This is a genomic window from Microbacterium lacticum, assembly GCF_006716815.1.
Lineage (GTDB): Bacteria > Actinomycetota > Actinomycetes > Actinomycetales > Microbacteriaceae > Microbacterium > Microbacterium lacticum.
In genome coordinates, this window is record NZ_VFPS01000001.1 from 112726 (window position 1) to 170274 (window position 57549).

Here is a 57549-nt window from a genome sequence, read left to right on the forward strand (position 1 = left end):
GATGCCGCGCTGGTAGAGCACCCACGGGTCGTAGACGAAGGATCCGCCGGAGTACATGTCCTGCCCTACGAACACGCCCTGGGAGCCGAGGCCGCCTTCGGCGAGGAACGGGTACGCGCCCTGCAACGCAGCCGAGGTGTCCTGATGCGACGGCACCCGAAACCCCCGATACGACCGCAGCGCCGCAGCCCCAGGCTCGCCACCCTTAGGGAGGTAGCTCGTCGACCGTGCTTCTACCCGTTCCGCGGCGAGCTTCGCTTTCTCCGCGGCGCGTTGCTCGGCGTGCTCGCGGGCGATGACTTGCCGGGCGGCACGTTCACGGGTCTTGCGGTTCTTGCGGCCGGTGCCGTCTTCGACGAGGACGGTGGAGTAGAGCTTCTTCGTGTCTGAGGATCGCGTCACGGGGTTTCCTCTCTTGGGTTCACCAACGAGGTACGAGGCGCGCCTGTTCGCACTATGCCGAGCCTATTGTTCTAGTAGGATTACGAACATGTTGTTTCGGGTGGATGGGGCGTCGACGGTGTCGTTGGCGGAGCAGATCGCGGTGCAGGTGCGGGCGGGGATCGTCAGTGGTGGTCTCGCCCCTGGTGAGCGGCTCCCGCCGGCGAGGGATCTCGCGCTAGCGTTGCAGGTGAATATGCACACGGTTCTGCGCGCTTATGGGCAGTTGCGTGACGAGGGTGTGATCGAGATGCGGCAAGGGCGCGGCGCGTGGGTGCGTGAGGATGCCGGACCGAGGCTGGTGCGGGTGACCGAGCTTGCCGCGCAGTTGGTTGCCGAGGCGCGAAAGCTCGGCCTGTCCTCGCAGGACATCACCCGACTGGTGGAGAGAGCATGAACGACACCGCCACGAGACTGAACAGAACACGACTCCTCTTGGCGGGGGTCGCACTGGTGCTTCCCCCAGTGGTGATCGCGCTCACGTTCATGATCTGGCGCGACGGCCTGCCTGACCGGATCGCCTCGCACTGGTCCGATCTCGGCGCGGCCGATGACAGCCTCCCCACCATCGGGGTGTTCCTCACCGCGCTGGTCGGGTCGGGTATCGCTGCGCTCGTGGGTCTCGTGGTGATGGCCTTGCCACGAGTGGATGCGCGCACCGCACGCGGGACCGTGTTCTGGGTCGGGATGGTGCAGGGCATCGCTGCGGCGATCTGGGTCATCCCCGCCTGGTTGACCGTCCAAGCAGGCACCGCAGACGGGGCCGTGCTGGGGCCGTGGATCCTCGCCCTGGTCGCCTGTGCCCTCTACGGGGTGGTGCCGTATGCGATCTTCCCCCGCCCTGCGCTCCCGGACGTGAGCACCCCGGAGCCGCTGAATCTCGCGCCGACGGAGACCGGGGCGTGGACCCGCACCGTCACCGCGAACATCTTCGTCTGGGTCACCGTTTTTGTCATCGCGCTGACGGCCGTGATCTACATTCCGGCCACCCTCAGCGGGGGCCTCGATGAAAGCCTCGGTGCTGCATCGTTCGGCCTTGTCGTGATGCTGATCGCGCTGGTGGCTGTCGCGTCATTCATTCGCTTGCGGGTGACGGTCGACTGGCGGGGCCTGCGCGTCGTGTCGCTGCTGTTCGGCATCCCGCTCAAACGGATCCCGCTGGAACGGGTCCGTGCGGTCGAGAGCACCGAGCTCCGCCCCGGCGAGTGGGGCGGCTGGGGGTATCGGATCATGCCCGGCCGCTCTGCTTTGATCCTGCGGTCCGGTCCCGGCATGATCGTCACCACCGTCGACGACAAGCAGTTCGCCATCACGCTCGACGACCCCGACACTCCAGCCGCGCTCCTCAGCGGCCTCACACACCATGAACAGCCCGACATGTCGGAAGGAACCCGATGACCGAACAGACCGTCCCTTCTCTGATCAGCGTCGGCATCGCCGCCATCATCGGCCTTCTGATCCTGTGGTGGGGTGCTGCCTGCAAACGTGGCACCTTCCCGAAGAACCATATTCTCGGGGTCCGCACACCCACCACGTTGCGCAGTAACGAAGCTTGGGTCACCGCGCACCGAGCCGGAGCGCCACAACTGTTGATCGCCGGTTGGGGCATCATCACAGCCGCACTGGTCGCAACAGTGTTCACGCTCATCCTGAACCCCGTACCCGCGGTGCCACTCGTGTTCACTCTCGCATTCGTGTGGGCACTTGGCTGGATCATCAGCAGCAGTGGGACCGCCGCACGTGCAGCCAGATCTTTCCGCGGCAACCACGACCAGACCCCGACGAACTGACCCGCACACCAGGCTTCAGATACCTCGGCACAGAGGTAACGCTGCCGCGACGAACGCCTGAGCCTGCTGCCCGACCAACCTGCGCGTCTCGCAGGAAGCTTGGATCCGCGCCTGCTCGATCGCCGACACCGCAGCCTCCAGCTCATCGGCGGTCGGCGCGGAGACGGCAAGGAGCCCGGTGTAGCGGAGCACGCCGTGGCCGCTCGTGAGGTCGGCCTCCTGCTGCAGCACGTCCTGGTATTCGGCGGACTGTTGGGCGTCTTCGATCTGCGGGAGATGGGCATCTCCGCCCTGGTCGACGCGATCGACATCCAAGACGATGCCCTCACGATGGGGATGGTGTTCGAAGAGCGCATCAAGCTCGCCGTCGACGACGCCCACGCCGCGTTCACCCACGCGAAAGTCGAGGGCCTCATCCGGCGGGCGGGGCTCCGATACCCGAACGCGGACCTGCGCAGGGTCGACCTGCTCGAACAACGCGGCCTCGACCGGGGTGTGATCGCGCAGCTCGGGACCTGCCAGTTCATCAGCAGGCAGCAAAACGTGGTGTTCCAAGGGTTCACCGGATCCGGGAAGAGCTACCTCGGATCGGCGCTGGCGAAACAGGCCTGTCAGCACCGCTACCGAGCGCACTACATCCGCATGCCCGACCTCGAAGAGACCTGGGCCGCCGCGAAAGACAAGCCCGCCGGCAGGGAGAAGTGGCTGCGGAAATACAGCACGTTCACGCTCCTCGTGATCGATGAATGGCTGCTCGACCCACCCGCCGACGACGTTCGATCCATGCTGCTCGAGCTCCTCGAACGCCGATACGACGCGACCTCGACGGTGTTCTGCACCCAGTACGCGAAGAAGGACTGGCACCAGCGCCTCGGCTCCGGGGTCCACGCCGACGCGATCATGGACCGCATCGTCCACAACACCCTCTGGATCGAGACCGGCGACGTCAACATGCGCGAACAGACCGCCGCGTCCAGCTGAGTCGGCGCCGGTGAGCGTCGCGCCCGCGGGGGTGGCGCTCACCGGCAATACCCCTGGCCCCGAGAGCAAATATCGGCTGGCCCCGAACCGCAATAATCAGTGGCCCTCAAGAGGCTGTCGCGTGAATGTGTGGCGGGGTGGTGTGGTCAGTGGGGCGTCGGTCCCGACGCTCGAGCGGGCGGCGGTCTCGATGGGCCGATGAGCGTCGTGCGCGCTGGTTGAGGACGCGTGTTGGACGCGGTCAGCTCGTTGGCTCCGCCGCGTTGGCCGGTCAGATCGCAGTGATCGGGGCGGCGGCTGTGGCGAGCAGGTGGCGGTGGAGCTTGCGGAGGTTGTGGGTCGCGGCGATGAGCTTCCACTCGGCTGCCGCGGCGTGGAAGCCGCGGCGGGTGAAAGAGCGGATTCCTCTGCCGGTCTTGATCTGACCGAAGACAGGCTCGATGATCCACTTGCGTTTGTCGTAGTGGACCCGTCCGGCCTTGCGGGACACCTTCCGGTCCATCTTGTCCATCAGCGTCGCGCCCGCGGGCAGGCGTCCGCGGGATCCGACGCGGGGCTTCCCGTGACGCATGTTGCGTGCGGCGAGGTAGTAGTCCGGCCCGTCGTCGGGCAGGCCGGCGAGGACGGCTTCGGTGCAGTATCCGGCGTCGCCGAGCACGACCCCGATGGGCTCGGTGACACCGGCTGCGTCTAGCTCTCGGTCAGCGGCGGCGATCATCGGGGTGAGCTGGGCGGTGTCGCCGGTGTCCTGGGTGACATCGCACGCGATGATGATCTGCGACTCGGTCGCGACCGCTTGCGCGTTGTAGCCCTGCACCCACCCGTTGCGGATCGGCATCATCCGTGACTCTGGGTCGGTCGTGTTCACTTTCGGCGGGTTCGTCTTCGGTGCCTTCTCCGCCGGGTGCTTGGGTTTGCGTCCCCGCAGCTTCTTCCCCGCCGCCTGCTCCTTCGCCGCGCGCTCGGCGAGGTGTGCGTCGTACTCGGCTTGGCGGGCCGCGTCGACCGCGTCAAGTCGCGCTTTCGCTGCCGCGAGCGGGGCGCGGCGGCTGGTGCGGTCGCGGAGATCGGCGGGGACCTCGTCACCGCGCACCCCCGCCCCGAACACCTCATCCTCGCCGGCGTCGGCAGCCTCGGCGGCGGCGATCGGTTCCTCGACCTGCTTCATGATCGCCTCACGCGTCCTGTTCGCATCCAGCGACGCGGACACGGAGATCTTCGTCCCATCGACCGCGATCGTGCCGACCTTGACCAGCCCCGCCTCGGCGCACATCGCCAGCACCTGCGTGAACAGACCCGCCAACGCGTCCGCATGGGTCGCGCGGAACCTCGCGATCGTGGTGTGATCGGGGACCAAGTTGCCAGCGATGACACGGAACGCGACATCGACCTGGCAGGCAGCCTCGATCTTGCGGGACGACACCACCCCGGTGCAGTACGCATACAGCAGCAGCCCGGCCATCATCGACGGGTCATGTGCCGCGCCGCCGCGACCATCCGCCCGATACGCCTTCACGAACTCCGACAGATCCAGCTCCGCAACCGCGTCCAGCACGAACCACGCCAGATGATCCGGTGGCAGCCAGTCCGTCAGCGACGGCGGCAACAAGAACGGCTGATCACGATCAACACCAACGAAGTTGTACCCCACAACCCCGATTATCCCAGGTCAAGACACGAAACTGAGGCACCCAATCATGCGACACGCCCCGGATTCATGCAACAGCCTCTGACCTGGATCGTGTCAGTTTAGTGCCCCACGCCCGGCCGGAGTGCGGCGATGATGTCGGCGGCTTCCCCCGTTGGCGGGGTGGTCGCGGTGAGTTCGTGTCCGTCGATGGTGATCGTGACGTCACGCAGCGGGCGCAGCGCGCGGACGATACGGCGGACCGTCACGCCGGTGGTCTTGTAGAGGTGCCGGCTGATCGCGAGAGCGCAGAACACGACGGTGAGGTGCGCGTGGATCGAGTCCGCGGTCGACGCGAACATCGGCCTCGCCCGCAGGTCGGTCTTTGCCATCCGGAACGTCGCCTCGACCTGGAACAGGTCATGGTAGGCCGCCACGATCTCTGCAGCGGAAGCCGTCGCGGTGCTGAGGTTGGTGACGTACCCCTTGAGGCCGATGTATTCGCGGGCCTTCTCGACTCTTGCCCAGTTCACGCCGGGCCCCGTGCCGAGGGTGACGAACCGGTCCTTCTTCGCCGGGCGGGTGCCGGCAGCGATCTGCTCGGCGCGTTCGATCTGCTTGTTCAACGTGATGTTGTCGCGGATCTTCCGCTTGTGGGAGTACTGCCACACCACTCGCCGCTCCCGCGCGTTCACACCCGCACCCATGGTTCGGGTGGTCTCGACCGTCTCCCCATCGGTGACGATGTTCCCGACGGTCGCGTAGTGCTCGGCGAGATCGTATGGCGCGGAGGAGGTGCGGGAGCCGACGATGAAACCGAACCCGGCGTCCTCCAGCCGGTTCAGGTTCGCTGCGGACAGCATGCCGGCGTCCGCGACGACCACGACCTCGGTCGCGGAGTGACGTTCGCGGAACTGGTCGAGGACGGGCAGCAGGGTGAGGGTCTCGCCCCTGTTGCCCGCGAACTCGTGGACTTCGAGGGGGAACCCGCCCTGGTCCACGAGGAGGCCGACGAGGATCTGCGGGTCGACGCGGCGCTCTTTGCTCATCCCGACCTTGCGGAGCTTGTCTTCACGCTCCGCCTCGAAGTAGAGGGTGGTGACGTCGTAGAGCACGACGGTGAGCGGGCCAGATCGGGTCGCATGCGCGTAGGCTGCGGCGGCGATCTTCGACCGCCAGTCCTGCTCAACGCTGCGGGCGAGGGTCCGCCACACGGTCGACAGCGACGGCGCACCCGGGACACCGAGCTCGTCCCACACCCGCAGCGTGTCCGCCTTGCTGGTCGGCTCGACGACGCGGGCCAGGACCAGCTTCATGAATGTGTCGTTGCCGACCGCGTCGAACCCGAGACGGGCGTAGGCGTCCTCGAGGACATCCCACAACAACCTGGACCTCGACCCGGTCACCGTCGGCGCGGTCGTGGCCGGCGGCGTCGCGCCCAGCCCGTCCAGATCGAACGGGACATGCCCGGCCAGCTCCGCGATCCGCTCCCGCGCGATCGCGACCAGCACCGCGAGCTGCTCATCGTCGTGCGCGGAGCCGAGGTGCTCCACGATCGTCCGCACACCACGGGTCTTCGACGCGATCTGCACCGCCGTCGCACCCGACGCGGTGCGCACCTTCCGCACGAACCACCCCACCGAGCGAGTCTAGATCGACGCCGTTAGTGCCCCGCACGAGGCACCAGCACCCCCGGAAAATCAAGCCTCAACGATCCTCAACCCGCGAAATCACCCGACGGTGACACGATCCAGGTCTGAGGGCCGCTGATATTGGGGTTGGGGGCCACCCTGCCGTCGACGCGATCGTGTCGTTGAGGGCCATCGAGTATTGGGGTTCGGGGCCGCTTTCTTAGGCTCCTTCTGCCGTGTGGCTGATCACGCGGCAGAAGGAGTGATTCGGATGGTACGCAAGATCAAGGCGAAGCTCGTGCTTCGGTTGCGCTCGGAGGGGCTCACGGGTCGGCAGATCGCCGCGCAGGGTATGTGGCTCTTCACGATTGAGGGTGTAGCGCGGGTCTGAATCCTCCGGCTTCGAGCAGCGACCGGGCGATGTAGTGGGTGAGGTTGCGGAAGCCGAGCGCTGAGCCGCGGAGGTGTTCGAGCCGCCCGTTGATCGCCTCCGTCGGCCCGTTGGACGTGCCGGGGCGGTCGAAGAACGCGAGGATGTCGACGGCACGCTGTGTCATGGTGCGACCGAGTTTGCGGATCTCGACCAGCGCCGCGGGGACCCCTGTGGTGATCGCATCGATCACGGACTGCATCATCTCCTTGGCCTTCTTCTTGTCGGGCTCCCGGTAGGCGGCGACGATGCGCTGGTAGATGCCCCAAGTCGCTTCGACCTCGACGTGCTCCTCACTCGCGAACACCGCGTCCAGTCGAACGCGCTGCCGGTCGGTGAGCAGGTCCGCGCCGGTGTGCAGGGTGCGGCGGGCCTTGTAGAGCGGGTCGTTCTTCATCCCGCGGCGCCCGAACAGGTCTTGCTGGACGCGCCTGCGGCACTGGTCCAACGCGTCGCCGGCGAGGCGGACGACGTGGAAGGGATCCATGACCGGGACGGCGTCGGGGAGTTCTTCGGCGGCGGCGGTCTTGAAGCCTGCGAACCCGTCCATCGCGACGACTTCGATCTGCTTGCTCCACTCGGTCGGCCGCGCCGCGAGCCACTGCTTGAACACCGCCTTCGAGCGTCCCTCGATCATGTCCAGCAGTCGTGCGGGACCCGTCTTCTCACGGGCTGGGGTGAGGTCGATGATCACGGTCACGTACTTGTCGCCGACCCTGGTGTGACGCCAGACGTGCTCGTCAACGCCGATCGTGGTCACCCCATCGAACCGGGCAGGGTCCTCGATGAGTCGGCGCTTGCCCTCGGCGAGCACCGCGGTGTTCGCGGCGCTCCAGGACACCCCGACCTGGATCGTGTCAGTTTAGTGCCCCACGCCCGGCCGGAGTGCGGCGATGATGTCGGCGGCTTCCCCCGTTGGCGGGGTGGTCGCGGTGAGTTCGTGTCCGTCGATGGTGATCGTGACGTCACGCAGCGGGCGCAGCGCGCGGACGATACGGCGGACCGTCACGCCGGTGGTCTTGTAGAGGTGCCGGCTGATCGCGAGAGCGCAGAACACGACGGTGAGGTGCGCGTGGATCGAGTCCGCGGTCGACGCGAACATCGGCCTCGCCCGCAGGTCGGTCTTTGCCATCCGGAACGTCGCCTCGACCTGGAACAGGTCATGGTAGGCCGCCACGATCTCTGCAGCGGAAGCCGTCGCGGTGCTGAGGTTGGTGACGTACCCCTTGAGGCCGATGTATTCGCGGGCCTTCTCGACTCTTGCCCAGTTCACGCCGGGCCCCGTGCCGAGGGTGACGAACCGGTCCTTCTTCGCCGGGCGGGTGCCGGCAGCGATCTGCTCGGCGCGTTCGATCTGCTTGTTCAACGTGATGTTGTCGCGGATCTTCCGCTTGTGGGAGTACTGCCACACCACTCGCCGCTCCCGCGCGTTCACACCCGCACCCATGGTTCGGGTGGTCTCGACCGTCTCCCCATCGGTGACGATGTTCCCGACGGTCGCGTAGTGCTCGGCGAGATCGTATGGCGCGGAGGAGGTGCGGGAGCCGACGATGAAACCGAACCCGGCGTCCTCCAGCCGGTTCAGGTTCGCTGCGGACAGCATGCCGGCGTCCGCGACGACCACGACCTCGGTCGCGGAGTGACGTTCGCGGAACTGGTCGAGGACGGGCAGCAGGGTGAGGGTCTCGCCCCTGTTGCCCGCGAACTCGTGGACTTCGAGGGGGAACCCGCCCTGGTCCACGAGGAGGCCGACGAGGATCTGCGGGTCGACGCGGCGCTCTTTGCTCATCCCGACCTTGCGGAGCTTGTCTTCACGCTCCGCCTCGAAGTAGAGGGTGGTGACGTCGTAGAGCACGACGGTGAGCGGGCCAGATCGGGTCGCATGCGCGTAGGCTGCGGCGGCGATCTTCGACCGCCAGTCCTGCTCAACGCTGCGGGCGAGGGTCCGCCACACGGTCGACAGCGACGGCGCACCCGGGACACCGAGCTCGTCCCACACCCGCAGCGTGTCCGCCTTGCTGGTCGGCTCGACGACGCGGGCCAGGACCAGCTTCATGAATGTGTCGTTGCCGACCGCGTCGAACCCGAGACGGGCGTAGGCGTCCTCGAGGACATCCCACAACAACCTGGACCTCGACCCGGTCACCGTCGGCGCGGTCGTGGCCGGCGGCGTCGCGCCCAGCCCGTCCAGATCGAACGGGACATGCCCGGCCAGCTCCGCGATCCGCTCCCGCGCGATCGCGACCAGCACCGCGAGCTGCTCATCGTCGTGCGCGGAGCCGAGGTGCTCCACGATCGTCCGCACACCACGGGTCTTCGACGCGATCTGCACCGCCGTCGCACCCGACGCGGTGCGCACCTTCCGCACGAACCACCCCACCGAGCGAGTCTAGATCGACGCCATTAGTGCCCCGCACGAGGCACCAACACCCCCGGAAAATCAAGCCTCAACGATCCTCAACCCGCGAAATCACCCGACGGTGACACGATCCAGGCCCGAGGCCCGCGGCGACACGGGTCACGGTGAGGTGGTCGATGACGACGCCCCGCAACGCCCACTCCACGCCGAGGCGGGAGATCTTCGCCCGCGGCGCCGCCGCGTTCGTCATGTCCTGCCGCCACGCCCGTCGGCAGTGCGCGCACCGGTACCGGCGCACCTGCACCAGCAGCGTCGTCGGCCGATGCCCGAACGGCTCATGCGCGAGCCGACGCGTCACTGTGTCTCTCGGCACGCCCTCCGACCCGCACCTCCGGCACCACGGGTCCGTCTCGACTGGCCGGCACTCGATCGTCGCCCGATCCGGCTCGATCAACTGGCCCACGGCGACGAGCCCGAGCTCATCGAGGCGGCAGAACGTCGTCAGGTCAGGGGTCGCGAACGTAGGGTGGAGCACGTCGAGGTCTTTCGGCGATGGTGAGCGTGAAGAACTTCCATCATCCGGGAGACCTCGACCCCTACCCGGCCACCGACGCGCTCAACCGACTACACCCTCGTTCGTGAAGAGCCGGCAATGCACCCATCAATCGGAAACCGACGACTCGCACAGCGACCGGACCGAATGAAGGGGGCGCCCCGTGCCCGCAACCTGGTCAGTCGCCAGGCTGAGCGGCCTGGGGGCACGGTCAGCGGCGCGGCCGGCACGCTCTACGTCACGCTCGACCGAATGGTATCGGCGGTTCTGACCCATACCGTTATGGTAGATCAAAGATACGAACTGCTGTTGGTTCGGGTTCGCTAATAATAGTTATTATGTCGCATTGCCCGGCTCGGTGCACACCCATCAAGCCAGGACAGTGAGTCCGCCCGCTAGTGCGAGAACCCCTGTCACGGCCAAAACAATCCCTGTTGACGTGGGACGCCGCATGAAGAACCGTGCCAGAACCACAGCCGGTACGGCGCAACTGATCCAGGCACCCATGATCACTCCCAGGGAAATTAGGTACCAATCTGGACCGGACACTACGGCAATGAAGCTGGCGACCGCCAACAGCGCGATCGCCGATGCGGACACGGCTGTGAACAGGCTGCGCGACTCGGATATCTTGCGCCGCGCTAGCGAGAGTACCGGCAAGATGACTCCACACCCGACGACTATGAGCATGACTGTCCCCGCGGTAATGGCCTGCAGAGCGTTCCTCAGACCCACCCACACACTGCCGAATGACGACAACCAGCCGAAGTAGCCGGCCCCGAGGAGAAGACCCACACTCGCGCCGGCCAGAAGCGCTGTGAACCGCACGCGGACCTTCTCCTCGGAAACACCAGTCATGGCATCAGTAGCTCTTAGTGACGTTGATGGTCCGGTTTGCGCAACCACCCGCAAGACACCCGAAACCCTCGTTGTCATAGCGCCCAAATTGGTGCCAATTGATCATGCCCGTACCGGTGTCCCAGCCACCATAAATCTCGTGGGCTGGCGCAGGCTGTCTCCAACCGACAACCTCAAAGGTTCCGTTGCGGTACCAACGGAACATGACATTGTACTTGATGCTTCCTGCGGAGCAGAAAGGGTTGGCCACATCGTGATTCACACGAGCCTGCGCATAGGCGGTCGTGGAGCCCGCCTCCTCGATCTTGATCCCTGCGTCAGACGCCGTACGTTCCTCGATTAGGGTAGACCCCTCGTAAAGATGGGTAGTTCCGACTTCTTTCACCCACACAACGTCGTAGGGGGACGGGTTATCCCAGTTGATATTGAGAAAAACGGCAGTGCGTGACGAGGTGTCATCCCATGGAGCGTTGTACGGCGGCGTTTTGAACCCTCGATCGTCGCCACCGAAGGAGCGATTGGAAGTCCCTTGCTGGCCGCATCCCCACGTTGTCCAGAAGTCCATGAAGACGCGCGAATCTGGAATGAAGGTGCGGTAGATGGCCTGCGAGTTGTAGGTCTGTGTCGTCAATAAGGTCGCGTCGCGCGCACCGAACCCGTTCGACGTGGTCGTAACGGGCAGTGTCTTACTCGTCACGAGTCCGTCATCCTGGATCGAGTCGATTTGGTATTCGTGGACCGATCCTCCTGCCAAGCCTGCATCTGCGAAATATGGCCGCGATAGCGACGCAACTTGTGCCCCGTCTCGGTACACGATGTGCTTCGCCGCGTCAGAGTCCCACGCAATCGCGAAGGCAGAAGATGTCACAGCAGAGATCGATGATATTCTCATCGACTCTGTGTCTATGGATTCTGTGGGCGTGACGCCGGACGTCACCAGGTCCTCGCCGCTCTCGGTGAACTCGGTGGCCACAAGTTCGGCGGGAACAATACCGTCATACTCTTTCGCAGCCTGGAGTTTCTCCGGATCGACGGCTTCTTCTTGTAGCCTCATCGAACTCGTGTCCAGCGCCGGGGCTGCCAACGCTGTGATGAGGGCCGTATCACCGTCTACAAGTTGGACGTACTGGATCGATTCCCCCGAGGTGAGCGCTTCCGTGACGTCGGCGACAACCACGCCACGCTGATCAGTCACGAGGCCTCCGACGAGATCGAACTCAAGCGCTGATGCTCCCGAGCTGCGAACTTCGCTGGCCACCGATGCTCCGGCCGGCGCCACTCCAAGCGCGCAGCTGGGGAGGGAATGCTGTGCGGAGTTCGAGGAGGCGGGCGTGCTCGTTCCTGACCTGTCGGCGGCGATTGAACATTCCGGGCAGGCCCCTTCGACGGTGTTCGCGGAGAAGTCCTCCGCATACAACATCGGCTGCCCGTCCGGGTAGTCCCCGGCTCTGGAGTACAGCATCCGTATCAAGCTCGACAACGTGGTGATGCTGCCCACGGTCGATCGGGCGTTGCCACCACCGCGCTGCTGCTGCAGCGCGACCGCAGGCGGCATCCCCGTGATCGAGTCGACATCGGGCACTCCCGCCTGATCGATCAGACGGCGGGCGTACGGTGCCACCGATTCGAGATAGCGTCGCTGGGACTCGGCATACAGCGTCCCGAACGCCAGCGAGGACTTTCCCGAGCCGGACACTCCGGTGAACACGACCGTCGCATCGCGCGGCACCGAGAGGTCGACATCCTGCAGATTGTGTTCGCGGGCGCCGAGAACGCGAACGTCGGGCTGCACGGAGAGCGTCGGCCGCACGATCCCAGAGGTTTCACGCATGCTCGAATGTTAGTGGCCGAGGACAGAACAGTCGGACGTGGTGAGCCCGCGGGGGAGGGTCAGCGAGTACCGACCGAAGCCACGGTGCCGAGAAGGTCCACCACTCAACTCAGCAGCGTGAGCGCATTGTCGAGGAGTTCGCACGCGCCGTCGGCGTCGACGCGCACCAGGGTCATCGCGGCGACGATGTGCGCCGTGCAGGCTGTAGCGAGGGCTGCGACGGATGCCGCGTCGAGGTCGGGCCGGGCGGCCTCAACCCCCCGCTGCATCGCGGCGGCGAGCTCTTCCCGATAGTCGCGGATGACCTCGCGGAGCCCCGCATCGGTCCCCACGGGCGCCGTGGCCGCATTCAGCAGCAAGCAGCCGTGTGCAGCGAGCGGCAGCGTCGGTTCCGCCATCACGCGACGAAGACCCCGCACGTACTCGGCGAGCGCGTCGGATGCCACGGCATCCGCGCGCAGCGGAGCGAGGCGCGGCCGGACGACCTGCTCGAGATAAGCCGATACGGCCGCGTCGAACAGGCCGCGCTTGCTGCCGAAAGCGTGGTAGATGCTCGAGCGACTCAACCCCGTCGCCTCTTCGAGATCGGGGACGGCTGTTCCATCGAACCCCTGGCCCCAGAACACGCCGAGCGCCGAACGGGTCGCGTCCGACTCGTCAAACGTGCGCGTGCGCCCCACCGGTGCCTCCGTTTGCGTAATGACCGTTCCAATATATATTGGATCGGTCGGTACATTAACCGGCATCCACATCGAGGAGCACCCATGATCGTCGCCGGACTCGTCTTCGCCGCGCTCGCCGCCCTGCTGCACGTCTACATCTTCTGGATGGAGTCGCTCGCCTGGGACGGACCTCAGGCGCGGAAGACGTTCGGCGTTCCCACCTCCGAGCGCGAGGCGACGCGCGCCTTCGCGTTCAACCAGGGGTTCTACAACCTGTTCCTCGCGATCGCGACGCTCCTCGGCATCGTCGTGACGGCCACGGGCGCGGCCGCGGTCGGCCTGACGCTCGTGCTCACGGGGACGGGGTCGATGCTCGCCGCCGCGCTCGTGCTCCTGCTCAGCTCTCCCGACAAGCGTCGCGCGGCCGTGACGCAGGGCTTCCTGCCGCTCCTCGCCGTCGTTGCGACCGTCATCGGCCTGCTCGTCTGAGCCGGCCGCGCCCCCACTCCTCGCTCCTCAGCAGAAAGAAGTCACGCATGCGCGCGCTCGTCCACGACACCTTCGGTGACCCCTCCGATGTCCTCCACCTCGCGGATGTCGAGACGCCGGAACCTGGGCCGGGACAGGTGCGTGTGCGCACCCTGCTCAGCCCTATCCACAATCACGATCTGTGGACGATCCGCGGCACCTACGGGTACAAGCCCGAGCTTCCGGCGCGCTCCGGGACGGAGGCGCTCGGCGTCGTGGATGCCGTGGGCGAGGGTGTCACGACGCTGCTGCCCGGGCAGCGCGTCGTCACCGGAGGCACCTTCGGAGTGTGGGCCGAGTACTTCGTGGCTCCCGCCGCCGCGCTCATCCCGGTGCCCGACGGTATCGCCGACGAGGCCGCTGCGCAGCTCGTGTCCATGCCGTTCAGCGCCCTGAGCTTGCTCGAATACCTGGCCGTGGAGCCGGGCCAGTGGATCGTGCAGAACACCGCCAATGGCGCCGTCGGTCGTCTCGTCGCGCAGTTGGCCGAGGCTCGCGGCGTCCACGTGCTCGGCCTCGTTCGTCGTGCCGAAGGCGTCGCAGAGCTCGCCGCGGCGGGCATCGAAAGCGTCGTCGCGACCGACCGGGAGGGCTGGCGCGAGCGCGCCCTCGAGATCACGGATGGCGCGCCAATCGTCGCGGGCGTCGACTCGGTGGGTGGCGCGGCGAGCGGGGACGTGCTGTCGCTCCTCGCCGAGAACGGCACGCTCGTCGTCTTCGGCGCGATGGCGTCGCCGACGATGGAGCTCTCATCCGGCGACATCATCTTCCGGCAAATCGCGGTGAAGGGATTCTGGGGGAGCAAGGTGAGCGCGGCGATGGAGCCCGCGCGACGGGCCGCGCTCATCGGCGAGATCATCACGCGCGTCGCGGAGGGATCGCTCTCACTGCCGGTGTCGGCCGTGCACGCATTCGACGACGCGGCATCCGCCGCGCGCGAGAACTTCACGCCCGGCCGCATCGGCAAGGTGCTCCTGCGTCCCTGACGCCGGATCAGCCGGCCATCGCGCTGGCCGCGCCCGCGATGTACGGGACGAGCCAGATCGCCCACACGACGATGCTGAAGCGGTGGAAGGCGGTCTTCTCACTCTCGCGACCTCGCAGCAGGACGACCACCGCCCACAGCAGATGGACGGCCATCAGCGCGATCGCCGCGGTGCCCGACCACGCCATGATCGCGCCGGCGGCGTTCTGTGCGATTCCGTCCGCCCGCTCGTCAGCGGCGATGCGCGTCATGAGGATCGTGCCGGTCAGGTCGCACGCGAGCCCGAGGGCGAACATCGCGGCGTGCCACCACGTCAAGGTGCGCTGGATGCGCTCGGCCCAGACGCCGATGCTGTAGAAGATCAGCGCAGCGGTGATGATGACGATGGCGAGAGCGAGCATGGCGCCGAGTATAGCGAAGCTTCAGTAATGCTGAAGGATGGCGCCCGAGTGCGGCGTCAGCGAGAAAGGGCGGCACCCAGCGCAGGTGCTGCGCGCGGCCGAGCGGATGGCGCGGCTCGGCGCCGTGGCATCCCATGCGGCCGGAGTGCAGTCCGCTCAGGGCATGGTCGCGAGGATTCCGATGAGGTCCTCGTACGTCGTGCGGGGGTTGAGGATCGCGAAGCGCGCGTTCGTGCGGCCGGCGTGGCTCGAGGGCGTCACGAACGCGTGCTGCTCGTCGAGCAGTCGCGCCGACCAGCGGTCGTAATCTGCCTTCTGCCAGCCGACGCGCTCGAACACGACGACGCCGAGTTGCGGGCGCCGCACGAGGACGAACTCGTCGCGGCGCTCGATCTCGTCGGCGATCTGCTGCGCGAGGTCGACGGCGCCCGTGATCGCCTCGCGATAGACGGCGGCGCCGTAGGTCGCGAGGGAGAACCAGAGGGGCAGGCCGCGCGGGCGGCGCGTGAGGTGCGCGGCGAAGTCGGACGGGCTCCAGTCACTGGTCTCGGTGAGCGTGTCGAGGTATTCGGCGTGCTGCGTGTGCGCGCGGCGGCCGAGATCGGGGTCGCGGTAGATGAGCGCGCACGCGTCGAACGGCGCGAACAGCCACTTGTGCGGGTCGACGACGAGCGAGTCGGCGCGTTCGACCCCTGCGAAGCGGTGCCGTGAAGCGGGGGAGAGCATGGCGGCGAGGCCATAGGCGCCGTCGACATGGAGCCACGCGCCGCTGCCCGCCACGGCGTCGGCGATCGACGCGATGTCGTCGACGATGCCGAAGTTGGTGGAGCCCGCGGTGGCGACGACGGCGAACACGCTGTCGCCGTGCTCGTCGAGAGCCGCCCGCACGGCGTCGCCGCGGAGGGTGCCGTCGTCGCCGACGGGCACACCGACGACCTCGACGTCCATGACGCGGGCCGCCGACGCGATCGACGAGTGCGCCTCGACGCTGCAGACGACCCGCCAGCGGTCCGGCCGCGCGGCGCCGGCGGCCTCGAGCCGGTCGCGCGCGGCCTCGCGGGCGGCAACGAGCGCCGAGAGGTTCCCGAGCGTCCCGCCCTGCACGAACACGCCACCGGCGCCGGCCGGCAGTCCGAACTCGGCGGCGAGCCAGCGCAGCACCTCGTTCTCGGCGTGCACGGCGCCGGCGCCCTCGAGCCACGAGCCGCCGTAGAGCGCGCTCGCCGACACGACGAGGTCGAACGCCGCTGCGGCCTTCGTGGGCGCGCTGGGGATGAACGACAGGTAGCGCGGATCGTCGGTCGTGATGCAGGCGGGCGCGAGGACGTGCTCGAAGATGCCGAGCGCCTTCGTGGCGCCGATGCCGCGCTCGTCGATCGTGCGTCCCGCGAGGCGGGTGAGCTCCGCCGGTGGCAGCGGCTTGTCGAGCGGTGTGTCCTCCGAGAGCAGTCGCGCACGCGAGTAGTCGAGGACGAGGTCCACGATCGCGCGGGTCTCGTCGGTGACGTCGTGCATGCGCGTGTCGTTCGGACGGGTCACCGTTCGTCTCCTTCGGGGATCGTGGAGGTCGTGGTCCCGCCGCCCAGCGCGGGCGTTCGCGGCGGGGGCTGTCGGCGCACGCCGAGCGCCTCGAACGCGGCACCCAGCGCGAGCAGAGCGGTGTCGTCGTAGGCGCGCCCCGCGAAGGTGAGGCCGACGGGCATCCGCGTGTCAGTCATCATGCCGAGCGGCACGGTTACGGTCGGGATGCCGAGGTGACGGATCGCGAGGTTGCCGTTCGCGACCCACACGCCGTTGCGCCAGCCGCGCTGAGCGGCACGCTCATCGACATCCATCGACGCCTCGCCGACGTCGGCGACCGCGGGGAACACGACGGCGTCGAGGCCGAGATCGTCCATCCAGGTCTCGAGGTCGATGCGGCGGGTCTCCTCAAGTGCGCGGAGGCCCTCGGCGAGTTCGGGCATCGTGCGCCACGGATCGGCGCCAGGGTGTGCGCGCACCCACGCGGGATAGTCGGCGATGTCGTCCTCAAAGCCCGTATAGCGGTCGGGGAGCGCGCCCTCGGGCTGCGGGAAGATGCCCGCGCCGTCGACGTCGGCGAGGGTGTGAAGGTCGGGGTCGCCGTTCGCCGCGAGGAAGTCCTCCCACGCCCACGCCGAGAGGTCCACGATCTCGCGCCGCAGATACTCGCGCGAGACGAGGCCGCGGGTTGCGAGCGTGGGCGTGTTCGGGCGGTCGCCCTCGTAGTTCGACACGACCGGGAAGTCGACCTCGACGACCTCGGCGCCCGCGGTTTCGAGGTCGTCGCGAGCCTGTGCCCACAGCGCGACGATGCTCGCCCGCGTGCGGATGCGTCGGCCGGTAGGTCCGCCGATGCCGACGCCGTCCGGCGCGTCGTCGGCGTTGATGTACATCCGTGGGATGCCGAGGCGCAGGCCACGCACGCTTGCCTCGCCCGCGAGCGCGGGATACGACGCAGGTCGCTCGGCGGCGGCCTCCGGCAGCGCGACCCAGGGCTGCGCACGCCAGAAGTCGCCGCGGGTCTGTGCGTCGGGCGCGACGATCACGTCGAGCACTTCGAGCAGGTCGGCCATCGTCCGCGTGTGCGGCACGACGACGTCCATCGTCGGCACGAGGGGCCAGTTGCCGCGCGTCGAGATCACACCGCGCGAGGGTGTGTAGGCGCACAGGGCGCTGTTCGAGGCAGGGCCGCGTCCGCTCGACCACGTCTCCTCGCCGAGGCCGAACGCTGCGAAGCTCGCCGAAGTGGCGGTGCCCGAGCCGTTCGACGACCCTGATCCGAAGGGTGCGGCGAGGTAGTCCGCGTTGTACGGGCTCTCGGCGCGGCCGTAGACACCGCGCTGCATGCCGCCGTTCGCCATCGGGGGCATGTTCGTGAGCCCGAGGCAGATAGCGCCGCCGGCGCGCAGCCGTTCGATCGTGAACGCGTCGCGCTGCGCGACGAGATCGGCGAACGCGGGGGAGCCCGCCGCCGCCGTGAGGCCGCGGACGAGGTAGGAGTTCTTCGCCGTGTAGGGGATGCCGTCCAGCGGCCCGCGCACGCGACCGCCGGCGCGCCGCGCGTCGGATGCTTCGGCCTCCGCGAGCGCGTCAGGATTGCGCACGACGACGGCGTTCAGCGCAGTGACGGTGCCCGGCGCGTCGTAGGCGTCGATGCGGGCGAGGTAGGCGCGGACGAGGTCGACCGCGGTCGTGCGTCCGCTCTCGAGCGCGTCGCGCAGGTCGGCGATCGTGGCCTCGACGACGTCGATCATCGTGCGTCCCCCGCGGTGAGGAGGCGGTGCTGCTGCTGGGTGATGCAATGGATGCCGCCGCCGCGCGCGAAGATCGGTCGTGCGTCGACGGTCACGACCTCGCGGCCGGGGTAGGCGCCGGCGAGGATGTCGGCGGCCGCGGCATCCGCCGCAGGCTCGCCGAAACCGCAGGCGATGACGGCATCGTTCGTGACGAGGTGGTTGACGTAGCTCCAGTCGACGAAGCCCTCGTCGTCGCGGAGGGTCGTCGGGGCCGGCAGATCGATGATCTCGAGGCGGCGGCCCGCGGCATCCGTCTGCGCCGCGAGGAGCTCGCGCAGCTCGCGCGTGACCGCATGGTCGGGGTGGGCGGGGTCGCGCTGATCGTGCAGCAGCAGCCGGCCGGGGGACGCGAGCGTCGCGACGATGTCGACGTGTCCGTTCGTGCCGAACTCGTCGTAGTCGCGGGTGAGGCCGCGCGGCAGCCAGATCGCCGTCGTCGCGCCGAGCGTGCGGGCCATCTCCGCCTCGACGCGCGCGCGGTCCGCGTAGCGGTTGCGCCGCGGGTCGAGCTGCACGGTCTCGGTGAGAAGGACGGTGCCCTCGCCGTCGACGTGGATGCCACCGCCTTCGTTCACGAGCAGCGACGGCACGATCTCGGCACCGACTGCGTCCGCGATGAGCCGGGCGTGGCCGGCAGACTTCTGCCACTGCGCCCACTCGGGCGCTCCCCAGCCGTTGAAGATCCAATCCACGGCGCCGAGGCGGCCCGTCTCGTCGTCGACGACGAACGTAGGGCCGTGGTCGCGCATCCAGTACTCGTCGACGGGCGCTTCGACGATCTCGACCTCGCCGGGGAGCATGCGCCTCGCGCGGGCGACCTCGGTCGGGTCGACGAGGATCGCGACAGGTGTGCGCGCGGCAACGGCGGTCGCCACCGCCGTCCACGCGGCGTACCCCTCCTCGCGGAGCGCTGCGGTGTCGCCGAGCGTGACGCCTTCCACCGGGAAGGCCATCCAGATGCGCTCATGCGGCGCGGTTTCAGCGGGCATGCGCCAGACCATGGGATCTCCTCTGCTGCCAGTGGCAGATCGTCCGGGACCTGCGGTAGCGTATTGATCATCTGATCAACAGGTGGGAGCGTACCGAGCCATGAGCGAGACGTCAACTGCCCGTCGCGTGCGGAAGGCACCCGAGGAGCGGCGTGCGGAGCTCGCCGCCGCCGCGCGGGATATCGCGCTCGAGGAGGGGCTCGACGCCGTGACGCTCCGTGCGGTCGCGCGTCGCGTCGGCGTCGCCCCCGGACTCGTGGCGCACCACACCGACGGCATGGAGACGCTCGTCGCCGACGCCTTCGGCGCCCTCGTCAGCGCCGAGCTCGCCGAACTCACCGCCCTCATCGCCGCCGTCGACGATCCGGCCGCGCGCATCGGCGTGCTGCTGGAGACCCTCCTCGACGGGTCCCGCACCGACATCACGCTCGTCTGGGTGCAGGCGTGGGGCCTCGGCGCGCATGCCGAGACGCTCGCCGCGCGGGTGCGGAGCGAGATGGATGACTGGCAGCGCGTGCTCGCCGCCGAGGTCGGCCGAGGGATGGATGCCGGGGTCTTCGCCCCCGGCGATGCCGACGCCACCGCCTGGCATCTGCTCGCCATCATCGACGGACTCAACGCGCATTCGCTCGTCCGGTGGGGTGCGCAACCCGACCGGCGCGGGCTTGCCCAGCGTGCGGTCGCCGGCCTTCTGGGCATCGCGCCCGAGCGGCTGCGCACCTGATCGACCGCGCCCGAGTGGCTGCGGGCCGGTCGCCGCTGCTGTCCGCGTTCCCCCGTCGGGTGCAGAGCCCGCTCAGAGATGATGCGCGTCGAGCCACGCCATGAGGGCGGGGAGGGCCAGATAGGCGACGGTGCCCTGGTCGGCGCCCCGGATCAGGTGAACGCCGCGAGCGTCCGCTGCTCGACGGCGTCGCCGACGAGGCGCGCCTCGCCGACGAGCACGAACGCGGCGAGCACGGTTCTTGTGTGGTCAGACCACATGTGTCATACTGGAGGCAAGACAGGCCCGAGAGCCCTCGGACCCGGAAAGCGATGACGCGGACACCGCGTCCGCGCCGGGTAGGAGAACCCCTAATGTCCACCTCGATCGATGCTCTGGTCGAAGGCGCACAAGCCGCGCTCGCAGAGTACGCATCTTTCACCCAGGAGCAGGTCGACCACATCGTCAAGAAGGCGTCGGTCGCCGCACTGCACCATCACGGCGACCTCGCCGTCATGGCGGTCGAAGAGACCAAGCGTGGCCTCTTCGAAGACAAGGCCGTGAAGAACATGTTCGCGTGCGAGCACGTGACGAACTCGATCATCAACCAGAAGACCGTCGGCGTCATCAGCCACGACGAGATCACCGGCATCACCGAGATCGCCGACCCGGTGGGCGTCATCTGCGCGCTGACCCCGGTCACGAACCCGACCTCGACCGCGATCTTCAAGTCGCTCATCGCGCTGAAGACCCGCAACCCCATCATCTTCGGCTTCCACCCGTCGGCGCAGAACTGCTCCGTCGCCGCGGCGAAGATCGTCCGTGACGCGGCCGTCGCCGCCGGCGCCCCGGAGAACTGCATCCAGTGGATCGAGGAGCCCTCGATGGAGGCATCCGGCGCCCTCATGAACCACCCGGGTGTCGCGCTCATCCTCGCCACCGGCGGCAACGCCATGGTGCGCGCCGCCTACTCGTGCGGCAAGCCGGCCCTGGGCGTCGGCGCGGGCAACGTGCCCGCCTTCATCGAGCGCACCGCCAAGGTCGGTCGCGCCGTCAACGACATCGTGCTGTCGAAGTCGTTCGACATGGGCATGGTGTGTGCGAGCGAGCAGGCCGTCATCCTCGACGAGCCGATCGCCGAAGAGGCGCTCGCCGAGTTCGCGCGCCTGCACGCCTACCGCGCCAACGCCGACGAGAAGCGGATGCTGGAGGAGTTCATCTTCGGCGTCACCGCCGACAGTGAGAACTGCGCCGGCGCGAAGCTCAACCCCGCTGTGGTCGGCCAGAGCCCGCAGTGGATCGCCGAGCACGCCGGATTCAGCGTTCCCGAGGACACCTCGATCATCCTCGCCGACGTCACCGGCGTCGGTCCGCAGGAGCCCCTGACGCGCGAGAAGCTCGCCCCCGTCCTCGCGGTGCTGCGTGCCTCGAGCCCCGCCGAGGGCATCGATCTGGCCCGCCAGATGGTCGACTTCGACGGTCTCGGCCACTCGGGTGCCATCCACTCGAACGACCAGGACGTCATCGCCGAGTTCGGCAAGGTCGTCAAGGCCGTCCGCATCATCGAGAACAGCCCGTCGGCGCTCGGTGGCATCGGCGACATCTACAACGCCTTCATGCCGTCGCTGACCCTCGGCTGCGGCTCGTACGGTCACAACTCGGTCTCCAACAACGTCTCGGCGGTGAACCTCTTGAACGTCAAGCGCATCGGTCGTCGCAACAACAACCTGCAGTGGTTCAAGATCCCCGCGAAGACCTACTTCGAGCCGAACGCCATCCGCTACCTCAGCGACATGCGCGGTGTCGAGCGGGTCACGATCGTCACCGACGAGACGATGACCAAGCTCGGCTACGTCGACAAGATCATGGACGTGCTGAACCGCCGCGAGGACCGCGTGCAGGTGCAGCTGATCAACACGGTCAAGCCCGAGCCGAAGGTGTCCGAGGTGAAGGCGGGCGCGGAGCTGATGCGTCAGTTCCAGCCCGACACGATCATCGCGCTCGGCGGCGGCTCGCCGATGGATGCCTCGAAGGTGATGTGGCTGCTGTACGAGAACCCCGAGGTCGAGTTCTCCGACATGCGCGAGAAGTTCTTCGACGTGCGCAAGCGCGCGTTCAAGTTCCCCGAGCTCGGCAAGCTGGCGAAGCTCGTCTGCATCCCGACGACGTCGGGCACCGGCAGCGAGATGACGCCGTTCGCCGTCATCACGGATGACGAGACGGGCATGAAGTACCCGCTCGCCGACTACGCGCTGACCCCGTCGGTCGCGATCATCGACCCCGAGCTCACCCGTGTGCTGCCGGGATTCCTGGTCGCCGATGCCGGCTTCGACGCGCTGACCCACGCGACCGAGGCGTTCGTCTCGGTGTACGCGAACGACTACACCGACGGCCTGTGCCTGCACGCCATCAAGCTGATCTTCGAGAACATCGAGCGGTCGGCGAAGGCGCAGCCCGGGTCGACGGATGCCGACGACATCAAGGCCCGCGAGAAGATGCACAACGCGGCATCCATCTCGGGTATGGCGTTCGGCAACTCGTTCCTCGGGATCGTGCACGCGATGGCGCACGTCACCGGTGCGACGTACCACCTGGTGCACGGCCGCACGAACGCGGTGTACCTGCCGCACGTGATCCGCTACAACGGCCAGGTGCCGACGAAGCTGAACGCGTGGCCGAAGTACGAGCGCTACATCGCGCCCGAGCGTTTCCAGGAGATCGCGAAGCACCTGGGTCTGCCGGCCTCGACTCCCGAAGAGGGTGTGGAGAGCTACGCGCGGGCCGTCGAGGAGTTGCGCGACAAGGTCGGCATCGAGCGGTCGTTCCAGGCGCAGGGTGTCGATGAGACGACGTTCATCTCGGGTCTGCACGACCTCGCGATGGCCGCGTACGGCGACCAGTGCGCGCCGGCGAACCCGCGCATGCCGATGATCGCCGACATGGAGACCCTCATGGAGGCGGCGTACTACGGCACGTCGTTCGCCGAGGTGCGGGCCGCCCGTGCGGGCGCCGAGGTCGAGAGCGATGCCGTCACCGGCACCGTGAAGACCGCCAAGGCAGCCAAGGGCGGGCGCCGCAAGACGAACGCCTGACGAAAGCCGCCCCGCGAGGGGTGACCGTTCTGGTCACCCCGTCAGGGGTGCCGAGGGGGCCGGGGGAGCATACCCGGCCCCCTTTGGCGTGCCCGGATGCGGGATGCCTGTCGTCGGCCTGGCCTACGCTGGCCGCGTGCAGATCGAATTCGAGGGCGAGATCTTCCGGTGGGAGGCACGCGAGCAGGAGTGGATCTTTGTCGCGCTGCCGACCGAGCTCAGCGAGCAGATCCGTGAGATCCCGCGGCCGCGGCGCGGGTTCGGCTCGGTGCGGGTCGAGGCGCGCATCGGCCTGTCGAGGTGGCGGACGTCGATCTTTCCGGATGCCACGCAGGGCACCTACGTGCTGCCGCTGAAGCGCTCCGTGCGCGACGCGCACGGGATCGGCACCGGCGGCGTCGGGACGGCCGACCCCGGATGCCTCGCCGTCACCACCCCCGGCACGAAGACGCCCAACCTGATGACCTTCACCTTCGCCGACGTCGTCGTCTCGAATGGCGCCACGATCGCGTTGCCGTACGGCACCTGGAACATCTATCGCGGAGGCTCCGCCGGAGATAAGTCGACGCTGATCGGAGCGGGGATCAGCCTTCTCACCCCGGGCACGATCAGCGGAGACCGCGTCACCCTCGACCCACGGGTGGCGCGATGATGCGCCCCCGCTCCAGCCGTTCCGATGCCGGCCTGACTCTTCTCGAGCTCCTCGTCGCGATGGGTGTTTCCAGCATCCTCATCGCGCTCGTCGCCACGGTCTTCGTGACCACCTCCCGCGTGTTCACCGATGAGGAGGGCGCGACGGACAGTGCGCGCATGGCGTCGACGGCGATGAACGAGGTCACCCGCGTCGTGCGTGCCGGCACCGAACTGCCGGAGTCCGGCAAGACCGCGAACACTCCGGTGTTCGCGTACGCCGGCGCGGGGAAGATCGAGATGGCGGCATTCATCGATGCCGAGAGCTCCAAGGATCCCGCGCCCGTCAAGGTGTCGTTCGGTCGGAACTCGGCGAACGAACTCGTCGAGACGCGGTGGGCCGCAGATCGCTACCTCAAGATCTACTGGAAGTTCAGGGACTCGCCGGCTTCCGCGCGGACCATCGCGCGCTCGCTGCTGGCACCGGACAAGACCCGTCCCCTCTTCAGGTACTTCGACAAGGACGGGGCAGCGCTGACGCCGGCGGCCGGCGCGAGCCTCAGCGAGGATCAGCGTCGCAACATCGCGAGTGTGCAGATCACGATGCAGGTGCAGGCGAACGGAAGCGGCAGGACGGCGCCGGTCGCGATTCAGAACATGGTTGGTCTGCCGAACCTCGGTGTTGCGCGCGTGGAGGTCAAGTGATGTCGTCCGGTTCGGTGAAGCAGGACCCGCTCGAGACGAGCGATCGGGGAGCTGCGCTCGTGATGGTCATGGCGGTCGGAATGGTGCTGTCGATGCTCATGGCCATCCTCGTGGTCGTGTCGGTCAACGGCGCGCGCCAAGCGTCGAAGGATGCCGACTGGAACGCCGCCCTCGCCGCCGCGTATGCCGGCGTCGACGAGTACCAGTCCCGACTGTCCGCCGACACGAGCTACTACCGCTTCGGCAACTCCGCCGCGCCGTTCTCGAAGGAGAGCGGCAGCGTGTTGGTGGCGCCGAGCGGATCGAACGCCAACCCGGCGTTCGGCATCGGGGTGACCGGCACGTGGGGCGCGGTCAATGGCAGCGGCGGCCGCGCACAGTTCCGATACGAGGTCGACAACTCGACGTACGCGACCAGTGGGCGGATCCGGGTGCGCTCGACCGGCAAGGTCGGCGATGTCACACGCACCGTGACGGCCGATCTCAAGCAGCAGGGCTTCATCGACTTCCTCTCTTTCACCGACTACGAGGTGCAGGACCCCGACATCGTCGGCAAGCCGGACAAAGGCTGCTACAAGGATCCGGACACGCGGACGGTCCTCAAGTACGCGTGGGAGACGCGCACGGCCAGCGACTGCAACGAGATCACCTTCGCCTCGGGAGACGTGATCACCGGCCCCGTCCACTCGAACGACACGATCCGCACGTGCGGAACCCGGTTCGAGGGGACGGTGACGACCGCGAACACGAAGTCGCCGATCACCGTGAACGGCTCGGGATGCGCGGAGACCAAATTCGCACTGGCGGGATACCCCACGCGCAGCGACGGCGTGATCGGCATGCCCGCGACGAACTCCGAGCTCAAGAAGGAGACGCGCTCCGACTTGGAGGACAGCGACGTCCCCCGCCCGGGATGCCTGTACACCGGACCGACCCAGTTCACCTTCACCGCGAACGGGACGGTCACCATCAAGTCGCCTTTCACCAAGATGACCCGCATCGGCAATGCGGCGGCCTCGGTCGGGTCAGCGCCCGACGAGTGCGGTGACATCACCTATGTGGACGCGAAGGAAGACATCCTCGGGCTCGTCGGAAACAACGCCGTCTGGGTCTTCAACCCGCGCGACAGCTCGAAGAAGCCTCTGCTCGGAAAGAACCGCACGATCAACGCGGCGATCCTCTCGGTCGCGCACACCTTCCAGGTGCAGAACTACTCCCAGGGCGGCAAGCGCGGCGATCTCACCGTCCTGGGGGCAATCGCCCAGAAGTACCGCGGGCCCGTCGGCACCACCTCGGGGGGTTCCTTCAACAATGGCTACGTGAAGGCGTACACCTACGACGAGAGGTTCAAGTTCAAGGCGCCGCCGAAGTTCCTCAACCCCGTGACGACCACGTACGGCGTCACGACCTGGGTCGAGAGTGCGGCCGCCTTCCTGGCGAACGGTGCCGCCCGATGACCGATCCCCTGATCCCGCTCTGGGCGGGGGTGGCGCTCGCGTTCGTCTTCGGCGCCCTGATCGGCTCGTTCCTCAACGTGGTCATCTGGCGCGTGCCGCGAGGCGAGAGCATCGTGCGGCCGCGGTCGTCGTGCCCCGCCTGCGGGCACGAGATTGCATGGGATGACAACGTCCCGATCGTCTCCTGGCTGGTGTTGCGGGGCAGGTGTCGCTCGTGCGGCGCGGCGATCTCCGTGCGCTATCCGCTGGTCGAGGCGGGCACCGGACTCGCGTTCTCTCTCGTCGCGCTCGGCGCCTACGCGGGCGTCTACCCGGCTGCTCTCCTGCCCGCGCTGTTCTACCTCGCGGCGGTGGGCATCGCTCTCACATTGATCGACCTCGACCATCACCGACTTCCCAACGCGATCGTGCTGCCGAGTTACCCGATCACCGCGATCCTGCTGATCCTGGCATCCATCGTCACCGGCGAATACGACCGCCTGCTCTCCGCCGCCATCGGTGCGGCGGTGCTCTTCGCGCTGTACTGGCTGCTCGCGATCGGCTATCCGGGCGGCATGGGGTTCGGTGACGTCAAACTCGCCGGCGTCCTCGGCATGCTCCTCGGCTGGGTGGGGTGGGCGGCTCTCATCGTGGGCGGGTTCAGCGCATTCGTCCTCGGCGGCGTGGTCGGAGTGCTGCTGATGCTGGGTCGTCGGGCCACTCGCAAGTCGCGCATCCCGTTCGGTCCGTTCATGATCGCGGGCGCGTGGATCGGCGTGTTCGCCGGCGACGCCATCGCGCGCGTCTACCTCACGTCGACCGGCATCACATGATGTCCGGTCGCTCGCCGATCCCACCTCGACGACGCGATCCTCGACTTCCTGCCGCTGCGCACGATCGAGGGCGCATCGGGCGTGCAGCAGGAGGGCCTGCTCGTCGCGACGGTCCGCAGCAGTCTCGAGGGAACCGTCAACGCGATCGAACGCTCCGGGCGCTCGATCGACGCCATCGACTTCGCGGGATTCTCGCTGCTGCGGCTCATGCCCGGGCCGCAGCGCGGAACGCAGGCGATCATCAACATCGGCGCCTCGAGCACGACCGTCGTGATCTCCACCGCCGGCACTCCGCAGTTCGTCCGCATCGTCGCGAGCGGCGGCGACGACATCACGCGCAGCATCGAGCGGGCCCTCGGCGTCGGATTCGTCGAGGCTGAGAAGGACAAGATCGCGCGCGGTCTGCAGGGTGGTGCGGCCACCCCTCGCGACATCGACGCCGAGACGGTGCTGCGCGAGAACGTCGCTGGCCTCATCGACAGCATCCGAAACACCTTCAGCTTCTGGGCCACGGCGCATCCGCATGCTCCGGTGTCGAGTGTCGTGCTCACCGGCGGCGGCAGCCGCCTGGGCGGCTTGACCCTCGTCCTGTCGCGTGCGCTCGATGTGCCCACGATCTACGGCAATCCGTTCGCGCCCTTCGAGGTGAGCCCGAAGCTGCGGGACAGTGGGATTGACCAGTGGGCTCTCGAGCTCGCCGCGCCCCTCGGGCTCGCGATCGGCGCCAAGACGGCGTCGAAGCCCGGTCGCAAGGCCGCCCGCGCCGCGAAGACGGCGGAGCGCCCGGCCGCGAAGACGTCCGCCAAAGCGGAGCGCAAAGCCGCCGCGCTCAGCGCGAAGGGAGCCCGCAAGTGACCACCGAGATGACCGAGCGCCGTCAGCGTCACCGCCCCGATCCGAGCGACGTCGAACTCGACGAACCCGCGCCGACGCACACCCCGGTCTACGCCATCGCACGCGTCGACCTCGTTCCCCCGATCGTCGAAGCACGCCGCCGTCACGCCGCCACCGAGCGCAAGCTCATGGCCGGCATGCTGGCACTCCTGGTCGCGGTGGTCGCCGCGGGCCTCGCCATGGCGGCGCTGGCGATGAGCGCCGAGAGCACGCTGTCGGCGGAACGCACGCGCGCGCAGGTGCTGCTCAACGAGCAGAAGAAGTACAGCGAGGTCTCTTCGATCAAGGCGCACCTCGGGGGGTACGACGGCGCAGAACTGGCCGCGCTGTACTCGGAGGCCCGCTGGTCGCGCCTCATGACCGAACTGGATGCCGTCCTCCCCGCCGACGTGTCGCTGGCGACCGAGTCGATCACCGTCAAGGTTGTCGCCGACGATGCGGCGTCGATCGAGTCGACCGGACTCGATGCCCCCGGCGTCATCGAGATCTCCTTCACGGCCAACGCCGCGCGGTTCGACTCTCCGACGCCTCTCCTCGACGCGTTGAGCCGCCTGACGGGCTATGTCAGTGCCACCGTCGAGGCGGTCGCCTCGAACGAGTCCGGGTACCTCATCACCGGCGTCGTGCAGCTGGGTGCCGATGCGCTCGGCGGCACGGCGCGCACCGACGCCCTCGATGCCGACAAGCTCACCGCACTTCACGAGCAGTTGGAACAGGCGGCGACGACGTCGCCCACCACCGGCACGGAGACGACCGAGGCGACCGACGGTGCCGACGCGACGTCGGCGGGGGAGTGATCATGGACAAGCATCGACTGACCCTCATCGTCATCGGCATGCTCGGTGTCGCCGTGGTGCTCGGCGGGTGGCTGCTCGGCGTCCAGCCGCAGCTCGATCGCATCGACACGGCGAACGCGCAGACCGCCTCACTCCGGCAGCTCAACGACGTGCAGCAGGCGAAGAACACCGCGCTCGCCGCCGATAACAAGCGTCTCGACGAGTGGAAGGCCGCCCTCGCCGAGAACGAACGGCAGATCCCCGCCAGCCGCGCGCAGCAGGAGCTCATCAACCAGATCGATGCGGCGGCTGCCGCGTCGGGTGTCATGGTGAAAGACCTCCGCTTCGACGCCGCCGCACCCTACGTGGCGCCGGCCGGGGTGGAGGTCACGGCGCCGTCGAGCGGCGCACTGATCAGCGTGCCGATGACGCTGAGCGCCCAGGGCCCGAGGCCGCAGCTGGAAGACTTCGTCGCCCGTCTGCAGGGGTCGTTGCGCATCGTCACGATCGACTCGAGCCAGTACTCCGGAGGCGAGGACTCGTCGCTGGCTCTCTCCGGTGCGACGTGGGTGCTCATGCCCACCTCCTGACGCTCGCCGACGGGGAGGGGCGCTGTCAACCCCACGCCCCACCCCGGCGCGGTCCCCTATCCTGGCGTGCATGGACATCGGCCGCGTCATCGCCAAGGCACTCTCGCTGACCCCCGTCCGCGCGTACCTGCGCTACAGCGAGCGGCGCGGCCCGATATTCGCCGACGCCGTCACCTACCGCGCCCTGTTCTCGATCTTCGCGGGCGTCCTCCTCGGGTTCTCGGCGGCCGCGCTGTGGCTGGCCGGAAACCCGGATGCCTGGCAGGCGCTCATCGACGCCGTGAACCGCGCCGTGCCGGGCCTCGTGGGCGACGAGGGTCTCATCGAGCTCGACGCGATCCAGGCTCCTGCAGGTCTCTCTATCGCGGGGATCATCGCCACCGTCGGTCTCATCGGCGCGGCGATCGGCGCGATCGGGTCGCTTCGCACCGCGATCCGCGTGATCTGCGACGAGGCCACCGACGACGTGCCGTTCTGGCTCGTGATGCTCCGGAACCTCGCCCTCGCGATCGGCGTCGGGGGAGCGCTGCTCGTCTCGGCCGTGGCGACGATGCTCGGCACCGCGGGTCTCGGACTCGTCGCCGCCTGGTTCGGCCTCGGCGCGCACGACCCGCTGATCAGCTGGGGCAGCCGCCTCCTCGCGATCGTCCTGACGTTCCTCCTCGACGCCGTCGCGATCGTGATGGTCTTCCGCGTGCTGTCGGGCGTCAAGGCATCCGCCAAGGCCCTCTGGACGGGGTCGCTCCTCGGGGCGGTGGGTCTCACCGTGCTGCAGCAGCTGTCCGGCCTGTTCGTCGGCGGCGCGATCTCGAACCCGCTGCTGGCGACCTTCGCGAGCCTCATCGCGCTGCTCCTGTGGATCAACCTGTCGTCGCAGGTGATCCTCCTCGCCTGCTCCTACATCTACACGCTCGTGCGCGAAGACGCCGACCGCGTGCGCGAGCGCTACGGCGCGAAGACCTTCGCCGAGCGCCGCGTGCAGCAGGCCGAGAACTCCGTGGCCACCGCCTCGACCGAGCTGAACAAGGCCCGCACGGCGCTCGCCGAAGAGCGGGATGCCTCGAACGCGGCCGCGCACTGACGTCGACGGCGGCGGCGGCGCACCGACGCCGAGCGCAGCCCACAGTGGCGCCCACCGCGGCCGCACGTTGAAGCGCGGTGACGCCCATGTAAATTCTCGAGTTCTCCCGGCTGGGTACGGTCACATCGTCGGCCGCCAGTGTGTACCTTCGTTTACGTGACAACATCCGACAGCTCACCCACCGCCGGCGAGACGCCCGAAACCCACGCCGAGACCTCGGCGGCCACCGAGACCGCCGACACCACCGCGGTCCCGCACCCGCTCGGCGCCTCGCACCCGCTCGCCCTCGCTCCGGTCACCGGGCCCGCGAGCTCGGTCGACGGATTCGTTCGGCAGTTCCTGCGGAACCTCAACCACGAGCGTGGCGTCGCCCTCTCGGCATCCAACGACGCCGACCGCTACTTCGCGTTCGCGCTCACCGTGCGCGACTACCTCATGGCGCGGTGGCTCGAAGACCTCCGCCGCCAGCGCGAGAAGCCGTCCAAGGGCGTCGCGTACCTGTCCGCCGAATACCTGCTCGGCCGCCAGCTCGATAACAACCTCCTCGCCTCCGGCCTCACCGACATCGCCACCGAGGCGATGGCCGCGTGCGGCATCGACATCGACGAACTGCGCGCGCAGGAGGTCGAACCCGGCCTCGGCAACGGCGGCCTCGGCCGCCTCGCGGCGTGCTTCATCGACTCGCTCGCGACGCTCGCTGTGCCCAACACCGGTTACGGCATCCGCTACGAGTACGGCATCTTCCGGCAGACCTTCGAGGGCGGCCAGCAGGTGGAGCAGCCGGATGCCTGGTTGACGCTCGGCTCGCCGTGGGAGTTCCCGCACCCCGAGGCATCCCGCCGCATCTCCTTCGGCGGTCACACCGAGACCTACGACGACGAGGGCACACCGCGCTCGCGCTGGGTGCCGGGCTGGCACGTGCAGGCGGTGCCCTACAACTACTTGGTGCCCGGCTACCTCAACGGATGGGTCAACACGCTGCGCCTCTGGAGCGCGAAGGCGACCGACTCGTTCGACCTGCGCGTGTTCAACTCCGGCGATTACGAAGAGGCCGTCCGCGCCCAGACCTACGCCGAGAACATCTCCAAGGTGCTCTACCCCGAAGACTCCACCCCGCAGGGCAAGGAACTGCGGCTGCAGCAGCAGTACTTCTTCGCCGCGGCATCTATCGGCGACTTCCTCGAGCAGCTGCCCGACGACTTCGACCTCACGACCCTGCCCGACCGCATCATCTTCCAGCTGAACGACACGCACCCGGTGATCGGCGTGCCCGAGCTCATGCGCGTGCTCGTCGACGAGAAGAAGCTCGAGTGGGATGCCGCGTGGGCGATCACCCAGAAGTGCTTCGCCTACACGTGCCACACGCTGCTGCCCGAGGCCCTCGAGGTGTGGTCGGTCGACCTGCTCGGGCGCCTGCTGCCGCGCCAACTCGAGATCATCTACCGCATCAACGAGGAGTTCCTCGACGAGGTGCGCGAGCGCTACGGCGACGACGAGATGCGCATCCGCAACATGTCGATCATCAGCGAGTTCCCCGACCGCTCGGTGCGCATGGCCTACCTCGCGACCGTCGCGAGCTCGAAGGTCAACGGCGTCGCCAAGCTGCACTCGCAGCTGCTGCGCGAGAAGGTGCTGCCCGACTTCAACGAGTTCTACCCGGGCAAGTTCACGAACGTGACGAACGGCGTCACGCCGCGGCGGTTCATCCGGCTCGCGAACCCGGGGCTGTCCGACCTCATCACCGAGGCCATCGGCACCGGCTGGTTGACCGACCTCGAGCGGCTCCGCGAGCTCGAGACGTACGCCGAGAACCCCGACTTCCGCGCGGCGTTCGCCGAGGTGAAGGCGGCGAACAAGCGCCGCCTCGACCGGGTGATGCGCGACCGTGACGGCTTCGAGATCAGCGACGGGCACCTGCTCGACGCCATGGTCAAGCGGCTGCACGAGTACAAGCGGCAGATGCTCAAGGTGCTCCACATCGTCACCGAGTACGAGCGGGTCGTGTCGGGGCGGGTCGCCGCGTCGGACATCCAGCCGCGCACGTTCATCTTCGGGGCGAAGGCCGCGCCCGGCTACGTGATGGCCAAGCGCATCATCCACCTGATCAACGCCGTCGGCGAGGTCGTCAACGCCGACCCGCGCGTCGAGGGTCGCCTGAAGGTTCTGTTCACGCCGAACTACAACGTGACCCTCGCCGAGCGGGTGATCCCCGCGGCCGACCTGTCGGAGCAGATCTCGCTGGCCGGCAAAGAGGCATCCGGCACCGGCAACATGAAGTTCGCGCTCAACGGCGCGCTGACGATCGGCACCGACGACGGCGCGAACGTCGAGATCCGCGAGCTCGTCGGCGACGAGAACTTCTTCCTGTTCGGCATGAGCGAGCCCGAGGTCGAGGCGCTGTGGGCGCGCGGGTACAAGCCCGCGGAGTTCTACCAGGCCGATGAGAACCTGCGCCGCGCGATCGACCTGATCGCGTCGGGGGCGTTCTCGGGTGGCGACAAGAGCGTGTTCGAGCCGATCGTGTCGAACCTGCTCTACGACGACCGGTTCATGGTGCTGGCCGACTACTCGTCGTACATCGCCGAGCAGGCCAAGGTCGACGCCGCCTATGCGGACCAGGATGCCTGGACGCACGCCGCGATCCTCAACGTCGCCCGCTGCGGGTTCTTCTCCTCCGACCGGTCGATACGCGACTACATCGCCCGCATCTGGCACACCCCACCCGTGCTCTGAGGTCTCTCGGCGAGGCGCGCGCGCCCGGTCAGCGGGCGTAGCGGCGGGTGAAGGCGGCGAGGATCGTGCCGGTGTGGGTGACTGGCAGGCGCCGCACCGCGTCGAGGGTCAGGTCGAGCTCGCCCGGGGCGAAGTAGCCGTGACCCGCGTACGCCCGGATGCGGGTCGAGATGCCCTCGACGTCGAGCTCGGGGTGGAACTGCGTCGCATACACGTTCTGCCCGAGCCGGAACATCTGGACGGGGCACTTCTCGCCCCGCACGAGCAGGGTCGCCGACGACGGCAACACCGTGATCGCCTCCTTGTGTCCGACGAAGGCGGCGAATGTGTCGGGCAGCTCCGCGAGGAGCGGGTCGGCGGCCCCGGCGGCCGTGCGCGTCACCTCGACGACGCTGATCGGCTCGCGATACGTCCCGTCGATCACCGCGCCCTCGTGCGCCCCGACCGTGCCGATGCCGTAGCAGGCGCCGAAGAACGGGAAGTCGCGCGCGATCACCTCGTCGAGCAGCCCCGAGATCTCCGCCTCGACGCGCCGCTGCACCGCCGACTTCGCCTCGACGGGATCGGAGGCGTTGAACGGTCCGCCGCCGACGAAGATGCCCGACCAGTCGTCGAGGTCGATCCGCCCGAGCGGCTCCGCCTCCAGCCGTCGCCGCACCAGCTGGTCTTCGCGCAGGCCCGTGTACCGCAGGAAGAGCTCGTACTCCTCGTCGGCCGGCACGTCTTCGGCGCGGGTGGCGAGCAGCAGGAACGGCTTCACGAGGCATCCACCGTCGTGTGCGCGCTCTGCACCGACGCGATGTATGTCGTGATGGCATCGAGCGTCGCCGCGACCGCGGGGTTGCGTGGCCCCTCGTCGCGCGCGACGGCCCAATAGGCGAGCGGATGCGCGTAGGCGCCGTCGAGCACCCGCACGAGGCGCGGGTCGGCGTCGCCGAGGAAGTCGGGCAGCAGCCCGATGCCGGCGCCCGCCGCGGCGCCCTCGACGTGCGCGAACACGCTCGTCGATCGCAGCGACGGGGGTGAGCCCGGCAGCTCCTGCAGCGCCCGGTCGAGCTCGTCGACCTGCAACGAGCTCTCGACGTAGTAGACGAGAGGATGCCGCGACAGCTCGGCCACGCTCTCAGGGGCGCCGTGGTCGGCCAGGTACGCCGGCGTCGCGTAGAGCCGCAGCGCGTAGGCGCAGACCGGCGTCGCGAACGCGCGGAGCACCTGCGGCCGTCCGACGACGATCTCGAGGTCGACGCCCGAGCGGTTCTGCCGCACGCGCTGCGTCGCCGAGAGGAGCTCGACCGACAGGCTCGGATGCTCGGCGCGCAGCGCCGTCATCGCGGGCGCGAGAAACACCGAGGTGAAGGCATCCGGCGCGCTCACCCGCACCATGCTGTGCACGAGGTCGCCGCCCTCACCCTCGACGAGCTCGCGCAGCGAGCGCTCGATGCGCTCGGCGACCGCGACGGCGCGGCGCCCGAGCGCCGTGACTTCCCAGCCCCCGGCCGTACGCACCAGCACGCGGCCGCCCATCGCCGTCTCGAGGGCCGCGATCCGCCGCGACACCGTCGAGTGGTTGACGCCGAGCACCTCGCCGGCGGCGGTGTAGCGGCCGAGACGCGCGACCGAGAGGAAGGTCATGAGCGCCTCGATGGGCAGCTCCGGGGGAGCGTCGGACGGCCGAGCGGACATGCCGCCTAGTTGTACTGACCTCGACCGTTGTTGATTCGGTCGATGGGGGTTTTGCCTCCGATGCCGAGGTGGTGCCTGTCTAGGTTGTAGTAGTCGAGCCAGGTCGTCAACCCTGCTTTTCGGTCGTCGTTCGAGCTCCAGGGGCGGGCGTAGGCCCACTCGGTGGCGAGGGTGCGGTTGAGGCGTTCGACTTTCCCGTTGGTCCAGGGGCAGTGCGGTTTGATGAACCGCTGTCGGATGCCGTGCGCGTCGACCACGGCCTTGAACGCGGCCGAGTGGCGGTAAGCGAACGCGTTGTCGCTGATGACGCGTTCGACCTTGACGCCGAGGCGCGCGTAGAACGCGATCGCGCGGTCGAGGACGCCCGCCGCGGTGGTGCCTTTCTCGTCGTCGTGGATCTCCGCGTAAGCAACTCGGGAATGGTCGTCGATGACGGTGTGCACGTAGTCGTAACCCAGGCCCCGCTTGCGCGCAGGACGTTGCCCGCGGCCATGCAGACGCCATCCGCCGCCGTCGGGGATACGGCCGAGTTTCTTCACATCAACGTGGATCAGGGACCCGGGATGATCATGCTCGTAACGCTGCGCGGATCGGCGGGTCGCGCGGATCACGGACCCCGTGACCGGGTCCAGCTCCCGCAGCAACGGCACGTGGTGGCGGCGCAACACCCTACCGACCGTTGAGGCCTGCAAGCCGAGCTTGTCAGCGATGAACACCGGCCCACGCCGAGTGAGGTGCCGCATGATCCGCACCCTCGCCTCCACGCACGCTTTGGTCTGGCGAGGGTGGGAGCGGGCGACGCTGGAACGATCGATCAGGCCCGCCGGGCCGCACTCCCGGAACCTGCGCCACCACCGCCACGCGGTCGTGCGGGAGATCCCCATTTCCGCGGCAACATGCGCGACCGCACGCCCCGACTGGATGCGCTGAACCATGATCAACCGGCCGGCCGGAGTCAGCCGGGCATTAGCGTGAGACAAGAGAGACCTCCGTGCGTTTGAGCTGAAGAACTTAGACAGCTCCAACTCGACCCCGGAGGTCTCTCCTACGTCAACAACGATCTGGGTCAGTACACCTAGTGTGCACCAGCGCACAGTCGTAGTGCAAATTTCGCGGCGGACTGTGCATTGATCTGCACACTCCGGCGTGCCTACAGTGAGAGCGACCGCACTCGCTGAGGAGCGCGGCGACCTTCGACGACGCAGGGAGCAGCAGCCATGTCGACCATCGCCTTCATCGGACTCGGACGGATGGGCGTGCCCATGGCCGCGCACCTGGTCGCCGCCGGGCACACCGTGCGCGGCGTGGAGATCAACCCCGCCGCGGCCGACGCCGCCCGGGCACACGGCATCGAAGTCGTCGACTCCGTCGCCGCGGCGCTCGCCGGCGCCGACGCGTGCCTCACCTCGCTGCCGAAGCCCGAGCACGTCAGCGCCGTCTACGGCGGCGACGACGGGATCTTCGCGCACGCCGAGGCATCCACGGTGCTCATGGACACCTCGACGGTCGACGTCGAGACCTCGCGCTGGTGCCACAGCGAGGCCGAGGCGCGCGGGCTCACCTTCGTGGATGCCCCGATCTCGGGCGGCACCGCCGGCGCCGAAGCCGGCACGCTGACCTTCATGCTCGGGGGAGCGCCCGACGACGTCGCCCGCGCTGCTGAGATCGTCGACCCGATGGCCGGCAATGTCATCGCCTGCGGCGAGGCGGGCGCCGGGATCGCCGCGAAGCTCGTCAACAACATGATGCTCTTCATCGGGGTCATGGCGATGTCGGAGGGCTCGCAGCTCGCCGAGCAGCTCGGCCTCGACGCGAAGACGTTCTGGGACGTCGCGCGGGTCTCGTCGGGCGACTCGTGGCCGCTCCGCACCTGGTACCCCGTGCCGGGCGTGCTCGAGAAGTCGGCCGCCAACAACAACTTCGACCCGACGTTCTCCGTCGACCTGGCCCGCAAGGACTGCGGACTCGCCGTCCAGGCCGGCGACACCACCGGCGTCAACCTGCCCGCCGCCCGCCTCGCCCTCGCGCAGCTCGACGAGCTCATCGACGAGGGCCTCGGCGGCAAGGACTGCACGCTCGTGGCGAAGCTGGCTTCGCCGGACGGCACGCTCCGCGGCTACGACCCCGCACTCGACCGCACTCTCGAAGGAACCCGCGCATGAGCACCACGATCGACACCCCCGTCCTGACCGCCATCCCGCACGTCATCGGAGGCGAACGCGTCGCCGCCGACGGGCGCACCGGCGCCGTCTTCAACCCGGCGACGGGCGCGCAGACGGGCGAGGTGGCCCTGGCATCCGCTGCCCTCGTGCAGGAGGCGGCCCGCACGGCGCAGGCCGCGCAGCGGGGGTGGCGCGCGACGGGCCTCGGCAAGCGCCAGCAGGTGATGTTCCGCCTGCGCGAGATCATCTCCTCGCGCGCCGAGGAGCTCGCCCGCATCATCACCGCGGAGCACGGCAAGACCGTGCCCGACGCCCTCGGCGAGGTCACGCGCGGGCTCGAGAACGTGGAGTTCTGCACGTCGCTCATGCATCACCTGAAGGGCGAGTACTCCGAGCAGGTCGCGGGCGGCATCGACGTGCACCAGGTGCGTCAGCCGATCGGGGTCGTCGCGTGCATCACGCCGTTCAACTTCCCCGCGATGGTGCCGCTCTGGATGGTGACGACGGCGATCGCCGCCGGCAACGCCGTGATCCTCAAGCCCAGCGAGCGCGACCCCTCGGCGGCCAACTGGATCGCCGACGCGTTCGCCGAGGCGGGGCTCCCCGCCGGCATCCTGAACGTCGTGCACGGCGACAAGGAGGCCGTCGACGCGATCCTCGACGACCCGATCATCCGGGCCGTCTCGTTCGTGGGGTCGACGCCGATCGCGAAGTACATCTACACGCGCGCGGCCGAGAACGGCAAGCGCGTGCAGGCGCTCGGCGGCGCGAAGAACCACATGATCGTCATGCCGGACGCCGACCTGGATTCAGCGGCGGACGCCGCGATCTCGGCCGGTTACGGCTCGGCGGGGGAGCGCTGCATGGCGGTCTCGGTCGTCGTCGCGGTCGGCGACGTCGCCGATGCGCTCGTCGCGAAGATCGCCGAACGGATGCCTGCGGTCACGGTCGGCGACGGCACCGAGCCCGGCGTCGAGATGGGCCCGCTCATCACCCGCGACGCGCTCGAGCGGGTCACGGGCTTCGTCGCCGGGGCGGAAGCCGAGGGCGCGCGCGTCGTCGTCGACGGGCGCGAGCTCGCCGTCGACGGCGACGGGTTCTTCATCGGACCCTCGCTCGTCGACGAGGTCGCCCCGGGCATGCGGGTCTACGACGAGGAGATCTTCGGTCCCGTGCTGTCGGTCGTGCGGGTCGGGTCGTACGACGAGGCCGTCGCGCTCATCAACGACAACCGCTACGCCAACGGCACCGCCGTCTTCACCCGTGACGGCAAGACGGCGCGTCAGTTCGAGTTCGACATCGAGGTCGGCATGGTCGGGATCAACGTCCCGATCCCCGTCCCGGTCGGCGCGTTCTCGTTCGGCGGGTGGAAGGACTCGCTGTTCGGCGACACGCACATGTACGGACCCGAGGCGTTCCAGTTCTACACGCGCCGCAAGGTCGTCACCACCCGCTGGCCCGAGCCGAGCGAGAGCCAGATCAGCCTCGGGTTCCCCACGCACTGAGAACGCACGCGGGGTGTGCCGCGCCGCGCGATGACGCGCGGCGCGGAGACGGGTGCCGCCAGCCGGGACGGTTAGGCTAGCGGCATCCATACAACGGAGGTTCAGATGGCGATCGCACGACTTCACGGCGGCCCCCTCGACGGGCAGGTCCTGCCGCTCGACGACGAGACCGAGGATGCCCTGGTCATGCCCTACAGCGAGACGCAGGTCGTCTACATGCGCAAGGGCGGACTGGAGAACACGGGGGAGGGCGACGGGCCCACCTCGAGCGACTTCTACTACTTCGAGGCCGAAGACGACATCGACCCCGACGCCGACCGCAACCAGTGAGTCGGGCGTGAGCGGCGAGGTCGTCCGCGGCGACGAGCCGAGCCGTTCGCTCGAGATCGAGCTGACGTTCGACGTCGCGGACGATCTCGCCGTCCCCACCTGGGCGGGCCTTCCGGGCGTGGCATCCGTGGATCCGCCCGAGCGGCGGGAGCTCGACGCGCAGTACTTCGACGTGCCCGGCTTCGCGCTCGGCCGCGCGGGCTATGCCGTGCGGCGGCGCACCGGCGGCCCCGACGAGGGCTGGCACATCAAGGGGCCGAAGGGCGCAGAGGGCGGCCGCGTCGAGCAGCACTGGCCGCTCGGCGGCCCCGACGACCCCGCGTCCGCGGCCCTCGTCGCCGCCCTCGCCCCGGTCGCACCCGCGGCTGCCGAGCCGGGCGCCCTCCGCCGCATCGCGCGCATCCGCAACGGCCGCGACGCGTACCTGCTGCGGGATGCCTCGGGAGCCGTCGTCGCCGAGTTCGTCGACGACCACGTCACCGCCCTCGACGAGACCCGCGGCGTGGAGACGACCTGGCGGGAGTGGGAGTTCGAGCTCGGACCCGCCGCGCCGGGCGACGCCGACGCGCGCGCCGCGCTGCTCGCCGCCGCGACCGGGATCGCGCTCGCGGCCGGGGCCCGCCCCGCGGCATCCGACTCGAAGCTCGCTCGCGCCCTCGGGCTCTGACCTCACACAAACGGCGAACGCCGCCCCCGGCTTCGATGGGGCGGCGTTCGTCGTGTGGGTGCCAGGTTACAGATTGATCATGTGGCCCGCGAGCCCGTGGAACGCCTCCTGCAGCGCCTCCGACAGCGTCGGGTGCGTGTGCACGTTGCGCGCCAGCTCGAGCGCGGTGAGGTCCCACTTCTGCGCGAGCGTCAGCTCGGGGAGGAGCTCCGAGACATCCGGTCCGATGAGGTGGCCGCCGACGAGCTCGAGGTGCTCGGCATCCGCGATCAGCTTGACGAAGCCGACCGGCTCGCCGAGGCCGTGCGCCTTGCCGTTGGCCATGAAGGGGAACGTCGCGACCTTGTACTCGCGGCCGGTCTCCTTGTACTGCGCCTCGGTGTAGCCGAACGAGGCCACCTGCGGCGAGCAGAACGTCGCGCGCGGCATCATGCGGTAGTCGCCGAGCGCCATGGTCTCGGCGCCGCCGATGGTCTCCGCCGCGACGACGCCCTGCGCCTCGGCGACGTGTGCGAGCTGCAGCTTGGCGGTCACGTCGCCGATCGCGTAGATGCCCTCGACGTTCGTGCGCATGAAGTCGTCGATCGCGATCGCACCGCGGTCGGTGAGCGCTACGCCGGTGTTCTCGAGCCCGAAGCCCTCGACGCGCGGCGCGAAGCCGATGGACATGAGCACCTTGTCGGCCTCGATCTGACCCTTCTCCCCGGTCTTGTTGTCGGAGTACGTCACGGTGACCTTGTCGCCGGAGTCGACGACGGTCTCGACCTTCGTGGCGACGAGGATGTCGACGCCGAGGTTCTTGTACTGCTTCGCGATCTCCTTGGAGACATCCGCGTCCTCGTTGGGGAGGGCACGGTCGAGGAACTCGATGATCGTGACCTTCACGCCGTAGTTCGTCATGACGTAGGCGAACTCCATGCCGATGGCACCGGCGCCGACGATGACGATCGAGCCGGGCAGCTCGCGCGAGAGGATCTGCTCCTCGTACGTCACGACGTTCTCGCTCAGGGTCACGCCCGGCAGCAGTCGCACGGTCGAGCCGGTCGCGATGATCACGTTGTCGAACGTGACCTCCTCGGTCTGACCGTCAGTCTTCGTCACCGTGATCGCCTTCGGGCCGGTGAACTGCCCGCGGCCCTCGTACTCGGTGACCTTGTTCTTCTTCATCAGGTAGTGGATGCCCTTGACGCGCCCGTCGGCAACGACGCGCGACCGGTCGAACGCCGCGCCGTAGTCGGCGGTGAACTCACCCGAGATGCCGAAGAAGTCGGCCTTGTGCTTCAGGGTGTGCACGACCTCGGCGTTCTTCAGGAGCGCCTTGGAGGGGATGCAGCCGACGTTGAGGCAGACACCGCCCCAGTACTTCTCTTCGATGATCGCGACGGACTGACCGAGCTGTGCGGCGCGGACCGCTGCGACATAGCCGCCGGGGCCGGCGCCGAGGACGACGACGTTGTAATGAGGCATGCCTCCAGCCTAGTCCTCGGTGCGACGGCGCTTCGCGGCCGAGGTGGCGGGGAAAACCGCGATGAGCGCGGCGAAGATCGCCACTACCGCGCCGATCCAGACCGCCGGCGACATGCCGCCGTCACCGGCGTCGTCGGCCGGTGCCGACTCGGTCGGGGAGGGTGCGGTGCCCGTCGGGGCGACCGCGGCGGGCGAGGTCGCGGCGGGAGAGCTCGCCGATGCCGACGCCTCGGGGGACGCGCCCGATCCGCCCGCGACGGTGAAGGTGAACTGGTCGGAGACCGGATGGCCGTCGCTCGAGACCACCCGCCACACGACCGTGACGAGGCCGGGCGCCGCGGACGCCGCCAGCGGCTGGGTGACCTTCGTGCCGTCGAGCACGGGATCGCCGCCCGTGATGTCGGCTCCGGAGGCATCCGTGACCACGATCTGCGTCGTGCCCGCCCCGTCGATGAGCACGCCGCTGAAGGTGAGGGTGATCTCGGCCGGCAGGGCGTCGACCTCGCTGCCCGCCGCCGGTGACGAGCCGATCAGCTCGTCGTGCGCGAAGGCCGGCGAGGCGACGAGTGTCAGCGCGAAGCCCACGATGAGGGCGAGAAGAGCGGTGGCGGCGGAGAATGGACGCGGCGTGTGAATTCTGTGTGACATCACCCGCCCCAGCCTAGGCGAGCCTGTCGCGCCGCGGCCGTGCGCGGTACGGTGGCGGCAGGCGGGCGGCCTGCGACCCCGTTGACGATCGCAGGTCCCGGTGCCCGTCTCCGATCGAAAGCGGGTGCGAGATGGACTCCATGATGATGGACGCCATGTCCGAGGACATGATGGCGATGGACGGCATGGCGGCGGTGGACATGGCGATGATGCAGGCGTGCATGGATGCCTGTGCCGCCTGCGAGCAGGCCTGCACGGTCTGCTCGACGCAGCTGATGGACTGCGCTCCGGCGTGCATGAACTGCGCCGACATGTGCCACACGATGATGCGCTCGATGCTGCGCATGCAGGGGATGACCGCGCCGGTGATGATGGCGATGCTCGACGCCTGCATCGCGATGTGTCAGATGTGCGAGGACGAGTGTCGCGCGCACGCCGACGAGAGCCCCGTCTGCGCGATGTGTGCCGACGCGTGCCGCGCGTGCATGGACGCCTGCATGGCGGTCAAGGAAGTCATGATGGCCTGAGCCCAGCGGGCTGGGAGCTCACCGGACGTGAGCGATGCCTCGATCGCTCAGAGCGCGAGGCAGTTGAAGAGGTGCCCGCCCACCGAGAGGGCGTGGTAGCGCGGGTGGAAGGCGACCGGGGTGCCCGGCACGAGGTGATGGGCGGCGCCCGCGCCGCTCCACAGCGCCAGCGGCGCGCCGTCGAGCGTGTGCAGCAGCAGGTTGCCCTCCGAGGCATCCACCGTGGTCACGATCGCGTCGAGCCATTCGCCGGGCGTCGCCGAGGCCAGGCGCGCCTGGATGAGGTGCACGGCGTGCCCGGGAGCGAACGAGGAGCAGGCCCGGCCGTGCACGCACATGCAGACCGCGCCCTGACGCACCGGGGTGGTCTCGAGGCGGTTGCGGGGCGTGGACACGGGGTGCTCCTTCGGTCGGTACGGTGATCGTGAGACTTCACGGTACGTCGGGCGCGTCGCCCGCCGCGCACCGAGCGACACACGGTGCAACACTCGGTGGGGCGCGGGCGGCCCGCGAGGGGTTCGCGGGACGGGCCGATCCGTTAGGGTGAAGAGGGAGGAGGACGCCGTGAACGGGAACGAGACGGGCGCCGTACGAGGCGCCGAAGACATCCGACGCGATGCGGGTGCGGCGCGCTCCGTGGATACCACGCAGACCTTCGGGCACGACTCCGACCTGTCCTTCACCCCGTTCGGCAGTGATCTGACCGACGCCGAGCTCGAGGCGATCGCGGCCCTCCCCGAGCGCGCGGCGCTGCTGCTCGTGCGCTCCGGCCCGACCGCGGGCGCGCGCTACCTGCTCGACACCGATGTGACGACGATCGGGCGCCACCCCGAAGCGGACATCTTCTTCGACGATGTGACGGTCTCCCGCCGGCACGCCGAGGTCACCCGCACGGGCGGCTTCTTCGAACTCGTCGACCAGCGCTCGCTCAACGGCACCTACGTCAACGGCGAGCGGGTCGACCGCGCCGTGCTCGACGACGGCGCGGAGCTTCGCATCGGCAAGTTCCGCCTGAACTTCTTCCTCTCGCCCGCCGGCCGCGCAGCGGTGGCTGGGGCGTGACGCCGGCAGCCTCACCCCGCGGACGCTCGGCGGCCGCGGGGCACCTGAGCATCGGTCAGGTGCTCGCACGTCTGACGCCGGAGTTCCCCGAGCTCAGCGCGAGCAAGCTCCGCTACCTCGAGGAGCAGGGGCTCGTCACGCCGCTGCGCACCGAAGCCGGCTACCGCAAGTTCTCGCCGTCCGACGTCGCGCGCCTGCGCACCGCGCTCACGCTGCAGCGCGACCACGACTTCAAGCTGGCACGCATCCGCGAGTACCTCGACGCCCACGACGGCGAGGAGGGCGTCGTGCTGCCGCCGTCCATCCTCGAGGCACCGCGCCGTTACCGCCGCGACGAGCTGCTCGCCACCGCGGGGGCGTCGCCGGCGCTTCTCGAAGGCGCCGTGAGCGCCGGCCTCGTGACCGCGGGGGAGAGCTACGACGAGCGCGCCCTGACCCTCCTGCGAGCCCTCGTGGCGCTGGACGCCCATGGCATCCAGCCGCGGCACGTCCGCGGCATGCGGCAGGCCGCCGAACGCGAGGTCGCCCTCGTCGGCAGCGCGCTCGCGCCGCTCCTGCGCCGCACCGACGCCGCCTCGCGGGCGCGGGCGAACGAACTCGCCCCCGAGCTGCTGCGCCGACTCGACGAGGTGCGCGCGGCGTTCGTGACCGCGGCGCTCGACCGGCTCGCGCCGTGAGCGCGGCGCGACACGCCGACGGCCCGAATGCGGATGTCGTTGCCGGTGAGGCACCTCTGATCTACCGTGGAAGCACATCGGCTGGAGGCGCAAATGAGCGAGCATGACGTGCCCGGTGACGCGCAGTTCGGGTCCGAGCTGCTGTTCACCGACGGGCTGCCGCAGATGGACGACGAGGTCGGCTATCGCGGTGCGGTCGCCGCTCGCGCGGCCGGCATCACCTACCGCCAGCTCGACTATTGGGCCCGCACCGAGCTGGTGCAGCCCACCGTCCGCGGGGCGAAGGGCTCAGGCTCGCAGCGGCTGTACGGCTTCCGCGACATCCTCGTTCTGAAGCTCGTCAAGCGCCTGCTCGACACCGGCATCTCGCTGCAGCAGATCCGCACCGCCGTCGACCAGCTGCGCGCCGCGGGCATCCGCGATCTTGCGGGTACGACGCTCATGAGCGACGGCGCCTCGGTGTACCTGTGCACGTCGAACGACGAGGTCATCGACCTCGTCAGCCGCGGCCAGGGAGTGTTCGGCATCGCCGTCGGCAAGGTGCTGCACGAGGTGGAGTCGACCCTGCTCGACTTCGACCCGCAGGCGCCCGACCCGGTCGACGAACTCGCGGCACGCCGCGCCGTCCGCTCCGCCTGACGGCGCGCGTCGGCGTCAGCCGGTCACGACATCAGGGATCGCCGCGCCGCGTGAGCGGATCGGAAGCGATCAGGCGCGCTGTTCGCCGGCCGCGATGCGTCCGGTGCGCATGACGCGGTCGAGCACCGCGTCGAAGTCGCCGGCGAGCTCCTGAGCGGAGTCGCCCGGCCAGATGTGCAGGGGCTTCGCCGCGCCCTGCGCCTGCTGCAGCGAGGTGCGCTCGGGCAGCTGCGGAGAGAGCACGAGCGGCCCGAACATGTCGCGGAGCTCCTTGATGCGGAACTGGTGCTCGATCGACTGTGGACGCACGCGGTTGACGACGATGCCGAGGGGCTGCAGGCGTGGCGACAGGCCGCGGCGGATCTCCTCGATCGCGCGGAGCGCCCGGTCGGCGGCAGCCACCGAGAACAGGCCGGGCTCGGTGACGACGATGACGCGGTCCGACGCCGCCCACGCGGTGCGGGTGAGCGCGTTGAGCGACGGCGCGCAGTCGATCAGCACGAGGTCGTAGTCGGCCTCGATCGTGGCGAGGGCCTCCTCCAGCTTCCACACGTCGCGCACGCTCGGGTGCGGGCCGTCGAAGTTGATCGCCGAGGGGCTGCCGATCATCACGTCGATCGTGCCCGCGTGCACCTTCGCCCAGCCGCTCGAGGTGATCGCCTGACGGACGACCTTCTCCTTGGGGTTGGCGAGCACGTCGGCAACGTTCAGGCGCCCGGCGACCTGGATGTCCATGCCCGTCGACACGTCGGACTGCGGGTCGAGGTCGACGACGAGAGTCCGCACGCCGCGGGCGAACGCCGCAGAGGCGAGGCCGAGCGTGACGGTCGTCTTGCCGACACCTCCCTTGAGTGAGGAGACGGAAAGTACGTGCACGAGGCTCTACGTTACCGTCCCCTAGGCTGTGAGGACACTCAGCTGTCCACTTGGCACCCCCGGCGTGTGATGTCGCACGCCGGCCTCTCCGTAAGAGGTGAGCATGTTCCGAAAGATCCTGGTCGCGAACCGTGGCGAAATCGCCATCCGAGGGTTCCGCGCCGCCGTCGAACTGGGCGCCCGCACGGTCGCCGTCTTCCCCTGGGAGGACCGGGGGTCGCTGCACCGGCAGAAGGCCGACGAGTCGTATGAGATCGGCGAGCCCGGGCATCCGGTGCGCGCCTACCTCGACATCGACGAGATCATCCGCGTGGCGCTCGCCGCCGGGGCCGACGCGATCTACCCCGGCTATGGTTTCCTGTCGGAGAACCCCGACCTCGCCGCCCGAGCGGCCGAGAACGGCATCGTGTTCATCGGACCGCCCGCCCGCGCGCTCGAGATGGCCGGCAACAAGGTGACCGCGAAGCACCACGCCATTGCGGCCGGCGTCCCGGTGCTGCGCTCCACCGAGGCATCCGACGACGTCGATAGCCTCGTCGCCCAGGCCGAGGAGATCGGCTTCCCCATCTTCGTCAAGGCGGTCGCCGGCGGCGGCGGCCGCGGCATGCGCCGCGTCGAGACCGCCGGAGAGCTGCCGCCCGCGATCGCCGAGGCGTCGCGCGAGGCCGAGGCGGCCTTCGGCGATGGGCGCGTCTTCCTCGAGCAGGCGGTGCTGCGCCCCCGGCACATCGAGGTGCAGATCCTCGCGGATGCCACGGGGGAGACCGTGCACCTGTTCGAGCGCGACTGCTCGGTGCAGCGCCGCCACCAGAAGGTCATCGAGATCGCGCCCGCGCCGAACCTCGACCCGGAGATCGCCGCAAGCCTGCACGCCCACGCCGTCGCGTTCGCCCGGTCGATCGGGTACGAGAACGCCGGCACGGTGGAGTTCCTCCTCGAGACAGCCGGGCCGCGCACCGGCGAGGTCGTCTTCATCGAGATGAACCCGCGCATCCAGGTCGAGCACACCGTGACCGAGGAGGTCACCGACGTCGACCTCGTGCAGTCGCAGATCCGGATCGCGGCGGGGGAGACCCTCGCCGACCTCGGCCTCCACCAGGAGAACATCCACCTGCGCGGCGCGGCCCTGCAGTGCCGCATCACGACGGAAGACCCCTCGCAGGGCTTCCGTCCCGACACCGGACGCATCACCACGTACCGCTCGCCCGGCGGCGCCGGCATCCGCCTCGACGGCGGCACGACGGCGGCGGGCTCGCAGATCAGCCCGCACTTCGACTCGATGCTCGCCAAGCTCACCTGCCGCGGGCGCGACTTCCCGGCCGCGGTCGCCCGGGCGCGGCGGGCGCTCGCGGAGTTCCGCATCCGCGGCGTCTCGACGAACATCCCGTTCCTGCGCGCGGTGCTCGACGACGCCGCCTTCGTCGCGGGCGACGTGTCGACCTCGTTCATCGACGAGCGGCCCGAGCTGCTCACCCGCAACCCCTCCCGCGACCGCGCCACGAAGCTGCTCAAGTGGCTCGCCGACGTGACCGTGAACCAGCCCTACGGCGAGAAGCCGCTGTCGGTCTCGCCGGGCAGCAAGCTGCCGCAGATCGATCTGCAGGCGCCGCCGCCGCGCGGGGGGCGTGACGTGCTGCGCGAGCTCGGCCCCGCTGGGTTCGCCCAGGCGCTGCGCGCCCAGACCGCCCTCGCGGTCACCGAGACGACGTTCCGCGACGCGCACCAGTCGCTCCTCGCGACCCGGGTGCGCACGCGCGACCTCGTGCGCGTCGGACCGCACGTGGCCCGGATGACCCCGCAGCTGCTCTCGGTCGAGGCGTGGGGCGGAGCGACCTACGACGTCGCGCTGCGGTTCCTCGCCGAAGACCCGTGGGAGCGCCTCGAGGCGCTCCGCGACGCGATGCCGAACATCCCGATCCAGATGCTGCTGCGCGGGCGCAACACCGTCGGCTACACGCCGCGGCCGACGGCGGTGACGGATGCCTTCGTCGCCGAGGCGGCGGCGACCGGCGTCGACATCTTCCGCATCTTCGACGCGCTGAACGACGTCGACCAGATGCTGCCGGCGATCTCGGCGGTGCTCGAGACCGGCACCGCGGTGGCCGAGGTGGCGGTCTGCTACACCTCCGACCTCCTCGACCCCGCCGAGTCGCTCTACACCCTGGACTACTATCTGCGCCTGGCCGACCGCATCGCGGCATCCGGGGCGCACATCCTCGCGATCAAGGACATGGCGGGGCTCCTCCGGCCCGCCGCGGCGGCGCGGCTCGTCACGGCGCTCCGCGAACGGTTCGACCTGCCGGTGCACGTGCACACGCACGACACCGCCGGAGGTCAGCTCGCGACGCTCCTCGCCGCGAGCGCGGCCGGGGCCGATGCGGTGGATGCCGCGGCCGCGCCCCTCGCCGGAACGACGAGCCAGCCCTCGCTCTCGGCCATCGTCGCCGCCCTCGCGCACACCGAGCGCGACACGGGCCTCGACCTCGACGCGGTCAGCGCCCTCGAGCCCTACTGGGAGGCGGTGCGTCACCTGTACCGCCCGTTCGAGTCGGGCCTGCCGGGCCCCACCGGGCGCGTCTACCACCACGAGATCCCCGGTGGCCAGCTCTCGAACCTGCGCCAGCAGGCGATCGCGCTCGGCCTCGCCGACCAGTTCGAGCGCATCGAGGACATGTACGCCGCCGCCGACCGCATCCTCGGGCGCATCCCGAAGGTGACGCCGTCGTCGAAGGTGGTCGGCGATCTCGCCCTCGCGCTCGTCGCGGCGAACGCCGACCCGGCCGACTTCGAGGAGAACCCGCAGGCCTACGACATCCCCGACTCGGTCGTGGGCTTCATGGCCGGTGAACTCGGCGACCTCCCTGGCGGGTGGCCCGAGCCGTTCCGCTCGAAGGTGCTCGCGGGCCGTGAGGTGACGGTGGAGGTCCCGCCGCTCACCGCCGACGAGGAGAGCGGGCTCGCCGGCGACGCGGCCGAGCGCCGCCAGACGCTCAACCGGCTACTCTTCCCGGCGCCCGCCCGCGAGTTCGAGCAGCTGCGCGCGGAGTTCGGCGACCTGTCGGCCCTCGGCACGCCCGACTACTTCTACGGCCTGAAGCCGGGCGAGGAGCACGTCGCCGAGATCGACCCCGGCGTGCAGCTCTACGTCGGGCTCGAGGCGATCGGCGAACCGGATGCCGCCGGCATGCGCACCGTCATGACGACGCTCAACGGGCAGTTGCGTCCCGTGTTCGTGCGCGACCGCAGCATCGCCGTCGAGACCCGTCGCGCCGAGCGCGCCGACACGTCCATGCCCGGCCAGGTGGCGGCGCCCTTCTCGGGCGCGGTGACCGTGAAGGTCGCCGTCGGCGACAAGGTGCAGGCGGGTCAGGCCGTGGCATCCATCGAGGCGATGAAGATGGAGGCGGCGATCACGGCTCCGGTCGCGGGCGTCGTCGAGCGTACCGTCGTCTCGGGCACGGCCCCGGTCGAAGCGGGAGATCTTTTGCTCGTCCTCCGACCCGCCGACTAGCCTGGGGCGGGGGCGCACGGCGTCCACGAGTGATCTGGAGTGTGGAACGTGGCGCCTGAGCGTAACGAGAACGAGGGCGAGAACGCCGACAACGGCGTGCTGGCCACGACCGACGGCACGGAGACGACCGGCATCGGCATCGTCGAGGGGGCGACCGCGCAGGTCGAGGTGACGCTGCCGACGGCCTTCGACGAAGAGGACGACTTCGACGACGACGTCGTGCGCGGCGAGGACGTGACGCTCGTGCAGCTCGAGCAGCTGCCGGCCGAGCGCGACGAGGTGCGGGGCGAGGCCCCCGCGACGACGGCGGTGCCCGTGGCATCCGTCTCCGCGGCCTCCGCGGAGCCCGCGCCGAAGGCGTCGGTGTCGGCGGCCGCGGCCGCATCGGCAGCCGCGGCGAAGACCGCTCCCGCACCGAAGACCGCGGCCGCGGCGAAGGCATCCTCCTCCGTGGCATCCACCTCGGCGACCGCGCCCGCCGCCTCCGACGCGTCCCGCGCCGAGCTCGACCACCACGAGCGGGTGCGCCCGCGCACCTCCGAGATCACGCTGCAGTCGCGCCGACTCGGCGACTTCGAGGTCGACCGCGAGAGCTCCGACCTGCTCACCGCCGACCGCCTGCTCGACCCCGCGCACGTCGTCCGGCCCGAGCCGGAGGGTGCGTGGCGGCACCTCGTCTACACGCTGTCGGGCCGGCGCATCAACCTCGGCGACAGCAAGCGCGCCCGCGCGCGCAAACAGCTCGGCGATCGCATCGCCGCGCCGCTGTCCGGCGGCGCGCGGTTCGTGCCCGTCCTCTCGCGCAAGGGCGGCGTCGGCAAGACGACCGTCACGACGCTCCTCGGCATGGCGCTCGCGGATGCCCGTGAGGATCGCATCATCGCCGTCGACGCGAACCCGGACCGCGGCACCCTCGCCGAGCGGGTCGGGCGCACGAGCGGCAAGACCGTGCGCGACCTCGTGCGGGCGCGCGGCGACGTGCACGGCTTCAACGACATCTCGCAGATCGTCGCGCGCGACCACACGCGCCTCGACGTGCTCGCCTCCGACGCCGACCCGCACGTGTCCGAGGCATTCAGCGACGCCGACTACCGCGACGTCGCCGAGGTCGCGGCGCACTTCTACTCGGTCGTGCTCACCGACACCGGCACGGGCATCGTGCACTCGGTCATGGAGGCGACCCTCGAGCACGCCGACGAGCTCGTCATCGTCGCGGGGCTGAGCATCGACGAGGCCCGCCTCGCGTCGGAGACGCTCACCTGGCTTGAGTCGAACGGCTACGCCGAGCGCGTGCGCTCCGCCGTCGTGGTGCTGAACACCTCCCGTCCCGGCGCGGCGCTCGTGCGCGCCGACGAGCTCGACGCGCACTTCCGCAGCCGGGTGCGCGCCGTCGTCCGCCTGCCCTACGACCCGCACATCGCGTCGGGCAGTGCGATCTCGTTCCGCGACCTGCAGCCCGAGACCCGCGACGCCGCGCGCGAGCTCGCCGCGATCGTCGTCGAGGGTCTGCGCGCCTCGTCGGTCGCCGCCTGATGGCCGTTCGCGAGATCCGCCTCTTCGGCGACCCCGTGCTCCGCGCCGTCAGCGCACCGATCGACGTGATCGACGAGGGCGTGCGCGCTCTCGTGACCGACCTCGTCGACACGGTCGAGCTGCCCGGTCGTGCGGGGGTCGCGGCGCCGCAGATCGGTGTCGCGCTGCGCGCCTTCAGCTACAACATCGACGGCGACATCGGGTACGTGCTGAACCCGGTGCTCGCCGAAGTGCGCGGCGAGCCGCAGCCGGTGGGGGAGGGATGCCTGTCGGTGCCCGGCCTCTGGCACGACGCGCTCCGCCACCCGTGGGCGCGCGTCACCGGCATCGACCTCGACGGCAACGACATCGTGCTCGAGGGCGACGGGCTGCTCGCCCAGGCGCTGCAGCACGAGACCGATCACCTCGACGGCATGCTGTACCTCTCGCGCCTCAGCCCCGCCGACCGCAAGACGGCGATGCGCGAGGTGCGCGAGAGCTCCTGGTTCTGAGCCGCGCGGCGCCCCGCGGCGACGGGAGACGGAACGGGGACCGGCGGTCTCCCACGCGGTCCCCGATCCGGTGAGGCGTGTCAGCCGAGCGACACGTTCGTGGTGTTGACCGGCACGGTGTAGATCTCATCGACGGCGTCGGCGAAGTCGTCGAGGATGACCCCGCGCTTGATGCTCATCTTCGGCGTCAGGTGGCCGCTGCCCTCGGTCCACTCGACGGGCAGGATCGTGAACTTGCGGATCGACTCGGCGCGCGAGACCGACTTGTTCGCGCGGTCGACCGCCAGCTGCACCTCGTCACGCACCTTCGGGTTCTTCGCCGCCTCCTCGAGCGACATGTCGGCCGGCAGCCCGTTGTTGGCGAGCCACGTGGGCAGCATCTCGGGGTCGAGCGTCACGAGCGCCGCGATGAAGGGCTTCTGGTCGCCGACGACGACGACCTGCCCGACGATCGGGTTCGCGCGGATCGGGTCTTCGAGCGCGGCCGGCGCGACGTTCTTGCCGCCCGCGGTGACGATGATCTCCTTCTTGCGGCCGGTGATCGAGAGGAACCCCTCGTCGTCGAACGAGCCGAGGTCGCCGGTCTTGAACCAGTCGCCGTCGAAGGCGGCCGCGGTCGCCTCGGGGTTGCGCCAGTACTCCTTGAAGACGTTGATGCCGCGCACCTCGATCTCGCCGTCCTCGGCGAGGCGCACGCCGACACCCGGCAGCACCGGACCGACGGTGCCGATCTTCGCCTTCTCGGGCGTGCTCACGGTCGCGGGGGCGGTCGTCTCGGTGAGGCCGTAGCCCTCGAGGATCGTCACGCCGAGGCTGTGGAAGAAGTGGCCGAGTCGCGGGCCGAGCGGCGCCGAGCCCGACACGGCGTACGTGACGCGCCCGCCCATCGCCTCGCGCAGCTTGCTGTAGACGAGCTTGTCGAACAGCGCGAACTTGATCTTGGTCAACAGCGGCACCTTCTTGCCGTCCTGCAGGAGCGCGGAGTGCTCGACGGCGGTCGCGGCGGCGGCGCGGAAGATCTTGCCCTTGCCGCCCGCCTCGGCCTTCTGCTCGGCCGAGTTGTAGACCTTCTCGAACACGCGCGGCACGGCGAGGAGGAACGTCGGCTGGAAGGAGCCGAGCGCCGGCAGCAGCTGCTTGGTGTCGGGCTGGTGGCCCGTCTTGACGCCGGCGTGCACGTCGAGGATCGAGATGAAGCGCGCGAACACGTGCGCCGTCGTGATGAACAGCAGCGTCGAGGCGCCGGGTGTGTTCACGACCTCTTCGAGCGACGTGGCGGAGTTGCGGGCCAGCTCGACGAAGTTGCTGTGCGTGAGCACGCATCCCTTCGGCCGACCGGTCGAGCCGGACGTGTAGATGAGGGTCGCGATGTCGGAGCCGACGGCGAGGCCGCGGCGGCGCTCGATCTCGCCGTCGTCGACCGAGACGCCGCCGGCGCGCAGGGTGTCGAGGGCACCGGATGCCATGCTCCAGGTGTCGCGCACGAGGGGGAGCTCGTCCCGCACCTCGGCGACGCGGGCGGCGTGCTCCTCCGACTCGGAGAGCACGGCGATCGCGCCGGAGTCGGAGACGATCCAGCTGATCTGCGCGGCGGAGCTCGTCTCGTAGACGGGCACCATCACGGCCCCGGCGAAGAAGAGCGCGAAGTCGACGAGCGACCACTCGTAGGTGGTGCGGGCGATGAAGGCGACCTTGTCGCCCGGCTCGATGCCCGCGGCGACGAACCCCTTCGCGAGCTCGATCACCTGGCGCTGGAACTCCGCGGCTGTGATGTCGCGCCAGCCGGCGCCCTCGGGCACGGCGAACAGGGCGAGCGACGGGGTCGCGCGCACCCGCTCGACGAGCAGATCGGCGACGTTGGCGTTCGGGTCGGCGGGCACGACGGCGGGAACTTCGAACTGGACGGCGGCGCTCATGAGGCGGCAACTCCTTCGGTACCGGGTGACGTCGAGGTGACGGGTGGAATCGAGTCTAACGGGTGCTGACACTCAGTCTCGCGGTGGGCTCGCCCAGGATCAGACCCGGCGACGGGACCCCGGAGAACTGTGGCTCCCACACTAGACTCTCGGATGCCGTGCGACCCCGCGCGCGGAGTGCGCGGGGCATCCGGGCGGTGGGAGAGGAGGGTCGTGCTCAACGTCGGCATCGACATCGGTGGCACCAAGATCGCGGGCGGCGTCGTCGCGCCCGACGGGCGGATTCTCGAGCGGTTGCGGGTGCCCACTCCGACCGACACCGACGCGCTCGCGCGAGCCGTGGCCGACATGGTCGCCGAGCTCGCCGCGCGCCACGAGGTGAACGCCGTCGGCGTCGCCGCGGCGGGATACATCGATCGCAGTCGATCCGTCATGCTGCACGCGCCCAACATCGACTGGCACAACGCCCCGCTGCGCGCGCAGTTCGAGGCGCTCATCGGCCGCCCGGTGACCCTCGAGAACGACGCGAACGCCGCGGGCTGGGGCGAGTACCGGTTCGGTGCGGGCCGCGGTTCGACCGACATGGTCATGGTCACCCTCGGTACGGGCGTCGGCGGCGCCGTCATCACGGACGGCCACCTTCTCATCGGCGCGAACGGCAGCGCCGCCGAGCTCGGCCACCTGCGCTTCGTCCGCGGCGGCCGGCCCTGCGGGTGCGGGCAGAACGGATGCCTGGAGCAGTATGCGTCCGGCCGCGCGCTGCAGCGCGAGCTCTCCGACATCGCCGACGCCGGCGGTGTCGGCGCGCGGGTCGCGGCCCGTCGGAACGCCGCCGGGATCGTGCCAGGCGCCGATCTCGCGCTGCTGCTCGATGAAGGCGACGAGGGCGCCCTCGAGGCGGTGCGTCGCGTGGCGACCGCCCTCGGCGAGGCCTGCGGCGCGTTCCAGGCGGTGCTCGACCCCGACCTGATCGTCGTCGGCGGCGGTGTCGCCGAGCTCGGTGATGCGCTGCTCGAGCCCACCCGCCTCGCCTACGACACATCGCTGCCGGGCTTCGGCGAGCGACCCACGGCCCGATTCGTGACGGCGAGCCTCGGCAACGACGCCGGACTGGTGGGCGTCGCCGACCTCGCCGGCCTCCGTTCGACGGCGGAGGTCGCCGCCGCGAGTGCCGCGGGCGGTCTGGGGCGCCGCTGATGTTCTACTGGTTCATGAAGTACGTGGTCATCGGCCCGATCGTGAAGGCGATCTTCCGGCCGTGGATCGTCGGACGCTCGAACGTCCCGGCATCCGGGGCGGCCATCCTCGCCTCGAACCATCTCTCGGTGAGCGACTCGATCTTCCTGCCCCTCATGATCGACCGCCCGATGAGCTTCCTCGCCAAGAGCGACTACTTCACCGGCAAGGGCCTCAAAGGCTGGGCGACCCGCATGTTCATGAAGGCGACGGGGCAGATCCCCATCGACCGCACGGGCGGGAAGGCGTCGGAGGACTCCCTGAACACCGGGCTGCAGGTGCTCGGCCGCGGCGACCTGCTCGGCATCTATCCGGAGGGCACCCGCAGCCCCGACGGCAAGCTCTACCGTGGCCGCACCGGCCTGGCGCGCATGGCGCTCGAGGCGCGCGTGCCGGTCGTCCCCGTCGTCATGGTCGACACGGGGGAGATCATGCCCATCGGCCGATCGATCCCGCGGATCGGGCGCGTCGGCATGGTGATCGGCGAACCACTCGACTTCTCGCGCTTCCACGGCATGGAGTCCGACCGCTTCGTGCTGCGCTCGGTGACCGACGAGATCATGGTCGCGCTGCAGCGGCTCGGCGAGCAGCAGTACGCCGACGTCTACGCCTCGACGGTGAAAGACCGCGCCGCCCCCGCGCAGACCGCGGCGAAGACGGGCTCGAAAGCCGCCTGATCGCCGTCGTCACGCGGCATCCGACCCTCTCGCGGCGCCACTAGACTGGCCGGATGCCCACCCTGCACGCCGACCTGGATCACTGGCGCACGCTCCCGATCAAGCAGCAGCCGAGCTGGACCGACCTCGACGACGTGGCCGCGGTGTCGGCCGAGATCGCGACGCTCCCGCCCCTCGTGTTCGCCGGTGAGGTCGACAACCTCCGCGACCGGCTCGCGAAGGCCGCCGCCGGACAGGCGTTCCTGCTGCAGGGCGGCGACTGCGCCGAGACCTTCGCCGGCGCGACGGCCGAGCAGATCCGCAACCGCATCAAGACGGTGCTGCAGATGGCGGTCGTGCTGACCTACGGGGCATCCATGCCGGTCGTGAAGATGGGGCGCATGGCGGGTCAGTTCGCCAAGCCCCGCTCGAGTGACACCGAGACCCGCGGCGACGTGACGCTGCCCGCCTACCGCGGCGACATCGTCAACGGCTACGACTTCACCGAGCTGTCGCGCCAGCCCGACCCGGCCCGGCTGCTGAAGGGCTACCACACCGCGGCATCCACCATCAATCTCATCCGCGCGTTCACGCAGGGCGGCTTCGCCGACCTCCGCGAGGTGCACTCGTGGAACAAGGGCTTCGCGCAGAACCCGGCGAACCAGCAGTACGAGCGCCTCGCGACCGATATCGACCGGGCGATCAAGTTCATGGAGGCGGCCGGCGCCGACTTCGACGAGCTCAAGCGCGTCGAGTTCTACACCGGCCACGAAGGCCTGCTGATGGACTACGAGCGGCCGATGACCCGCGTCGACTCGCGCACCGGAACGCCGTACAACACCGCGGCGCACTTCCTGTGGATCGGGGAGCGCACGCGCGAGCTCGACGGCGCCCACGTCGACTACTTCTCGAAGATCCGCAACCCCATCGGCGTGAAGCTCGGACCCTCGACCTCGCCCGAGACGGCGCTCGAGCTCATCGACAAGCTCGACCCCGAGCGCGAGCCCGGCCGACTGACGTTCATCACGCGCATGGGCGCGGGCAAGATCCGCGACGCGCTGCCGCCGCTGCTCGAAGCGGTGAAGGATGCCGGTGCCACGCCCCTCTGGGTCACCGACCCGATGCACGGCAACGGCATCACCACGCCCACCGGTTACAAGACGCGCCGCTTCGACGACGTCGTCGACGAGGTGCGCGGGTTCTTCGAGGCGCACCGCGCCGTGGGCACCTTCCCCGGAGGCATCCACGTCGAGCTCACGGGCGACGACGTCACCGAGTGCCTGGGTGGCTCGGAGCAGATCGACGAGGCGACCCTCGCGACCCGCTACGAGAGCCTGTGCGACCCGCGCCTGAACCACATGCAGTCGCTCGAACTCGCCTTCCTGGTGGCCGAGGAGCTCGAAAAGCGCTGACCTCCGCGCGGCGCCCGGCGCCGCCCGGCGCCGAGAACGCACAACAGCACCTCTTCGCGCCCCGGAGCGGTGCTATCGTGCGTTCTCGCGCGGGGTGTGGACAGATCGCGCGCGGCGCGGGCGCTCGGGGTGACACTGGGCGCATGACCCGCTCGACGCCGCTGCCGCCGCCGTTCGACGAACGGTTCGGCGGGCGCGCGTTCACCGCCGACCAGGCGCGCGCGGCGGGCGTCGGGCGCGGGCGGCTGCGCGGGCGCGACCTCGGCCACCCGCACCACGGGATCTACGTCACCGAGGCATCCGATGATCTGCTCGATCGATGCGCGGCGCTGTCGGTGGCGCTCGGCCCGCAGCACTGGTTCAGCCATCTGACCGCTGCCCGGCTCTGGAGCATCCCCGTTCCGCAGCGGTACGCGCCGATCGAGCCGCTTCACGTGCTCACGGTCGGCGGACGGGTGCCGGTGCGTCACCACCACGTCATCGGGCGATCGACATCGGATGACCCGGATCGCCGCGTGCACGCGGGGCTGCGGGTGATCGGCCCCCTCGCGACCTGGTGCCATCTCGCGACCCGTGGCGCGACGGAACCGAGGATGCTGCTCGGCCGCGACGCGCTCGTTACCGCGGGGGACTACCTGACCACCAAGCGGCGGCTCTCGACGGGATCGACGCTGCCGCCGCTCGCGACGGCAGCAGACCTCGCCCGCGCCGTCGACGCCCGGAGCGGCCGCGGCACCCGCGCGCTGCGCCAGGCGCTGGTGCTCATCCGCCCGGGCGCGCAGTCGCCCCGCGAGACGCTGCTGCGCCTGCGCATCGTCGACGCGGGCCTGCCCGAGCCCGCGGTGCAGCTCCCCGTGATGACGGCGGTGGGGGTGCTGCACAGCGACCTCGGGTACGAGCGGCAGCGGCTCCTCATCGAGTACCAGGGCGACGAGCACCGCACCTCGCGCTCGCGATGGCGGAGCGACCTGACCCGCGTGCAGCTGTTCCAGGACGCCGGCTACGACGTCATGCTCGTCGGCGCGGACGACCTGGTCCCCGACCCGAGCGCCCTCCTCGCGCGGATCGCCCGCGCGCTCGCGCGCGAGAACGCACGATAGCACCGCAAACGGGCTCCGAGAGGTGCTATCGCGCGTTCTCGGTGTGGGATCGAGGGGCGCGGCGCGGGGCGGGTCAGCCCGTCGAGCGGACGGTGATCTTCGTGCCGGGCAGCTGGGACGTGCCGGCGGCGGGGCTCGTGCTCGCGACGGTGAAGATGCCCCAGACGATCTCGGGCAGCGCGGTGCCGGGCTCGAAGCCGGCTTCCCGCAGAGTCTGCATCGCGACGGCGACGGTCTGCCCCGAGACATCCGGGACCTCGATCGGCTCCGGACCCTTCGAGACGACGAGGGTGACGGTGTCGCCGGGGCGCACGCCGTCGCCGTGGTCGACGCGCACGACGCGGCCGCTGTCGACGTCGTCGCTGTACTCCTCCGAGGTGGTGACGGAGAGCTTCACATCGGCGAGGATCGAGGTCGCGTCGGCGACGCTCCGGCCGGCGACGTCCGGGATCGCGCCCGCCGAGACCTCGAACGACGCGGTCGACCCCTCGAGGGCGGTGCATCCCTGCGTGCAGTCGACGGCGTCGCCGCCGCCGGGCGGCGTGATCGACGCGGACACGACCTGGTCGGCCGGGGCGTCGGTGAACACGCGCGA

General features: G+C 69.4%; 51 protein-coding genes and 4 pseudogenes (2 of these 55 cut by a window edge). 32 read left to right on the forward strand and 23 right to left on the reverse strand.

The window, feature by feature from the left end:
• Positions 1-402, reverse strand: partial view of an ATP-binding protein gene (locus FHX68_RS00560; RefSeq protein ID WP_141381579.1) — the beginning only. Its footprint begins 1122 nt before the window's first position; only the first 402 of its 1524 coding nucleotides appear in the window; its start codon is at positions 400-402; its stop codon lies beyond the left edge, outside the window.
• 88 nt (positions 403-490) lie between these two features.
• Between FHX68_RS00560 and FHX68_RS00565 the strand changes: the two genes are divergently transcribed.
• From FHX68_RS00565 to FHX68_RS00575, 3 genes are read left to right on the forward strand one after another with little or no spacing between them, the layout of a single operon-like run.
• Positions 491-838, forward strand: a complete 348-nt coding sequence (locus FHX68_RS00565; RefSeq protein ID WP_141381578.1) for a GntR family transcriptional regulator — start codon at positions 491-493, stop codon at positions 836-838.
• Positions 835-1839, forward strand: a complete 1005-nt coding sequence (locus tag FHX68_RS00570; RefSeq protein ID WP_141381577.1) for a hypothetical protein — start codon at positions 835-837, stop codon at positions 1837-1839. The genes FHX68_RS00565 and FHX68_RS00570 overlap by 4 nt, the downstream gene beginning before the upstream one ends.
• Entirely contained in the window at positions 1836-2231 is a 396-nt protein-coding gene (locus FHX68_RS00575; RefSeq protein WP_141381576.1) for an SdpI family protein, read from the forward strand. Before FHX68_RS00570 ends, FHX68_RS00575 begins: the two co-directional genes overlap by 4 nt.
• Positions 2232-2246: 15 nt before the next feature.
• Here the strand turns inward: FHX68_RS00575 and FHX68_RS00580 are convergent.
• Positions 2247-2507, reverse strand: a pseudogene (locus FHX68_RS00580) (SCO6880 family protein); the annotation flags it as partial.
• Between FHX68_RS00580 and FHX68_RS00585 the strand changes: the two are divergent.
• Entirely contained in the window at positions 2508-3212 is a 705-nt protein-coding gene (locus FHX68_RS00585) for an ATP-binding protein (protein WP_141381575.1), read from the forward strand.
• Positions 3213-3483: 271 nt separating this feature from the next.
• Here FHX68_RS00585 and FHX68_RS00590 read toward each other — a convergent pair whose 3' ends face one another.
• From FHX68_RS00590 to FHX68_RS00625, 8 genes and pseudogenes are all read right to left on the reverse strand, one after another.
• Complete coding sequence (locus tag FHX68_RS00590; protein WP_141381635.1) at positions 3484-4863, reverse strand: transposase; 1380 nt, start codon at positions 4861-4863, stop codon at positions 3484-3486.
• 98 nt (positions 4864-4961) lie between these two features.
• Positions 4962-6479: an IS1634 family transposase gene (locus tag FHX68_RS00595; protein ID WP_141381636.1), complete on the reverse strand. Its 1518-nt coding sequence runs from the start codon at positions 6477-6479 to the stop codon at positions 4962-4964.
• A 353-nt stretch (positions 6480-6832) separates the two neighbouring features.
• Positions 6833-7747, reverse strand: a pseudogene (locus tag FHX68_RS00600) (ISL3 family transposase); the annotation flags it as partial.
• Positions 7748-7762: 15 nt separating this feature from the next.
• Complete coding sequence (locus FHX68_RS00605; RefSeq protein WP_141381636.1) at positions 7763-9280, reverse strand: IS1634 family transposase; 1518 nt, start codon at positions 9278-9280, stop codon at positions 7763-7765.
• Between the two features lie 115 nt (positions 9281-9395).
• Positions 9396-9794, reverse strand: a pseudogene (locus FHX68_RS00610) (transposase family protein); the annotation flags it as partial.
• 387 nt (positions 9795-10181) lie between these two features.
• Positions 10182-10670, reverse strand: a complete 489-nt coding sequence (locus tag FHX68_RS00615) for a hypothetical protein (protein WP_141381618.1) — start codon at positions 10668-10670, stop codon at positions 10182-10184.
• Between the two features lie 1363 nt (positions 10671-12033).
• Positions 12034-12501 (reverse strand): annotated as a pseudogene (locus FHX68_RS00620) (P-loop NTPase family protein); the annotation flags it as partial.
• Positions 12502-12605: 104 nt separating this feature from the next.
• On the reverse strand, positions 12606-13181 hold the full coding sequence (locus FHX68_RS00625) for a TetR/AcrR family transcriptional regulator (protein ID WP_141380949.1): 576 nt from the start codon (positions 13179-13181) through the stop codon (positions 12606-12608).
• An 84-nt stretch (positions 13182-13265) separates the two neighbouring features.
• Between FHX68_RS00625 and FHX68_RS00630 the strand changes: the two genes are divergently transcribed.
• Entirely contained in the window at positions 13266-13652 is a 387-nt protein-coding gene (locus FHX68_RS00630; RefSeq protein ID WP_141380948.1) for a DUF1304 domain-containing protein, read from the forward strand.
• Between the two features lie 47 nt (positions 13653-13699).
• Positions 13700-14677 (forward strand): zinc-binding dehydrogenase, encoded by a 978-nt coding sequence (locus FHX68_RS00635; RefSeq protein WP_141380947.1) that lies wholly within the window; start codon positions 13700-13702, stop codon positions 14675-14677.
• A 7-nt stretch (positions 14678-14684) separates the two neighbouring features.
• Here FHX68_RS00635 and FHX68_RS00640 read toward each other — a convergent pair whose 3' ends face one another.
• From FHX68_RS00640 to FHX68_RS00655, 4 genes are all read right to left on the reverse strand, one after another.
• Complete coding sequence (locus FHX68_RS00640; RefSeq protein ID WP_141380946.1) at positions 14685-15077, reverse strand: HsmA family protein; 393 nt, start codon at positions 15075-15077, stop codon at positions 14685-14687.
• Positions 15078-15233: 156 nt separating this feature from the next.
• The gene (locus FHX68_RS00645; protein WP_174799164.1) at positions 15234-16592 is read right to left on the reverse strand and encodes a pyridoxal phosphate-dependent decarboxylase family protein; all 1359 of its coding nucleotides are present in this window, start codon (positions 16590-16592) and stop codon (positions 15234-15236) included.
• Between the two features lie 20 nt (positions 16593-16612).
• Positions 16613-18352, reverse strand: coding sequence for an amidase (locus FHX68_RS00650; RefSeq protein ID WP_141380944.1), 1740 nt, complete (start codon positions 18350-18352; stop codon positions 16613-16615).
• Positions 18349-19395: an agmatine deiminase family protein gene (locus FHX68_RS00655; protein ID WP_141380943.1), complete on the reverse strand. Its 1047-nt coding sequence runs from the start codon at positions 19393-19395 to the stop codon at positions 18349-18351. The genes FHX68_RS00650 and FHX68_RS00655 overlap by 4 nt, the downstream gene beginning before the upstream one ends.
• Positions 19396-19483: 88 nt before the next feature.
• Here FHX68_RS00655 and FHX68_RS00660 point away from each other — a divergent pair, with 88 nt between their 5' ends.
• The 11 genes from FHX68_RS00660 to FHX68_RS00710 all read left to right on the forward strand — a co-directional run bounded on the left by FHX68_RS00660 (position 19484) and on the right by FHX68_RS00710 (position 32856).
• Positions 19484-20107, forward strand: coding sequence for a TetR/AcrR family transcriptional regulator (locus FHX68_RS00660; RefSeq protein ID WP_141380942.1), 624 nt, complete (start codon positions 19484-19486; stop codon positions 20105-20107).
• Positions 20108-20460: 353 nt separating this feature from the next.
• The gene (gene adhE / locus FHX68_RS00665) at positions 20461-23178 is read left to right on the forward strand and encodes a bifunctional acetaldehyde-CoA/alcohol dehydrogenase (protein WP_141380941.1); all 2718 of its coding nucleotides are present in this window, start codon (positions 20461-20463) and stop codon (positions 23176-23178) included.
• A gap of 136 nt (positions 23179-23314) precedes the next feature.
• Positions 23315-23830: a DUF1905 domain-containing protein gene (locus FHX68_RS16225; RefSeq protein ID WP_141380940.1), complete on the forward strand. Its 516-nt coding sequence runs from the start codon at positions 23315-23317 to the stop codon at positions 23828-23830.
• Positions 23827-24513, forward strand: a complete 687-nt coding sequence (locus FHX68_RS00675; RefSeq protein ID WP_141380939.1) for a PilW family protein — start codon at positions 23827-23829, stop codon at positions 24511-24513. The genes FHX68_RS16225 and FHX68_RS00675 overlap by 4 nt, the downstream gene beginning before the upstream one ends.
• A complete protein-coding gene (locus tag FHX68_RS00680) occupies positions 24513-25970 on the forward strand; it encodes a hypothetical protein (protein WP_141380938.1) in 1458 nt (485 codons plus the stop codon). The genes FHX68_RS00675 and FHX68_RS00680 overlap by 1 nt, the downstream gene beginning before the upstream one ends.
• Positions 25967-26782 (forward strand): prepilin peptidase, encoded by an 816-nt coding sequence (locus FHX68_RS00685; RefSeq protein WP_141380937.1) that lies wholly within the window; start codon positions 25967-25969, stop codon positions 26780-26782. Before FHX68_RS00680 ends, FHX68_RS00685 begins: the two co-directional genes overlap by 4 nt.
• A gap of 36 nt (positions 26783-26818) precedes the next feature.
• Entirely contained in the window at positions 26819-27637 is an 819-nt protein-coding gene (gene pilM / locus FHX68_RS00690; protein WP_141380936.1) for a pilus assembly protein PilM, read from the forward strand.
• A complete protein-coding gene (locus FHX68_RS00695; RefSeq protein WP_141380935.1) occupies positions 27634-28473 on the forward strand; it encodes a hypothetical protein in 840 nt (279 codons plus the stop codon). The genes pilM and FHX68_RS00695 overlap by 4 nt, the downstream gene beginning before the upstream one ends.
• A 2-nt stretch (positions 28474-28475) precedes the next feature.
• On the forward strand, positions 28476-29042 hold the full coding sequence (locus FHX68_RS00700) for a type IV pilus inner membrane component PilO (RefSeq protein ID WP_141380934.1): 567 nt from the start codon (positions 28476-28478) through the stop codon (positions 29040-29042).
• A 70-nt stretch (positions 29043-29112) separates the two neighbouring features.
• Complete coding sequence (locus tag FHX68_RS00705) at positions 29113-30123, forward strand: YihY/virulence factor BrkB family protein (protein WP_141380933.1); 1011 nt, start codon at positions 29113-29115, stop codon at positions 30121-30123.
• Between the two features lie 156 nt (positions 30124-30279).
• Positions 30280-32856, forward strand: coding sequence for a glycogen/starch/alpha-glucan phosphorylase (locus FHX68_RS00710; protein WP_141380932.1), 2577 nt, complete (start codon positions 30280-30282; stop codon positions 32854-32856).
• Positions 32857-32884: 28 nt separating this feature from the next.
• Here FHX68_RS00710 and FHX68_RS00715 read toward each other — a convergent pair whose 3' ends face one another.
• From FHX68_RS00715 to FHX68_RS00725, 3 genes are read right to left on the reverse strand one after another with little or no spacing between them, the layout of a single operon-like run.
• Positions 32885-33616, reverse strand: coding sequence for a glutamine amidotransferase (locus tag FHX68_RS00715; RefSeq protein WP_141380931.1), 732 nt, complete (start codon positions 33614-33616; stop codon positions 32885-32887).
• Positions 33613-34488, reverse strand: coding sequence for a LysR family transcriptional regulator (locus FHX68_RS00720; protein WP_141380950.1), 876 nt, complete (start codon positions 34486-34488; stop codon positions 33613-33615). The genes FHX68_RS00715 and FHX68_RS00720 overlap by 4 nt, the downstream gene beginning before the upstream one ends.
• 56 nt (positions 34489-34544) lie before the next feature.
• Entirely contained in the window at positions 34545-35519 is a 975-nt protein-coding gene (locus FHX68_RS00725; RefSeq protein ID WP_141920000.1) for an IS481 family transposase, read from the reverse strand.
• Between the two features lie 237 nt (positions 35520-35756).
• Between FHX68_RS00725 and FHX68_RS00730 the strand changes: the two genes are divergently transcribed.
• The 4 genes from FHX68_RS00730 to FHX68_RS00745 all read left to right on the forward strand — a co-directional run bounded on the left by FHX68_RS00730 (position 35757) and on the right by FHX68_RS00745 (position 39203).
• Positions 35757-36701 (forward strand): NAD(P)-dependent oxidoreductase, encoded by a 945-nt coding sequence (locus FHX68_RS00730; protein ID WP_141378602.1) that lies wholly within the window; start codon positions 35757-35759, stop codon positions 36699-36701.
• Complete coding sequence (locus tag FHX68_RS00735) at positions 36698-38206, forward strand: CoA-acylating methylmalonate-semialdehyde dehydrogenase (RefSeq protein ID WP_141378604.1); 1509 nt, start codon at positions 36698-36700, stop codon at positions 38204-38206. The genes FHX68_RS00730 and FHX68_RS00735 overlap by 4 nt, the downstream gene beginning before the upstream one ends.
• Positions 38207-38311: 105 nt before the next feature.
• Positions 38312-38536, forward strand: coding sequence for a response regulator (locus tag FHX68_RS00740; protein WP_141378606.1), 225 nt, complete (start codon positions 38312-38314; stop codon positions 38534-38536).
• Positions 38537-38543: 7 nt separating this feature from the next.
• Positions 38544-39203, forward strand: a complete 660-nt coding sequence (locus FHX68_RS00745) for a CYTH domain-containing protein (RefSeq protein ID WP_141378608.1) — start codon at positions 38544-38546, stop codon at positions 39201-39203.
• 66 nt (positions 39204-39269) lie between these two features.
• Here FHX68_RS00745 and lpdA read toward each other — a convergent pair whose 3' ends face one another.
• Both lpdA and FHX68_RS00755 read right to left on the reverse strand, forming a co-directional pair.
• Complete coding sequence (gene lpdA, locus FHX68_RS00750) at positions 39270-40670, reverse strand: dihydrolipoyl dehydrogenase (RefSeq protein ID WP_141378610.1); 1401 nt, start codon at positions 40668-40670, stop codon at positions 39270-39272.
• Between the two features lie 9 nt (positions 40671-40679).
• On the reverse strand, positions 40680-41318 hold the full coding sequence (locus FHX68_RS00755) for a copper resistance CopC family protein (RefSeq protein ID WP_141378612.1): 639 nt from the start codon (positions 41316-41318) through the stop codon (positions 40680-40682).
• A gap of 131 nt (positions 41319-41449) precedes the next feature.
• Between FHX68_RS00755 and FHX68_RS00760 the strand changes: the two genes are divergently transcribed.
• Positions 41450-41845 carry a four-helix bundle copper-binding protein gene (locus FHX68_RS00760; RefSeq protein ID WP_141378614.1) on the forward strand — a complete coding sequence of 132 codons (396 nt, stop codon included), beginning with the start codon at positions 41450-41452 and terminating at the stop codon, positions 41843-41845.
• Between the two features lie 47 nt (positions 41846-41892).
• Here the strand turns inward: FHX68_RS00760 and FHX68_RS00765 are convergent, their stop codons facing one another.
• Positions 41893-42240, reverse strand: a complete 348-nt coding sequence (locus tag FHX68_RS00765) for a hypothetical protein (RefSeq protein WP_141378616.1) — start codon at positions 42238-42240, stop codon at positions 41893-41895.
• Positions 42241-42409: 169 nt separating this feature from the next.
• Here FHX68_RS00765 and FHX68_RS00770 point away from each other — a divergent pair, with 169 nt between their 5' ends.
• The 3 genes from FHX68_RS00770 to FHX68_RS00780 all read left to right on the forward strand — a co-directional run bounded on the left by FHX68_RS00770 (position 42410) and on the right by FHX68_RS00780 (position 44223).
• Complete coding sequence (locus FHX68_RS00770; protein ID WP_373288665.1) at positions 42410-42907, forward strand: FHA domain-containing protein; 498 nt, start codon at positions 42410-42412, stop codon at positions 42905-42907.
• The gene (gene ftsR, locus FHX68_RS00775) at positions 42904-43584 is read left to right on the forward strand and encodes a transcriptional regulator FtsR (protein ID WP_141378618.1); all 681 of its coding nucleotides are present in this window, start codon (positions 42904-42906) and stop codon (positions 43582-43584) included. The genes FHX68_RS00770 and ftsR overlap by 4 nt, the downstream gene beginning before the upstream one ends.
• A gap of 93 nt (positions 43585-43677) precedes the next feature.
• Complete coding sequence (locus FHX68_RS00780) at positions 43678-44223, forward strand: MerR family transcriptional regulator (protein ID WP_141378620.1); 546 nt, start codon at positions 43678-43680, stop codon at positions 44221-44223.
• A gap of 69 nt (positions 44224-44292) precedes the next feature.
• Here FHX68_RS00780 and FHX68_RS00785 read toward each other — a convergent pair whose 3' ends face one another.
• Positions 44293-45099, reverse strand: a complete 807-nt coding sequence (locus tag FHX68_RS00785; protein WP_141378622.1) for a ParA family protein — start codon at positions 45097-45099, stop codon at positions 44293-44295.
• 103 nt (positions 45100-45202) lie between these two features.
• Here FHX68_RS00785 and FHX68_RS00790 point away from each other — a divergent pair, with 103 nt between their 5' ends.
• Genes FHX68_RS00790 through FHX68_RS00800 form a run of 3 tightly spaced genes read left to right on the forward strand, consistent with a single transcriptional unit; the run spans position 45203 to position 50634 of the window.
• Positions 45203-48610 (forward strand): pyruvate carboxylase, encoded by a 3408-nt coding sequence (locus FHX68_RS00790; RefSeq protein ID WP_141378624.1) that lies wholly within the window; start codon positions 45203-45205, stop codon positions 48608-48610.
• A 48-nt stretch (positions 48611-48658) separates the two neighbouring features.
• The gene (locus FHX68_RS00795; protein WP_141378626.1) at positions 48659-50143 is read left to right on the forward strand and encodes a MinD/ParA family ATP-binding protein; all 1485 of its coding nucleotides are present in this window, start codon (positions 48659-48661) and stop codon (positions 50141-50143) included.
• Positions 50143-50634: a peptide deformylase gene (locus tag FHX68_RS00800; protein ID WP_141378628.1), complete on the forward strand. Its 492-nt coding sequence runs from the start codon at positions 50143-50145 to the stop codon at positions 50632-50634. Before FHX68_RS00795 ends, FHX68_RS00800 begins: the two co-directional genes overlap by 1 nt.
• Positions 50635-50714: 80 nt before the next feature.
• On the opposite strand, the gene FHX68_RS00805 is transcribed toward FHX68_RS00800, so the two are convergent.
• On the reverse strand, positions 50715-52550 hold the full coding sequence (locus tag FHX68_RS00805; protein WP_141378630.1) for an AMP-dependent synthetase/ligase: 1836 nt from the start codon (positions 52548-52550) through the stop codon (positions 50715-50717).
• Positions 52551-52763: 213 nt separating this feature from the next.
• On the opposite strand from FHX68_RS00805, the gene FHX68_RS00810 reads away from it, so the two are divergent.
• The 4 genes from FHX68_RS00810 to FHX68_RS00825 all read left to right on the forward strand — a co-directional run bounded on the left by FHX68_RS00810 (position 52764) and on the right by FHX68_RS00825 (position 56954).
• Positions 52764-53747: an ROK family glucokinase gene (locus FHX68_RS00810; protein WP_141378794.1), complete on the forward strand. Its 984-nt coding sequence runs from the start codon at positions 52764-52766 to the stop codon at positions 53745-53747.
• A complete protein-coding gene (locus tag FHX68_RS00815) occupies positions 53747-54463 on the forward strand; it encodes a lysophospholipid acyltransferase family protein (RefSeq protein WP_141378632.1) in 717 nt (238 codons plus the stop codon). Before FHX68_RS00810 ends, FHX68_RS00815 begins: the two co-directional genes overlap by 1 nt.
• A 53-nt stretch (positions 54464-54516) precedes the next feature.
• Positions 54517-55854 (forward strand): class II 3-deoxy-7-phosphoheptulonate synthase, encoded by a 1338-nt coding sequence (locus FHX68_RS00820; protein ID WP_141378634.1) that lies wholly within the window; start codon positions 54517-54519, stop codon positions 55852-55854.
• A gap of 143 nt (positions 55855-55997) precedes the next feature.
• Entirely contained in the window at positions 55998-56954 is a 957-nt protein-coding gene (locus tag FHX68_RS00825) for a hypothetical protein (protein ID WP_141378635.1), read from the forward strand.
• 73 nt (positions 56955-57027) lie between these two features.
• On the opposite strand, the gene pknB is transcribed toward FHX68_RS00825, so the two are convergent.
• Positions 57028-57549, reverse strand: the 3' end of a protein-coding gene (gene pknB / locus FHX68_RS00830; RefSeq protein ID WP_141378637.1) for a Stk1 family PASTA domain-containing Ser/Thr kinase. The gene runs 1395 nt beyond the window's last position; only the last 522 of its 1917 coding nucleotides appear in the window; the start codon falls outside the window, past its right edge; the stop codon is at positions 57028-57030.

Coding starts and splice junctions, on each gene's coding strand:
- FHX68_RS00565 (WP_141381578.1), top strand. CDS start 491: ATGTTGTTTCGGGTGGATGGGGCGTCGACGGTGTCGTTGGCGGAGCAG.
- FHX68_RS00570 (WP_141381577.1), top strand. CDS start 835: ATGAACGACACCGCCACGAGACTGAACAGAACACGACTCCTCTTGGCG.
- FHX68_RS00575 (WP_141381576.1), top strand. CDS start 1,836: ATGACCGAACAGACCGTCCCTTCTCTGATCAGCGTCGGCATCGCCGCC.
- FHX68_RS00585 (WP_141381575.1), top strand. CDS start 2,508: ATGGGCATCTCCGCCCTGGTCGACGCGATCGACATCCAAGACGATGCC.
- FHX68_RS00615 (WP_141381618.1), bottom strand. CDS start 10,670: ATGACTGGTGTTTCCGAGGAGAAGGTCCGCGTGCGGTTCACAGCGCTT.
- FHX68_RS00630 (WP_141380948.1), top strand. CDS start 13,266: ATGATCGTCGCCGGACTCGTCTTCGCCGCGCTCGCCGCCCTGCTGCAC.
- FHX68_RS00635 (WP_141380947.1), top strand. CDS start 13,700: ATGCGCGCGCTCGTCCACGACACCTTCGGTGACCCCTCCGATGTCCTC.
- FHX68_RS00640 (WP_141380946.1), bottom strand. CDS start 15,077: ATGCTCGCTCTCGCCATCGTCATCATCACCGCTGCGCTGATCTTCTAC.
- FHX68_RS00645 (WP_174799164.1), bottom strand. CDS start 16,592: ATGCACGACGTCACCGACGAGACCCGCGCGATCGTGGACCTCGTCCTC.
- FHX68_RS00650 (WP_141380944.1), bottom strand. CDS start 18,352: ATGATCGACGTCGTCGAGGCCACGATCGCCGACCTGCGCGACGCGCTC.
- FHX68_RS00655 (WP_141380943.1), bottom strand. CDS start 19,395: ATGGTCTGGCGCATGCCCGCTGAAACCGCGCCGCATGAGCGCATCTGG.
- FHX68_RS00660 (WP_141380942.1), top strand. CDS start 19,484: ATGAGCGAGACGTCAACTGCCCGTCGCGTGCGGAAGGCACCCGAGGAG.
- adhE (WP_141380941.1), top strand. CDS start 20,461: ATGTCCACCTCGATCGATGCTCTGGTCGAAGGCGCACAAGCCGCGCTC.
- FHX68_RS00675 (WP_141380939.1), top strand. CDS start 23,827: ATGATGCGCCCCCGCTCCAGCCGTTCCGATGCCGGCCTGACTCTTCTC.
- FHX68_RS00680 (WP_141380938.1), top strand. CDS start 24,513: ATGTCGTCCGGTTCGGTGAAGCAGGACCCGCTCGAGACGAGCGATCGG.
- FHX68_RS00685 (WP_141380937.1), top strand. CDS start 25,967: ATGACCGATCCCCTGATCCCGCTCTGGGCGGGGGTGGCGCTCGCGTTC.
- FHX68_RS00700 (WP_141380934.1), top strand. CDS start 28,476: ATGGACAAGCATCGACTGACCCTCATCGTCATCGGCATGCTCGGTGTC.
- FHX68_RS00705 (WP_141380933.1), top strand. CDS start 29,113: ATGGACATCGGCCGCGTCATCGCCAAGGCACTCTCGCTGACCCCCGTC.
- FHX68_RS00720 (WP_141380950.1), bottom strand. CDS start 34,488: ATGACCTTCCTCTCGGTCGCGCGTCTCGGCCGCTACACCGCCGCCGGC.
- FHX68_RS00730 (WP_141378602.1), top strand. CDS start 35,757: ATGTCGACCATCGCCTTCATCGGACTCGGACGGATGGGCGTGCCCATG.
- FHX68_RS00735 (WP_141378604.1), top strand. CDS start 36,698: ATGAGCACCACGATCGACACCCCCGTCCTGACCGCCATCCCGCACGTC.
- FHX68_RS00740 (WP_141378606.1), top strand. CDS start 38,312: ATGGCGATCGCACGACTTCACGGCGGCCCCCTCGACGGGCAGGTCCTG.
- lpdA (WP_141378610.1), bottom strand. CDS start 40,670: ATGCCTCATTACAACGTCGTCGTCCTCGGCGCCGGCCCCGGCGGCTAT.
- FHX68_RS00755 (WP_141378612.1), bottom strand. CDS start 41,318: ATGTCACACAGAATTCACACGCCGCGTCCATTCTCCGCCGCCACCGCT.
- FHX68_RS00760 (WP_141378614.1), top strand. CDS start 41,450: ATGGACTCCATGATGATGGACGCCATGTCCGAGGACATGATGGCGATG.
- FHX68_RS00780 (WP_141378620.1), top strand. CDS start 43,678: ATGAGCGAGCATGACGTGCCCGGTGACGCGCAGTTCGGGTCCGAGCTG.
- FHX68_RS00790 (WP_141378624.1), top strand. CDS start 45,203: ATGTTCCGAAAGATCCTGGTCGCGAACCGTGGCGAAATCGCCATCCGA.
- FHX68_RS00800 (WP_141378628.1), top strand. CDS start 50,143: ATGGCCGTTCGCGAGATCCGCCTCTTCGGCGACCCCGTGCTCCGCGCC.
- FHX68_RS00805 (WP_141378630.1), bottom strand. CDS start 52,550: ATGAGCGCCGCCGTCCAGTTCGAAGTTCCCGCCGTCGTGCCCGCCGAC.
- FHX68_RS00815 (WP_141378632.1), top strand. CDS start 53,747: ATGTTCTACTGGTTCATGAAGTACGTGGTCATCGGCCCGATCGTGAAG.
- FHX68_RS00820 (WP_141378634.1), top strand. CDS start 54,517: ATGCCCACCCTGCACGCCGACCTGGATCACTGGCGCACGCTCCCGATC.
- FHX68_RS00825 (WP_141378635.1), top strand. CDS start 55,998: ATGACCCGCTCGACGCCGCTGCCGCCGCCGTTCGACGAACGGTTCGGC.